Source organism: uncultured Sphingomonas sp., from assembly GCF_964237335.1.
GTDB lineage: Bacteria > Pseudomonadota > Alphaproteobacteria > Sphingomonadales > Sphingomonadaceae > Sphingomonas.
The window spans coordinates 1-54,558 of the sequence record NZ_CAXSHM010000015.1 but is presented as its reverse complement, the minus strand read 5'-3'; the positions used below and the strand labels follow the sequence as shown (position 1 = coordinate 54,558).

General features: G+C 69.8%; 57 protein-coding genes and 1 pseudogene (1 of these 58 only partly in view). 30 read left to right on the top strand and 28 right to left on the bottom strand.

Going from position 1 to position 54,558, the window contains the following annotated elements; all coding sequences use genetic code 11:
• Together ACFE65_RS09380 and thiD are read right to left on the bottom strand one after the other, a co-directional pair.
• Window positions 1-299, bottom strand: the 5' end (the start) of a protein-coding gene (locus tag ACFE65_RS09380; protein ID WP_375382092.1) for a ribonuclease HII. The gene continues 337 nt to the left of window position 1, outside the view; only the first 299 of its 636 coding nucleotides appear in the window; the start codon lies at window positions 297-299; its stop codon lies beyond the left edge, outside the window.
• Window positions 299-1,066 (bottom strand): bifunctional hydroxymethylpyrimidine kinase/phosphomethylpyrimidine kinase, encoded by a 768-nt coding sequence (thiD, locus tag ACFE65_RS09375; protein ID WP_375382091.1) that lies wholly within the window; start codon window positions 1,064-1,066, stop codon window positions 299-301. The genes ACFE65_RS09380 and thiD overlap by 1 nt, the downstream gene beginning before the upstream one ends.
• Before the next feature lie 107 nt (window positions 1,067-1,173).
• On the opposite strand from thiD, the gene ACFE65_RS09370 reads away from it, so the two are divergent.
• The 4 genes from ACFE65_RS09370 (at window position 1,174) to ACFE65_RS09355 (ending at window position 4,597) form a co-directional block, all read left to right on the top strand.
• Window positions 1,174-1,803: an outer membrane lipoprotein carrier protein LolA gene (locus tag ACFE65_RS09370; RefSeq protein WP_375382090.1), complete on the top strand. Its 630-nt coding sequence runs from the start codon at window positions 1,174-1,176 to the stop codon at window positions 1,801-1,803.
• Window positions 1,804-2,225: 422 nt separating this feature from the next.
• Window positions 2,226-3,008: an exodeoxyribonuclease III gene (locus ACFE65_RS09365; protein WP_375382089.1), complete on the top strand. Its 783-nt coding sequence runs from the start codon at window positions 2,226-2,228 to the stop codon at window positions 3,006-3,008.
• The gene (gene ribA / locus ACFE65_RS09360) at window positions 3,005-4,087 is read left to right on the top strand and encodes a GTP cyclohydrolase II (RefSeq protein WP_375382088.1); all 1,083 of its coding nucleotides are present in this window, start codon (window positions 3,005-3,007) and stop codon (window positions 4,085-4,087) included. Before ACFE65_RS09365 ends, ribA begins: the two co-directional genes overlap by 4 nt.
• 24 nt (window positions 4,088-4,111) lie before the next feature.
• Entirely contained in the window at window positions 4,112-4,597 is a 486-nt protein-coding gene (locus tag ACFE65_RS09355; protein WP_375382087.1) for a YdcF family protein, read from the top strand.
• Here ACFE65_RS09355 and ACFE65_RS09350 read toward each other — a convergent pair.
• The 3 genes from ACFE65_RS09350 to ACFE65_RS09340 form a co-directional block, all read right to left on the bottom strand.
• Window positions 4,555-4,980, bottom strand: a complete 426-nt coding sequence (locus tag ACFE65_RS09350; protein ID WP_375382086.1) for a hypothetical protein — start codon at window positions 4,978-4,980, stop codon at window positions 4,555-4,557. The genes ACFE65_RS09355 and ACFE65_RS09350 overlap by 43 nt on opposite strands.
• Window positions 4,981-5,263: 283 nt before the next feature.
• A complete protein-coding gene (locus ACFE65_RS09345; RefSeq protein WP_375382085.1) occupies window positions 5,264-5,989 on the bottom strand; it encodes an HAD family hydrolase in 726 nt (241 codons plus the stop codon).
• A complete protein-coding gene (locus tag ACFE65_RS09340; RefSeq protein ID WP_375382084.1) occupies window positions 5,986-6,657 on the bottom strand; it encodes a YggS family pyridoxal phosphate-dependent enzyme in 672 nt (223 codons plus the stop codon). Before ACFE65_RS09340 ends, ACFE65_RS09345 begins: the two co-directional genes overlap by 4 nt.
• 72 nt (window positions 6,658-6,729) lie before the next feature.
• Here ACFE65_RS09340 and ACFE65_RS09335 point away from each other — a divergent pair, with 72 nt between their 5' ends.
• On the top strand, window positions 6,730-7,242 hold the full coding sequence (locus ACFE65_RS09335; RefSeq protein ID WP_375382121.1) for a thiamine phosphate synthase: 513 nt from the start codon (window positions 6,730-6,732) through the stop codon (window positions 7,240-7,242).
• A gap of 8 nt (window positions 7,243-7,250) precedes the next feature.
• On the opposite strand, the gene ACFE65_RS09330 is transcribed toward ACFE65_RS09335, so the two are convergent.
• The gene (locus ACFE65_RS09330) at window positions 7,251-7,940 is read right to left on the bottom strand and encodes a hypothetical protein (protein ID WP_375382083.1); all 690 of its coding nucleotides are present in this window, start codon (window positions 7,938-7,940) and stop codon (window positions 7,251-7,253) included.
• A gap of 228 nt (window positions 7,941-8,168) precedes the next feature.
• Between ACFE65_RS09330 and ACFE65_RS09325 the strand changes: the two genes are divergently transcribed.
• The 4 genes from ACFE65_RS09325 to holA are packed head-to-tail and all read left to right on the top strand — an operon-like array spanning window position 8,169 to window position 12,778.
• On the top strand, window positions 8,169-8,615 hold the full coding sequence (locus ACFE65_RS09325) for a DUF3576 domain-containing protein (protein WP_375382082.1): 447 nt from the start codon (window positions 8,169-8,171) through the stop codon (window positions 8,613-8,615).
• An 8-nt stretch (window positions 8,616-8,623) separates the two neighbouring features.
• Window positions 8,624-11,221, top strand: a complete 2,598-nt coding sequence (gene leuS, locus ACFE65_RS09320) for a leucine--tRNA ligase (protein ID WP_375382081.1) — start codon at window positions 8,624-8,626, stop codon at window positions 11,219-11,221.
• Complete coding sequence (gene lptE, locus ACFE65_RS09315) at window positions 11,218-11,724, top strand: LPS assembly lipoprotein LptE (RefSeq protein WP_375382080.1); 507 nt, start codon at window positions 11,218-11,220, stop codon at window positions 11,722-11,724. Before leuS ends, lptE begins: the two co-directional genes overlap by 4 nt.
• Window positions 11,725-11,767: 43 nt before the next feature.
• On the top strand, window positions 11,768-12,778 hold the full coding sequence (holA, locus tag ACFE65_RS09310; RefSeq protein WP_375382079.1) for a DNA polymerase III subunit delta: 1,011 nt from the start codon (window positions 11,768-11,770) through the stop codon (window positions 12,776-12,778).
• A gap of 155 nt (window positions 12,779-12,933) precedes the next feature.
• Here the strand turns inward: holA and ACFE65_RS09305 are convergent, their stop codons facing one another.
• The 10 genes from ACFE65_RS09305 to hemE all read right to left on the bottom strand — a co-directional run bounded on the left by ACFE65_RS09305 (window position 12,934) and on the right by hemE (window position 22,513).
• Complete coding sequence (locus ACFE65_RS09305; RefSeq protein WP_375382078.1) at window positions 12,934-13,827, bottom strand: ParB/RepB/Spo0J family partition protein; 894 nt, start codon at window positions 13,825-13,827, stop codon at window positions 12,934-12,936.
• Window positions 13,824-14,606, bottom strand: a complete 783-nt coding sequence (locus ACFE65_RS09300; RefSeq protein ID WP_375382077.1) for a ParA family protein — start codon at window positions 14,604-14,606, stop codon at window positions 13,824-13,826. Before ACFE65_RS09300 ends, ACFE65_RS09305 begins: the two co-directional genes overlap by 4 nt.
• Window positions 14,603-15,208 (bottom strand): 16S rRNA (guanine(527)-N(7))-methyltransferase RsmG, encoded by a 606-nt coding sequence (locus ACFE65_RS09295; protein WP_375382076.1) that lies wholly within the window; start codon window positions 15,206-15,208, stop codon window positions 14,603-14,605. The genes ACFE65_RS09300 and ACFE65_RS09295 overlap by 4 nt, the downstream gene beginning before the upstream one ends.
• Window positions 15,205-17,043 carry a tRNA uridine-5-carboxymethylaminomethyl(34) synthesis enzyme MnmG gene (mnmG, locus tag ACFE65_RS09290; protein WP_375382075.1) on the bottom strand — a complete coding sequence of 613 codons (1,839 nt, stop codon included), beginning with the start codon at window positions 17,041-17,043 and terminating at the stop codon, window positions 15,205-15,207. Before mnmG ends, ACFE65_RS09295 begins: the two co-directional genes overlap by 4 nt.
• Window positions 17,044-17,086: 43 nt before the next feature.
• Window positions 17,087-18,379: a tRNA uridine-5-carboxymethylaminomethyl(34) synthesis GTPase MnmE gene (mnmE, locus tag ACFE65_RS09285; RefSeq protein ID WP_375382074.1), complete on the bottom strand. Its 1,293-nt coding sequence runs from the start codon at window positions 18,377-18,379 to the stop codon at window positions 17,087-17,089.
• Between the two features lie 4 nt (window positions 18,380-18,383).
• Entirely contained in the window at window positions 18,384-18,623 is a 240-nt protein-coding gene (locus ACFE65_RS09280) for a DUF6489 family protein (RefSeq protein WP_375382073.1), read from the bottom strand.
• Window positions 18,624-18,648: 25 nt separating this feature from the next.
• Window positions 18,649-19,314 (bottom strand): YjbE family putative metal transport protein, encoded by a 666-nt coding sequence (locus ACFE65_RS09275; RefSeq protein ID WP_375382072.1) that lies wholly within the window; start codon window positions 19,312-19,314, stop codon window positions 18,649-18,651.
• Between the two features lie 269 nt (window positions 19,315-19,583).
• A complete protein-coding gene (gene rho / locus ACFE65_RS09270) occupies window positions 19,584-20,840 on the bottom strand; it encodes a transcription termination factor Rho (RefSeq protein ID WP_375382071.1) in 1,257 nt (418 codons plus the stop codon).
• 163 nt (window positions 20,841-21,003) lie between these two features.
• On the bottom strand, window positions 21,004-21,459 hold the full coding sequence (locus tag ACFE65_RS09265; protein ID WP_375382070.1) for a CopD family protein: 456 nt from the start codon (window positions 21,457-21,459) through the stop codon (window positions 21,004-21,006).
• A 22-nt stretch (window positions 21,460-21,481) separates the two neighbouring features.
• Entirely contained in the window at window positions 21,482-22,513 is a 1,032-nt protein-coding gene (gene hemE, locus ACFE65_RS09260) for a uroporphyrinogen decarboxylase (protein ID WP_375382120.1), read from the bottom strand.
• Between the two features lie 301 nt (window positions 22,514-22,814).
• On the opposite strand from hemE, the gene ACFE65_RS09255 reads away from it, so the two are divergent.
• From ACFE65_RS09255 to ACFE65_RS09205, 11 genes are all read left to right on the top strand, one after another.
• Window positions 22,815-23,645 (top strand): pyruvate, water dikinase regulatory protein, encoded by an 831-nt coding sequence (locus tag ACFE65_RS09255; protein ID WP_375382069.1) that lies wholly within the window; start codon window positions 22,815-22,817, stop codon window positions 23,643-23,645.
• Window positions 23,642-24,241 carry a Maf family protein gene (locus tag ACFE65_RS09250; RefSeq protein ID WP_375382068.1) on the top strand — a complete coding sequence of 200 codons (600 nt, stop codon included), beginning with the start codon at window positions 23,642-23,644 and terminating at the stop codon, window positions 24,239-24,241. Before ACFE65_RS09255 ends, ACFE65_RS09250 begins: the two co-directional genes overlap by 4 nt.
• Window positions 24,241-25,056: a shikimate dehydrogenase family protein gene (locus ACFE65_RS09245; RefSeq protein WP_375382119.1), complete on the top strand. Its 816-nt coding sequence runs from the start codon at window positions 24,241-24,243 to the stop codon at window positions 25,054-25,056. The genes ACFE65_RS09250 and ACFE65_RS09245 overlap by 1 nt, the downstream gene beginning before the upstream one ends.
• A 19-nt stretch (window positions 25,057-25,075) precedes the next feature.
• Complete coding sequence (coaE, locus tag ACFE65_RS09240; protein WP_375382067.1) at window positions 25,076-25,696, top strand: dephospho-CoA kinase; 621 nt, start codon at window positions 25,076-25,078, stop codon at window positions 25,694-25,696.
• A gap of 7 nt (window positions 25,697-25,703) precedes the next feature.
• Complete coding sequence (dnaQ, locus tag ACFE65_RS09235; RefSeq protein ID WP_375382066.1) at window positions 25,704-26,396, top strand: DNA polymerase III subunit epsilon; 693 nt, start codon at window positions 25,704-25,706, stop codon at window positions 26,394-26,396.
• A 38-nt stretch (window positions 26,397-26,434) separates the two neighbouring features.
• On the top strand, window positions 26,435-27,013 hold the full coding sequence (hpf, locus tag ACFE65_RS09230; RefSeq protein WP_375382065.1) for a ribosome hibernation-promoting factor, HPF/YfiA family: 579 nt from the start codon (window positions 26,435-26,437) through the stop codon (window positions 27,011-27,013).
• A gap of 28 nt (window positions 27,014-27,041) precedes the next feature.
• The gene (locus ACFE65_RS09225; RefSeq protein WP_375382118.1) at window positions 27,042-27,506 is read left to right on the top strand and encodes a PTS sugar transporter subunit IIA; all 465 of its coding nucleotides are present in this window, start codon (window positions 27,042-27,044) and stop codon (window positions 27,504-27,506) included.
• Complete coding sequence (locus ACFE65_RS09220) at window positions 27,496-27,975, top strand: PaaI family thioesterase (RefSeq protein ID WP_375382064.1); 480 nt, start codon at window positions 27,496-27,498, stop codon at window positions 27,973-27,975. Before ACFE65_RS09225 ends, ACFE65_RS09220 begins: the two co-directional genes overlap by 11 nt.
• Window positions 27,972-28,307, top strand: a complete 336-nt coding sequence (locus tag ACFE65_RS09215) for a DUF1491 family protein (protein WP_375382063.1) — start codon at window positions 27,972-27,974, stop codon at window positions 28,305-28,307. The genes ACFE65_RS09220 and ACFE65_RS09215 overlap by 4 nt, the downstream gene beginning before the upstream one ends.
• Window positions 28,308-28,506: 199 nt before the next feature.
• Window positions 28,507-29,085, top strand: a complete 579-nt coding sequence (locus ACFE65_RS09210) for a cell wall hydrolase (protein WP_375382062.1) — start codon at window positions 28,507-28,509, stop codon at window positions 29,083-29,085.
• A 67-nt stretch (window positions 29,086-29,152) separates the two neighbouring features.
• A complete protein-coding gene (locus ACFE65_RS09205; RefSeq protein ID WP_375382061.1) occupies window positions 29,153-29,635 on the top strand; it encodes an MmcB family DNA repair protein in 483 nt (160 codons plus the stop codon).
• A 7-nt stretch (window positions 29,636-29,642) separates the two neighbouring features.
• Here ACFE65_RS09205 and ACFE65_RS09200 read toward each other — a convergent pair whose 3' ends face one another.
• Window positions 29,643-30,242 carry an ankyrin repeat domain-containing protein gene (locus ACFE65_RS09200; protein WP_375382060.1) on the bottom strand — a complete coding sequence of 200 codons (600 nt, stop codon included), beginning with the start codon at window positions 30,240-30,242 and terminating at the stop codon, window positions 29,643-29,645.
• A 57-nt stretch (window positions 30,243-30,299) separates the two neighbouring features.
• Between ACFE65_RS09200 and ACFE65_RS09195 the strand changes: the two genes are divergently transcribed.
• From ACFE65_RS09195 to ACFE65_RS09185, 3 genes are read left to right on the top strand one after another with little or no spacing between them, the layout of a single operon-like run.
• A complete protein-coding gene (locus ACFE65_RS09195) occupies window positions 30,300-30,923 on the top strand; it encodes an SCO family protein (RefSeq protein ID WP_375382059.1) in 624 nt (207 codons plus the stop codon).
• A 10-nt stretch (window positions 30,924-30,933) separates the two neighbouring features.
• A complete protein-coding gene (locus ACFE65_RS09190; protein WP_375382058.1) occupies window positions 30,934-31,368 on the top strand; it encodes a YcgN family cysteine cluster protein in 435 nt (144 codons plus the stop codon).
• A gap of 41 nt (window positions 31,369-31,409) precedes the next feature.
• On the top strand, window positions 31,410-32,078 hold the full coding sequence (locus ACFE65_RS09185) for a M48 family metallopeptidase (RefSeq protein ID WP_375382117.1): 669 nt from the start codon (window positions 31,410-31,412) through the stop codon (window positions 32,076-32,078).
• Window positions 32,079-32,081: 3 nt separating this feature from the next.
• Here ACFE65_RS09185 and ACFE65_RS09180 read toward each other — a convergent pair whose 3' ends face one another.
• The 4 genes from ACFE65_RS09180 to ACFE65_RS09165 all read right to left on the bottom strand — a co-directional run bounded on the left by ACFE65_RS09180 (window position 32,082) and on the right by ACFE65_RS09165 (window position 37,315).
• On the bottom strand, window positions 32,082-34,250 hold the full coding sequence (locus ACFE65_RS09180; RefSeq protein ID WP_375382057.1) for a transglycosylase domain-containing protein: 2,169 nt from the start codon (window positions 34,248-34,250) through the stop codon (window positions 32,082-32,084).
• Window positions 34,251-34,317: 67 nt separating this feature from the next.
• Window positions 34,318-35,418 carry a DNA-processing protein DprA gene (dprA, locus tag ACFE65_RS09175; RefSeq protein ID WP_375382056.1) on the bottom strand — a complete coding sequence of 367 codons (1,101 nt, stop codon included), beginning with the start codon at window positions 35,416-35,418 and terminating at the stop codon, window positions 34,318-34,320.
• Complete coding sequence (gene plsY, locus ACFE65_RS09170; protein WP_375382116.1) at window positions 35,411-35,992, bottom strand: glycerol-3-phosphate 1-O-acyltransferase PlsY; 582 nt, start codon at window positions 35,990-35,992, stop codon at window positions 35,411-35,413. The genes dprA and plsY overlap by 8 nt, the downstream gene beginning before the upstream one ends.
• 78 nt (window positions 35,993-36,070) lie before the next feature.
• Complete coding sequence (locus ACFE65_RS09165) at window positions 36,071-37,315, bottom strand: dicarboxylate/amino acid:cation symporter (RefSeq protein WP_375382055.1); 1,245 nt, start codon at window positions 37,313-37,315, stop codon at window positions 36,071-36,073.
• A 68-nt stretch (window positions 37,316-37,383) separates the two neighbouring features.
• On the opposite strand from ACFE65_RS09165, the gene glmM reads away from it, so the two are divergent.
• Window positions 37,384-38,733, top strand: coding sequence for a phosphoglucosamine mutase (gene glmM / locus ACFE65_RS09160; protein WP_375382054.1), 1,350 nt, complete (start codon window positions 37,384-37,386; stop codon window positions 38,731-38,733).
• 38 nt (window positions 38,734-38,771) lie between these two features.
• Complete coding sequence (locus tag ACFE65_RS09155) at window positions 38,772-38,996, top strand: DUF1272 domain-containing protein (protein ID WP_375382053.1); 225 nt, start codon at window positions 38,772-38,774, stop codon at window positions 38,994-38,996.
• A 135-nt stretch (window positions 38,997-39,131) separates the two neighbouring features.
• On the opposite strand, the gene ACFE65_RS09150 is transcribed toward ACFE65_RS09155, so the two are convergent.
• Window positions 39,132-39,290 (bottom strand): DUF1674 domain-containing protein, encoded by a 159-nt coding sequence (locus ACFE65_RS09150; RefSeq protein ID WP_375382052.1) that lies wholly within the window; start codon window positions 39,288-39,290, stop codon window positions 39,132-39,134.
• Window positions 39,291-39,355: 65 nt separating this feature from the next.
• Here ACFE65_RS09150 and ACFE65_RS09145 point away from each other — a divergent pair, with 65 nt between their 5' ends.
• The 4 genes from ACFE65_RS09145 (at window position 39,356) to purH (ending at window position 44,911) form a co-directional block, all read left to right on the top strand.
• Window positions 39,356-40,666, top strand: coding sequence for an RsmB/NOP family class I SAM-dependent RNA methyltransferase (locus ACFE65_RS09145; protein WP_375382051.1), 1,311 nt, complete (start codon window positions 39,356-39,358; stop codon window positions 40,664-40,666).
• A gap of 51 nt (window positions 40,667-40,717) precedes the next feature.
• Window positions 40,718-41,380, top strand: a complete 663-nt coding sequence (gene rpe, locus ACFE65_RS09140) for a ribulose-phosphate 3-epimerase (RefSeq protein ID WP_375382050.1) — start codon at window positions 40,718-40,720, stop codon at window positions 41,378-41,380.
• Between the two features lie 38 nt (window positions 41,381-41,418).
• Window positions 41,419-43,137 (top strand): heparinase II/III family protein, encoded by a 1,719-nt coding sequence (locus tag ACFE65_RS09135; RefSeq protein ID WP_375382115.1) that lies wholly within the window; start codon window positions 41,419-41,421, stop codon window positions 43,135-43,137.
• Between the two features lie 190 nt (window positions 43,138-43,327).
• Window positions 43,328-44,911, top strand: a complete 1,584-nt coding sequence (gene purH / locus ACFE65_RS09130) for a bifunctional phosphoribosylaminoimidazolecarboxamide formyltransferase/IMP cyclohydrolase (RefSeq protein ID WP_375382049.1) — start codon at window positions 43,328-43,330, stop codon at window positions 44,909-44,911.
• A 107-nt stretch (window positions 44,912-45,018) separates the two neighbouring features.
• Here purH and ACFE65_RS09125 read toward each other — a convergent pair whose 3' ends face one another.
• The 3 genes from ACFE65_RS09125 to ACFE65_RS09115 form a co-directional block, all read right to left on the bottom strand.
• On the bottom strand, window positions 45,019-45,801 hold the full coding sequence (locus ACFE65_RS09125) for a DUF3825 domain-containing protein (RefSeq protein WP_375382048.1): 783 nt from the start codon (window positions 45,799-45,801) through the stop codon (window positions 45,019-45,021).
• Complete coding sequence (gene polA, locus ACFE65_RS09120) at window positions 45,801-48,587, bottom strand: DNA polymerase I (RefSeq protein ID WP_375382047.1); 2,787 nt, start codon at window positions 48,585-48,587, stop codon at window positions 45,801-45,803. Before polA ends, ACFE65_RS09125 begins: the two co-directional genes overlap by 1 nt.
• 171 nt (window positions 48,588-48,758) lie before the next feature.
• Window positions 48,759-49,868 (bottom strand): serine hydrolase, encoded by a 1,110-nt coding sequence (locus ACFE65_RS09115; RefSeq protein ID WP_375382046.1) that lies wholly within the window; start codon window positions 49,866-49,868, stop codon window positions 48,759-48,761.
• Between the two features lie 223 nt (window positions 49,869-50,091).
• Between ACFE65_RS09115 and ACFE65_RS09110 the strand changes: the two genes are divergently transcribed.
• On the top strand, window positions 50,092-51,303 hold the full coding sequence (locus ACFE65_RS09110) for a cation:proton antiporter (protein WP_375382045.1): 1,212 nt from the start codon (window positions 50,092-50,094) through the stop codon (window positions 51,301-51,303).
• An 18-nt stretch (window positions 51,304-51,321) separates the two neighbouring features.
• Here the strand turns inward: ACFE65_RS09110 and ACFE65_RS09105 are convergent, their stop codons facing one another.
• From ACFE65_RS09105 to ACFE65_RS09095, 3 genes and pseudogenes are all read right to left on the bottom strand, one after another.
• The gene (locus ACFE65_RS09105) at window positions 51,322-52,026 is read right to left on the bottom strand and encodes a lipid-binding SYLF domain-containing protein (protein WP_375382044.1); all 705 of its coding nucleotides are present in this window, start codon (window positions 52,024-52,026) and stop codon (window positions 51,322-51,324) included.
• 207 nt (window positions 52,027-52,233) lie between these two features.
• A complete protein-coding gene (gene nadB, locus ACFE65_RS09100) occupies window positions 52,234-53,835 on the bottom strand; it encodes an L-aspartate oxidase (RefSeq protein WP_375382043.1) in 1,602 nt (533 codons plus the stop codon).
• 133 nt (window positions 53,836-53,968) lie between these two features.
• Window positions 53,969-54,558 (bottom strand): annotated as a pseudogene (locus tag ACFE65_RS09095) (TonB-dependent receptor); the annotation flags it as partial.

Below are 54,558 nucleotides of genomic sequence, written 5' to 3'. Positions count from 1 at the left end.
CCCAGTGCCTCGACCGCGAGCGTCATCGCCTTCATCGTCGCCCAATAGATGTTGAGCCGATCGATCTCGTCCGCCTCGACGATGCCGATGCCGACGCGCGCGCGCCGGTGGAGCAGGCCACATAGCCGCGCGCGCTCGGCGGCGGGGAGCTTCTTAGAATCGTCGATCCCCCGCGGCACGCCCCGCAGCGGCAGGATGACGGCGGCGGCGACCACCGGCCCGGCGAGCGGACCACGCCCGGCCTCGTCCACCCCCGCGACGGGGGCGGGGCAGCGTTTCTCGTGGCGGAGGTGGGGCATCAGCCTTCCAGTTCGTCGAACGGCACGACGCCCAGCGCGTGGCCGAGCGGGCCGTGTCCCTGCCCCAGCCCAGGCGCGGACAGGATCGCGATGCGGACGAAGCGCACCGCCCGTACGAAGGCGTCTTCGATGCCCAGACCGGAGGCAAGTCCCGTCGCGAGGGCGCTCGCGAACGTGCAGCCGGTACCATGCGTGTCGTCAGTGTCGAACCGCCTGCCTTCGAGCTTACGCAAGAGGCCGGAGGGTGACAGCAGTCGGTCGACGACGTGTGGCCCCGACGCATGCCCGCCCTTGACGACCAAGTGGCAGCCATGCGCCAGCACCGCGGCCTCGCCCCCCAACGCTTCCAGTTCGGGTAGATTTGGTGTCACCACCGAGGCGCGCCGCATCAGCTGCTCGAACGCGGTGATCGTCGCCGCGTCGGCCAGCGCGTCGCCGCTGGTCGCGACCATGACGGGATCGAAGACGACGGGCACATCGACACGCTCCAACCACCCCGCCACCGCCACCGCCGTCTCCGCCGAGCCCAGCATCCCGATCTTCACCGCATCGACACCGATGTCGTCCATGCACGAGGCGATCTGCGCCATCACCATGTCGGTCGGCACCGGCATCGCCCGCTGCACCCCCATCGTGTTCTGCGCGGTGATCGCGGTGATCGCCGTCATCGCGTGGCCACCCAGCATCGTGACCGTCTTGATATCGGCCTGGATGCCCGCGCCACCGCCCGAGTCCGAGCCGGCGATGATGAGGATGCGCGGCGTCATGCGCTCGCCCTGCTCCCGAGCCGCTGCGCCGGCAAGGGTGGCGCGTTGACACGGACAAGCGGCGGGGGTTCACCGCGGGTTCAATGCCGCCCGCCCATGAGGTGCCGATGACCCGTTTCCTCCTCGCGCCGCTGATGGCGATCACGCCGCTCGTCCTCGCCGCGCCGGTGGCGGCCGCCCCCACGCCGGCGGTGCCCGCCACCGGCGACCTCGGCCTCGTCCAGCGTCACCTCCAGGCGCTCGACACGATGACGGCGGCGTTCGTGCAGACCGATCGCGCGGGCAAGGTGCTGACGGGCACGCTGACGCTCAAGAAGCCCGGGCGCATCCGCTTCCAATATCAGCAGGGCGTGCCGATCCTGATCGTCGCGGAAGGCGGCGCGCTGACCTTCGTCGATTATTCGGTGAAGCAGGTCCAGCGCTGGCCGATCAAGAACTCGCCGCTCGCGGTGCTGCTCGATCCCGATCGCGACATCACCCGCTATGCGCACGTCGTCTCGAGCGACGCGCGGACGATCTCGGTGGACGCGGTGGATCCCAAACATCCCGAATATGGCCGCATCACGCTGATCTTCGCGCGCGAGCCCGCCGCGCCCGCGGGGCTGACGCTGGAGGGATGGGTGATGCTCGACAGCCAGGGCAACCGGACGACGGTGCGGCTGGCGGATCAGAAGTTCAACGTCGCCGTGCCCGACAACAGCTTCGCCTGGACCGACCCGCGGCGGAAGGGACGGTGACCGCGCGCCGCCGGTCGCGGGCGGGCGTCGCATGACAAGTGCGCCATTCACGTCCGCGACAGGTTGGCGCCGCTAGGGCGACTAGGCGGCCGCGGTGCCTTTGGGGTTTCCCCCCTGTTGCCCGGAGGTAGTGCGGTTCGCCTGCGTGACGAACGCTGAGTCGGCCCTCGTTCCATGCCCCCGGAGCGAGGGCCTTTCCGCGCCGGGCGGCTTGCAACTGCAAGACTCGCCCTAGCGCGGCCGACGGCGCGAAGCGGCCGATCGACGGCGTGGCTTTGCCACGACGCCCCTTCTACATTCGGCGAACCACCAGCCGCGACGCTTGTGGAAGCCTAGACCCCGGAAAAAGTCCGGGATGACTGTGAGGGGACGCTCGCCTCCCAGGGGGTGACGCCCCCCTTCTCAACTCCTAAGTCCGCCCCGTGAAGATCGCCTCCTGGAACATCAACTCGGTGCGGTTCCGCATCGGGATCGTCACGCGGTTCCTGCGCGAGGCCGCGCCCGACATCCTGTGCCTGCAGGAGACCAAGGTGGTCGACGCGGACTTCCCCGCCGACGCCTTCCACGCGCTGGGCTACGACCACATCCTGCTTCACGGCCAGCGGATGCACCACGGCGTAGCGATCGTGTCGCGCGTGCCCGTCGAGGCGGACGACCGCTTCGACTGGCAGGCGAACCGCGAGGCGCGGCACCTGGGCGTGCGGCTCCCCAACGGCGTACGGCTGGAGAACGTCTATGTCCCTGCGGGCGGCGACGTGCCCGATCGCGAGGTGAACCCGAAGTTCGGGCAGAAGCTCGACTTCCTCGAACGGATGACGCGCTGGTCCGAAACGCTGCCCGGCCCGACATTGCTGGTGGGAGACCTCAACATCGCGCCGCTGCCGTCGGACGTGTGGGGGCACAAGCAACTGCTCGGCACCGTCAGCCACACGCCCATAGAGGTCGAGACGCTGGCTCGGTTGCAGGCGGCGGGCGACTGGGTGGACCTCGGCCGGCATTTCCACCCCGCGCCCAAGCGGCTGCATACGTGGTGGAGCTATCGCGCGAAGGACTGGGCCGCGTCCGATCGCGGGCGGCGGCTCGACCATCAATGGGCGACGCGCGATCTCGCCGCGCAGGCGGTGGCGCATAGCGTGTTCGAGGACTGCCGCGGCTGGCCGACGCCCAGCGACCATGTGCCACTGATCACGGAGTTCGCCTGGTGAGCCCCGGGGCGGACCCGGCGCGCGATGTCGCGCGCGCAATCGACTCGCTGCGGCGCGGCTGGGCGATCGGCGTCGGCGCGCATCGGTTGCTGCCGATCGAGACCGCCGACCCGGTGCGGCTCGCCGCCTTTGACCCGGAGCGCAACGCGCCCGTCCTGCTGTCCGCCGGCCGCGCCGCGACGCTGAAGCTCGCCAACCAGCGCCATGCGGCGATCGGCGCCGCGACTCCGGACGGGCCGGTGCTGGTGGAGCGCGTGCCGTGGCTCGACTTCGCCGCCGCCACCGCGCTCGCCGACCCGCAGCTCGATCTGGCGACGCCGCTCAAGGGCCCGTTCCGCGCGCTGCCGGTCGCCGATCCCGCGCCGCTCGCCGCCGCCTTGCGCCTCGCGCGGCTTGCGGGCGTGCTGCCCGCCTTCTTCGTCGGCTCCGGTACCGGTGGGGGATCGGCCGACGTCGTGATCACGCCCGCAGCGATCGACGCCCATGAGGACGCCGCCCGCCTGACCATCGCCGCCCGCGCGCACCTGCCGGTCGCGGGCGCCGAGCAGGCCGAGATCGTCGCCTTCCGCACCCCCGAACAGCCCGGCGAGCATGTCGCGCTGGTGATCGGCAAGCCCGACGGGAGCCCGCCGCTGGTGCGGCTTCATTCCGAGTGCCTGACGGGCGACATGCTCGGCAGCCTGAAGTGCGACTGCGGCCCGCAGCTCCACGCCGCGATCGACGCCATCGCCGCGGCCGGCTGGGGCGTCCTGCTGTACCTGAGGCAAGAAGGGCGCGGGATCGGCCTCGTCAACAAGCTGCGCGCCTATGCGCTGCAGGACCAGGGGTTCGACACCGTCGACGCCAACACGCGGCTGGGCTTCGCGGTCGACGCGCGCGATTACCGGGTGGCGGCGCGGATGCTCGCGCTGCTGGGGCAGGCGCGCATCCGGCTGCTGACCAACAATCCGCAGAAAGTGGCGCAGCTTGGCGCCGCCGGGATCGAGGTCGTCGAGCGCGTTCCCCATCATCTGCCACCCAACCCGCACAACGAGCGCTACCTCGCGACCAAGCGCGACCGGACGGGGCATGAGTTTTGAAGCGGCTGCTATGAAGCGCCTGCCATGAAGCGCTTATTGGTGCTGTTCGGCGCGGCCGTGCGCGCGGACGGAGCCCCCAGCGAGACGCTCGCGCGCCGGATCGGCTATGCGGCGGCGGCGGCGGAGCATGACCCGGGGCTGACATTGTTCTGTTCGGGCAGCGTCGGGCGTCACGGCCCGTCGGAGGCGTCGGTGATGGCGGGGCTGCTCGGCGGCAGCGTGGCGGCGAGCCGGCTGCACCTCGACGAGGCGAGCCGCGACACGCTGCAAACGGTTCGCGCCGCCACCGCCTATGCGCGGGCGCACGGGTTTGGCTCCGTCCTCTCCTGCACCGACTCGTACCACCAGCCGCGCGTCCGGATGCTGTTCGCGCTGCAGGGCCTGCGCTGTGCGCCGCTTCCCCTGCCCCGCCGTGGCAGCCGCCGCGCACAATGGCGGATGCGGCTGCGCGAGGCGGCGGCGATCCCCTATGACTTGATCGCGGGGCTGTGGGCGGGTCGCCGGCGATAGGTGCCGGTGAACCGGACGTTCATGCCACCGCAGTTGCCGTCGTCCTCGACCAGCAGATAGTCACCGAGCAGGCGGAGGGTCGCGCGGCAATCGTAGGAGTCATTGCCGTTGCTATAGTCGAGACGGTCCGCGTTGACGGCAAACGTGCCCTCGAGGTTGCCGACATTGGGGCCGCTTGGCCGGTCGGCCGGATGGGCGCCAGGCCAATACGCATCGCCGTCGACTCGCAGTCGCCCTTGGGTCGCCCTCGTCAGCCGGATGTGGTCGTCATCCATATACCAGTCGCCGACCCAGGCGGAGAGCGCCGGGTGCGACGCGGCAGCGTCCAAGGCCAGCCGATCGGTGTCCACCCACCCGGTCGTCTCGCGAGCCCGCGAGAACATCGCGCAGCTCCTGCTTCCGATCCGCCCGTAGACGACGACGCGGTCGCCCGGCACCACATAGGCGCGCTCGCTGCAGCCCGCATCGCGGCAACCTGGCGTCCGGTAGAAAACGAGCGGTGGGCCCGGCAGAACACGGTACAGGCGCGCGGTCGCTATCCCATCCGGCGGACAACCGGGAACAAACATGGCGGCAAATAACGCCAAGGCAGGGATCATGTAGCCTCCCGATCGTCGCGACCATCCGTCGACCGCGTTCCACGTGGAACGACCCCTTTTGCAAGCGTCAGGCGAGAAGGCACGCCGCCTCCTCGAAGTCCGTCGCGACCGCCGCAACGCCGATCGCCCGCAATCGGTCAAAATGGTCCGGGCCACAGTGCCGGCCGGCGACGAGGCCGATCACGAACGCTCCGCTCGCCACCGCGCTGGTCGCGCCCACTGGTGAATCCTCGATGATCGCGCACCGCTCGATCGCGACGTTCAGCCTGGCGGCGCCGAACATATAGAGGTCAGGTGCGGGCTTGCCGCGCTCGACATGCTCGCGGCCCGAATAGATGTGGTCGCCGAACGCGTCGGCGAGGCCGATATGGTCGAGGTGGCGGCGGATCCAGGCGGTGCCGCTCGACGAGACGATCGCCTTGGGCAGCGCGGACGGCAACGAGCGGACGAAGGCGACCGCGCCCGCCACCTCGCCCACGCCCTCGCGCATCGCACGCTCGTCCTCGATCCGGCGGGCGGCGTGGAAGCTGTCGGGAATGGGCCCGCCGATCCACCGCTCGATCGCGGCGTGGAAGTCGGGGCCGGCAAGGCCCATGAAATGGGCCATCGACTCTTCGGGACTGGTCGGGTGGCCGATGCCGGTCAGATAGTCGGCGATCTGGCGATTGCCGGCATATTCGCTCTCGATCAGCACGCCGTCGAAGTCGAATAGCAGAGCATCGAACTTGCAGTCGATCGATCCGGGAGATCGATCGCTTCGATGCTCTTCCGCGAAGCGGGCATCGGACGTCATGACCGGCCTCCGAACAAGGCGCTGCCGACGCGGACATGGGAGGCGCCCAGCATCACCGCCGTCTCCAGATCGTCCGACATACCCATGCTCAGCCCGTCCAGTCCATGGTCGCGGCGGAATTTGGCCAGCAGCGCGAAATAGGGCGCGGCCTCGACACCGGCGGGAGGCACGGCCATCAGGCCGGCAACCCGCAGCTCCGCGTTCCGCATGCTCGCCAACAGGGCCGGCAGATCGGCGATCGCGCAGCCCCCTTTTTGCGGTTCGTCGCCGATGTTGACCTGAACGAACAGCTCCGGCCGTCGCCCGGTCTTCGCCACCGCACGCGCCAGCGCGGCGACGAGCGACGGCCGGTCCACCGAATGGATCGCGTCGAACAGCGCGACCGCAGCCTCCGCCTTGTTCGACTGAAGCTGGCCGACGAGGTGCAGCGCGACGTGCCGATAGTCGGCCCGGAGCGCCGGCCACTTGTCCTCCGTCTCCTGAACGCGATTCTCGCCGAACACGCGGTGGCCCGCGTCGAGCAGCGGGCGGATCGCGTCCGCCGGGTGCGTCTTGCTGATTGCGATCAGCATGACGCCGGCAGGGTCGCGCCGCGCGAGCCGGGCGGCGGCGGCAATGCGGTCCTGCACGGCTGAAAGAGAGGGACAGGGTCGTGGGTCTTGCGTCATCCGCACGCTATAGGGAGGGTGATGCGGTATCGCCAACCTGTCCCGGGCCAAGCGCTTCCCAGCGTGTGGCTGATGACGGACGAGCGGCTGGGCGATGGATTGTGGGTTGCGCTCGCCCAGCTGCCGCGCGGCGCAGGGGTGGTGTTCCGCCACTATGCGACCGTCCCCGCCGAGCGCCGGCGATTGCTGGCCGCCGTCGCCCGCGTGTGCCGGGCGCGGCGGCTGATGCTGGTGGTGGCAGGTAAGCCGATCCGGGATTGGCCTGGACACGGCAGGATACCGACCCATGGCCGGCGCGGCTCGCTCACCTGGCCTGCGCATGATCGGCGAGAAGCGATCGCGGCCGCGCGCGCCGGCGCCCTGCTCGTGTTCGTATCGCCGGTGTTCGCCACCCGCTCGCACCCCGGCGCTGTCGGCCTAGGCCCGCTCCGCGCAGCCGCGATCGCACGCGGATTGCCGGTGATGCGGATCGCGCTGGGCGGAATGGATGCCGGTCGGTTCCGGCGCGTCGCCGGCTTGGGCTTCGATGGGTGGGCCGCAATCGATGCCTGGCAGGTCGTGCCCCCGCACGAACTCTCGCGCTGACCGGGCGATCAGAAGCGGAATGCGGTGCCCACATAGACGGCCTGGCTGTCGTGCCGTTGCGTGTCGATCGTCTGCTGCTGCTGGTCGAGATCGCGGCGGTAGCGCATGCCGGCGGTCAGGTCGACGTTGTGCGTCAGGCGATAGGCGCCGCCGACGTCCACCGAATAGCTCGGCGCCTGCTCGACCAGCTTCGGCGCGTCAGCGAGCGGACGATCCATCAGCCCCTTCACACGGCCGGTGAACCGATTGAGCGTGTAGCTCATCCCCAGATCGGCCGCCTCGCGGCTGCCGGGCTGACCGGCGAGGTCGACATGCGCGACGTCGCCTGAGACTGCGAACCGCTTCCACCCGATCGCCGCGCCCATGTTGTACGCGATCGGCGCCAGGCCGACTGTCGCCGGCGTCTTGTCGAGGCTGGCCAGCGCGCGGGTGGAGCGCGAGCGGACGGCGACCGTCACCGCGCGGCTGATCCGCCGCGTTTGCGCAGGGGTGAAGTCGAAGCCATCATCGGCGAGGCCGCTGCGCGCGAACATCGCGGCGAGCCGCGGATCGGCGGCAGCGGGCGTGAAAGTGCCCATGCCGCCCGCTGACGCCACCGATGCGCGGCGCCCGATGATCTGCTGCGGCGTCTCTTCCGGCGCGCCGAACGCGGGCGCGACCATGGCGCCCGTCGCGACGAGCGCGGCAGCGGCGATCATGACGGTCAGGCGCGGTACGGCCACGGTAACGACGATCCTCCTGCCCCGGCGATTCACGCCGGGTTGTCCTTAAAACGCGCCTAGCAGGATTCGCTCCTTCGTCACCCCCGCGGCGACACATTTCGGGGCGGCTGTTGCACTTACCCCACAGGCGGGCGCGGGTTGCGGCTGCGCACGCCGAGGGGTAGATGCAATCGCACCTCCCGCTTTCGTCCAGGACCGATGCACATGATCCGCCCGCGCGCCACCGCCCTTGCCGCATCGGCCTCCCTCGCCCTGCTCGCGCTCGGCGGCTGCGTCCACGGCAAGCACAAGAAGGTGAACCCCGACGTCGCCGCGTCCAAGGTAACGACGATCGGCGTCAACGCCTATCTGTGGCGCGCGAGCCTCGACACGCTGAGCTTCATGCCGCTGGTGCAGACCGACTCAAACGGCGGCGTGATCGTCACCGACTGGTACATCAACCCGCAGGCACCGACCGAGCGGCTGAAGGTGACGGTGACGATCCTCGACCAGGACCTGCGCGCCGACGCGCTGCGCGTCGCGGCGCTGCGCCAGGTGCAGCAGAACGGCCAGTGGATCGCGGCGCCCGTGCAGGCGGCGACGGTGCAGAAGCTCGAGGACATCATCCTGACCCGGGCCCGCGACCTGCGCCGTGCCGCCATCGTCGGCTGATCGAGGTCATGTCATCGCGCGCCGACGCGCCGGGGCCGACGCGCGAGGACGCGCAGCCCGTATCGCGCTTCAACGCGCTGAGTGCAGATGCGCGCTGGCAGGCGGTATGGGACGAGCGTCAGACCTTCGCCGCACGCGACGACAGCACGCGGCCCAAATCCTACGTGCTCGAGATGTTCCCCTATCCTTCAGGGCGCATCCACATGGGGCACGTCCGCAACTACACGATGGGCGACGTTCTGGCGCGCTATCGGCGGATGACCGGGCATGAGGTGCTCCACCCGATGGGCTGGGACGCGTTCGGCATGCCCGCCGAGAATGCGGCGATGGAGAAGGGCGTCCATCCCGGCACCTGGACCCGCGCCAACATCGCGACGATGCGCGCGCAGTTGAAGCGGCTAGGCTTCGCGCTCGACTGGTCCCGCGAGCTCGCGACGTGCGAGCCCGATTATTACGGCCACGAGCAGGCGCTGTTCCTCGACTTCCTGGCGGCCGGTCTCGTCTACCGGCGCCAGTCTTCGGTCAACTGGGACCCTGTCGACATGACCGTGCTCGCCAACGAGCAGGTGATCGACGGGCGCGGCTGGCGGTCGGGCGCGGTGGTCGAGAAGCGCAAGCTGAACCAGTGGTTCCTCAAGATCACCGACTTCGCCGACGAGCTGCTCGACGGGCTGCCCGCGCTCGATCACTGGCCTGACAAGGTCAAGCTGATGCAGGAGAATTGGATCGGTCGCAGCCAGGGGCTGCGCTTCCGGTTCGCACTTGCCGATCCCGAGCCGACCACCGGCGACCGCTCGGTCGAGGTGTTCACCACGCGGCCCGACACGATCTTCGGCGCGAGCTTCGTCGCGATCGCCGCCGATCATCCGATCGCCGCGGAAATGGCGGCGGTCAACCCGGCCGTCGCCGCGTTCGTCGCGCGCTGCAAGCAGGGCGGCACCACCGCAGCCGAGCTGGAGACGCAGGAGAAACTGGGTTTCGACACCGGCCTGCGTGCGCGCCACCCGCTCGACGCCCGCTGGGAGCTGCCGGTGTACATCGCCAATTTCGTACTGATGGAATATGGCACCGGCGCGGTGTTCGGCGTGCCCGCGCACGACCAGCGCGACCTCGATTTCGCGCGCAAATACGACCTGCCGGTCAAGCGCGTAGTGTCCGAGGGTGCGGAGAATGCGCCGGTGTTCGTAGGTAACGTCGCGTGGACGGGTGCGGGCACGCTCGTGAACTCGCACTTCCTCGATGGGATGGAGATCGCCGACGCCAAGCGGACGGTGATCGAGCGCGCCGAGGCGGGAGGATGGGGCCATGGCAGCACCGTCTTCCGCCTGCGCGACTGGGGCGTCTCGCGCCAGCGCTACTGGGGCACGCCGATTCCGGTGATCCATTGCGCCGCGTGCGGCGTCGTGGCTGTTCCCCGCGCAGACCTGCCCGTCGTGCTGCCCGAGGACGTGAGCTTCGACATCCCGGGCAATCCGCTCGACCGGCACCCGACGTGGAAGCACGTACCCTGCCCGACCTGCGGCGCGGACGCTGTGCGCGAGACGGACACGCTCGACACGTTCGCCGACTCGTCGTGGTATTTCATCCGCTTCGCCAGCCAGCCTGACGACAAGCCGTTCGACCGCGCCACGGCCGAAGCCTGGCTGCCGGTCGGGCAATATATCGGCGGCGTCGAGCATGCGATCCTGCACCTGCTGTACGCGCGCTTCTGGACGCGCGCGCTGAAGCATCTCGGCAAGCTCGACATCGCCGAGCCGTTTGCCGGGCTGTTCACGCAAGGGATGGTGACGCACGAGACCTACTCGTTCCCGCCGCTTGGCGAGGGTCAGGCGCCCGTCTGGCTATCGCCCGACGATATCGAACGTCGAGCCGACGGCGTCGTCTCGCGCGACGGTGCGAGGCCGGTGACAGTCGGCCGCGTCGAGAAGATGTCGAAGTCCAAGAAGAACACCGTCGATCCCGAGCCGATCGTCGACCAGTACGGCGCGGACGCGGTGCGCTGGTTCATGCTGTCGGACTCGCCGCCCGAGCGCGATCTGGAGTGGAGCGAGAACGGGATCGAGGGCGCGTGGCGCTTCGTCCAGCGGCTGTGGCGGCTCGTCGCGGCCGAGCCGCCAGATGCGGACGCCGCCGCCGACTTGCCGCTGCGCCGCCTCGCTCACCGCACCACCGCCGGCGTCGCCACCGCGATCGAGGGGTTGCAGTTCAACAAGGCGGTCGCGCTGCTCTACACGCTCGCCAGCGCGATCGAGAAGGCTCAGCCCTCCGCCGACCGGCGCGACGCCACACGCACATTGCTGCTGCTCGCTAGCCCGATGGTGCCACATCTGGCCGAGGAGGCTTGGTTCAACGCAGGCGAAAGCGGCCTGATCGCCGATGCGTCGTGGCCGGCAGTCGATCCGGCGATGCTCGTCGACGACGAGGTGACGATCGCGATCCAGGTCAACGGCAAGTTGCGCGACACGCTGGTGCTCCCCAAGGGCACCGACAGGACGGCGCTGGAGGCGGCCGCGCTCGCGTCGGACAAGGTCGTCCGGCTGCTGGAAGGCTGCGTGCCCCGCAAGGTGATCGTGGTGCCCGACCGGCTCGTGAACCTCGTCGCATGAGGGCGCAGGCGCTCCTGCTCGCGGCGGCGCTGCCGCTGACGCTCGGCGGCTGCGGCCTGCATCCGCTGTACGCCGGCGGCGCGTCGGGCACCGTGGCGCGCTCGCTCGCCGGCGTCGAGGTCGCGCCGATCGAGGGCAAGGCGGGCTGGCTGATCGGCAACGCGTTGCGCGACCGGTTCGCCGGAGACGGTGACGGCAAGCCGCGCTACCGGCTCGACATTAAGCTCGACGACCATATAGAAGGCCTGGCCGTCCGCGCCGACTATGCCGCGACGCGCGAGCGGCGCTCGCTGCGCGCGCGGTTCCAGCTTGTCCGGCTCGACACGCAGGTGACGGTGCTTGACGCGACGGCGGGCTCGGACGCGGGCATCGACGTGGTCGGCAGCGAATATGCGACGATCGCGGCGGAGAACACTGCGCTGGAGCGATTGTCCGGCATCGTCGCCGATCAGATCACCACCCGCGTCGCACTCTACGCGCGCGGCCACCCAGCGGATCGGTGAGACAGACGCCGCCAAGGATCGGTCCGAGAGTCGCGCCGTGAGGATGAAGCCGCCGCAGCTGCGCGCCGCGCTCAGCCGGCTCGCGCCCGACGTCCGGCTGTACCTGATCCACGGCCCCGACGAGGCGGCCGCGTTCGATTTCGCCGCCCAGCTCGGCCGCACGATGGGCGCCGGCGCGGAAAGGATCGATCTCGACGGCGCGACGCTGCGCAGTGACCCCGCGCGGCTGGCGGACGAGGCGGCGGCGATGTCGCTGTTCGGCGACGCTCGCTGGATCCGCGTCACCGGCGTCGGCGAGGAAAGCCTGGAGGCCGTCACCAATCTCTTGGCCGCGGCACGCGCCGGCAATCCCGTGCTCGCGATCGCGCCATCGCTGAAGGCGACCGCGAAGCTGGTGAAGCTCGCCGGCGACTCCCCCGCCGCGATCGTCACGCAATGCTACGCTCCTACCGGCCGTGCCGCCGAGCAGTTGGTGACGGACCTCGCGCTCGACCATGGCCTGCGTCCCGTCCGCGGCGCCGCGCAGCGGATCGCCGATGCGGCGGGCAACGATCGTGCAGTTATCGCGCGCGAACTGGAGAAGCTGGCGCTGTTCCTCGACGCCGACGTCGGACGTGTGCGCGAGCTGGACGGCGCCGCGTTGGACGCGATCGGCGCCGATCTGGGCGAAGCGGCGGCGGACGAGATGATCGCCGCGCTGGTCGACGGACGCACTGCCGAGCTCGGCGCCGAGCTGATGCGGCTGGCCGAGGCGGGCGCGGCGCCCGTCCAGTGGTTGCGTCAGCTCGCGCGGCGGCTCGTGCTGTTGATCGAGCTTCGGCTGGAGGCGGACCGCGGCAATGATCCGGCCATGCTGGTCAAGCGGCGGGTGCATTTCAGCGAGGAGGACGCCGTCTTGCGCGCGGTCCGCCGCTGGAACGCGGCCCGGCTGGCGCGGGCGCTCGACCTGGTGGTCGCCGCCGAGCGGGCGGAGAAATCCGCCGCGACCGCCGGCCGGGTGCTGTCGGACCAGATGGCGATGACCTTAGGCCGTGCGGCGGCGGATCGGCGATAGGCCTTCTACCCAAAATCCATACCTACTACCGTTCGCCCCGAGCTTGTCGAAGGGCGCGTACAGGGCACGTGCCCTTCGACTGCCTGACAAGGCAGGCGCTCAGGACTGGCCTCGACAGGCTCCGCACGAATAGTGGGTTAGCGGACCCTCCGAGCTCAAATCCCCTCGCCGCTCAACCGCTGGCAGAGCATGTCGAGTTGGTCGAGCGTCACGTAGGACAGCGACAGCGTGCCACCCTTGTCGCCCAGGGTGATCGCCACCGGCAGCCCCAGCATGTCGGCCAGTTGCTGCTCCAACGCGGCGACATCCGCATGCGGATTCGGGCCGCCGTCGCCGTCCGCGCGGCGCGGGGCAGAGCGTTCCGCCGGCTCGCGTCCCTTGGCGGCGCGGGCGAGCTTTTCGGTGTCGCGAACCGACAACCCACGCGACACGACCTGATCCGCCAGTTGCTCGATCTCGGCGGCGCCGAGCAGCGCGCGCGCGTGGCCCATGGTGAGCGAGCCGTCGACCACCCGCTCCTGCACCGGCTCGGGCAAGTCGAGCAGCCGCAGCAGGTTGGCGACGTGGCTGCGCGACTTGTGGACGGTGCGCGCGATCTCGTCCTGCTTGTGGCCAAACTCGCTGGCGAGCCGCTGATAGGCGCGCGCCTCCTCGATCGCGTTCAGGTCCTGGCGCTGGATGTTCTCCAGCAGCGCGATCTGCAGCGTCTCCGAATCGTCGTAATCGCGCACGACCACCGGCACTTCGGCGAGCCGGGCGCGCTGCGCCGCGCGCCAGCGCCGCTCGCCGGCGACGATCTGATAGCCGCCGCCGAACGCACGCACGACGATCGGCTGGATCATGCCGCGCGCGGCGATCGACTGGGCGAGTTCCTCCAGCGCGGTCTCCTCGAAATGCCGCCGCGGCTGACCGGCATGCGGCGACAGCGCGTCGATCGGCAGCAGCCGCACGTCGCGCCGGTCGGTGGCCGGCGACGTCGCATCGTCCCGCGGCGCGACGTCGCCCAGCAGCGCGCTCAGCCCGCGTCCAAGGCCGCTCGGCCGGCTCATGCCGCCTTCGCTCCGCGGCCCGGCAGCCGGACGATCAGCTCGCGCGCGAGCGCCATATAGGCCTCCGATCCCGAGCAGCGATGGTCGTAGATAAGCGCCGGCAGGCCGTGGCTCGGCGCCTCCGACAGCCGCACGTTGCGCGGGATCACAGTCTCGAACACCGCCTTGCCGAGCACCGCGCGTACGTCGGAAGCGACCTGGTCGGTCAGGCGGTTGCGGCGATCGTACATCGTCAGCGCGACGCCCAGGATCGCCAGGCCCGGATTGAACCGGCTGCGGATGCGCTCGACCGTGCTGAGCAACTGGCTGAGCCCCTCGAGCGCGAAGAACTCGCATTGCAGCGGGACCAGCAGCGAGTCCGCCGCCACCATCGCGTTGATCGTGAGGAGCCCGAGCGAGGGCGGGCAGTCCACCAGCGCGATGTCCCACCGGTCGCCGGCGCGCGCGAGCGCGTGACGAAGACGGTGGGTCCGGGCCTCGAACTCGACCAGCTCGATCTCGGCGCCGGACAGGTCCACCGTAGCGGGGACAATCTCCAGCCCCGGCACGCAGGTGCCGATCACCGCCTCGGCGACCGTCGCCCGCCCGATCAGCACCTCGTAGGACGACAGGGCGCGCTGGTTGCGGCCGATGCCCAGCCCGGTCGACGCGTTGCCCTGCGGATCGAGGTCGATCAGCAGCACGCGATGGCCGATCGCCGCCAGCGCGGTCGCGAGGTTGATCGCGCTTGTCGTCTTGCCGACGCCGCCCTTCTGGTTGGCGACAGCGATCGTGATCATGCGATGCCACGCGCGACGAGGATGGTCGCCGTCGGATCAGTCAGGCTTGGTTCCACGTGAAACACGGTGCGGCGCAGCATGGTCGAAGCTTGTATCTGGGCCGCGCCCGATTGGCCAAGCGGTAAAATCCAGTCGGTGTCCTGATCTGCGCACCCTCGCGCCGCCCGCACCAGCGCATCGAGGCCGGTGACCGCACGGGCGGTGATCGTGCACGCGCGGATTGTGAGCGCCTCGACCTTGCTGGTGGCGACTGAAACCCGGTCCGCCAAGCCGAGCACGGCGACTGCTTTTTGCAGGAATGTGGCTCGCAGCTTACGGGGTTCGCACAGGACGAAGGATCGATCCGTCAACAGCGCGAGCACGACCCCGGGCAGGCCGCCGCCGCTGCCGATATCCAGCCAAAGGCCGGTGCCGGTGGAGAAGCCGGCGAGCTGCGCGCTGTCGACGATGTGGCGACTCCAGATCGACGGGATCGTGGACGGCGCGATCAGGTTTTGCCGCCCCGCTTCGTCGACCAGCAACGTGACGAACTGTCCGAGCCGGTCGAGCGCCGCCTGGCCGTGGTGCCGGACGATCCAGTCGCGCGCCTCCTCCTCGGTCACGCTGCCCGGCGGGCATGGAGGAAGATCGCCGACAGCGCCGCCGGGGTGATGCCGCGGATGCGCCCCGCCGCAGCGAGCGACGGCGGCCGGGCGGCGGACAGACGCTCCGCCATCTCGTTCGACAGGCCGGGGATCGCCGCGAAGTCGAGCGTAGCGGGCAGCAGCGTCGCCTCTCCCTGCCGCAGCCGAGCGATCTCATCCGCCTGGCGCTGGACATAGGGCGCATAGCGGGCGTCCTCGACCATCTCGTCGAGCAGATCGGTGTCGGGAGCTTCAAGGTCGGGCGCGACCTGATCCAGCGTCACCTCGGGGAAGCGCAACCACTCGCGCGCGGTGCGGCGCGATCCGTCCTGCGACACGTCGCCGCCCGCCACCCGCACCGCAGCGGCGGTGATCGGGCGATCGAGCGCCGCGTCGATCGCGTCCCGCGCGCCCTCGCGCCGCCGCAGCCAGGCCAGCCGCTCGGCCCCTAGCAGCCCCGCCGCTGTGCCGATCGCCGCCAGCCGCGTCGGGGCATTGTCGGCGCGCAGACTCAGCCGGTATTCGGCACGGGCGGTGAGCATCCGATAGGGCTCGGTGACGCCTTGCAGGACCAGATCGTCGATCATGACGCCGAGATAGCTCGACGCGCGATCGAGCATCAGCGGCGCGAGCCCGAGCGCCTCCGCCGCCGCGTTGGCGCCGGCGACCAGCCCCTGCCCGGCCGCCTCCTCATAGCCGGTGGTGCCGTTGATCTGACCGGCGCAATACAGCCCGGCGAGGTCGCGCGACGCCAATCGATGGTCGAGCCGCCGCGGGTCGAGATAGTCATATTCGACGGCATAGCCGGGGACGACGATCCGGGCGCGTGCCAGCCCGGGGATGGCGGCGACGATCGCCTGCTGCACGTGGGCCGGCAGCGACGTCGACAAGCCGTTGGGATAGACGAGCGGATCGTCGAGCCCTTCGGGTTCGAGGAAGATCTGGTGACCGTCGCGGTCGCCGAAGCGGTGGATCTTGTCCTCGATCGACGGGCAGTAACGGGGCCCGGTGCCGCCGATTGCGCCCCCAATAGCGCCGCCGAACAGCGGCGATCGGTCGAGCGAGCCGCGGATCAGGTCGTGGACGACGGGCGTGGTGCGGGTGATCGCGCAGGCGACCTGCGGCAGCACGCGGCCCGGCCCGAGCGGCGACATCGACCAGCGCACTGCGTCGGAAGGCTGTTCGTCCAACATCGCCCAGTCGATGGTCCGGCCGTCAAGTCGGGGTGGCGTGCCGGTCTTGAGCCGTCCGAGCGGCAGATCGAGCGCGCGGAGCTGGCGGCCGAGTTCGGTCGCGGACCGCTCGTCGATCCGGCCGCCGTCCGCCCGCTCCTCGCCACGGAAGATGCGGCCGCCCAGGAACGTCCCCGTCGCCAGTACGACAGTGCTTGCCGCGATCAGGACTCCGTCGCCCAGCCGAACGCCGGTGACGCGCCCCGATGCGACGGACAGCGCCGCGACGCTCCCCGCGATCGCCGCCACGCCGGCCGCCTCGACCGCGGTTGCGACCGCGGCGGCGTAGCGGTGGCGGTCTGCCTGAATGCGCGGTCCCTGGACGGCGCGGCCCTTGCTGGCGTTGAGCAGGCGATAGTGGATCGCCGCAGCGTCCGCCGCGCGTGCCATCACGCCGTCGAGCGCGTCGACCTCGCGGACGATATGGCCCTTGCCGACTCCGCCGATAGACGGATTGCACGACATCGCGCCTGTATGCGCCGGATCGAACGTCACCAGCGCGGTGCGGGCGCCACGCCGGGCCGCCGCCGTCGCCGCCTCCACGCCGGCGTGGCCACCACCGATCACCAGAACGTCGAACATGACGCGGCCTAGCGCAACTGCGACATACGTTCCACGTGCAACGTCACTTGCCGAGGCAGAAGCGCGAGAAAAGCGCGTCCAGCATCGCTTCCGTCGCATCAATACCCAGTAGGCGGCCGAGGCACGCTCGCGCCATCCTGAGCTCCTCCGCGACGATCAGCAGGTCGGCGGTGGCCATGGCAGCCGCGAGTTGGCCGGCCGCCCAGCCGACCTGATCGCGTTGGCGGACCGTCAGCGCGCCGGTTCCGGCAACCGGTACGATCGACACCGCCCGCGCCACGATCGCCTGCCACAAGGCGCTCAGCCCCTCCCCGCGCCGGGCGGACACGGGCAGACGATCCGGCGGCGGCGCTTCCCGCCCCGGCGCGTCCGCGCGGGCATGGATCGTGAGCGCGTCGCTCCGCGGCGGGGGGTCGTCGCCGAGCCACAGCAGCAGGTCCGCCGCCTCGATCGCCTCGCGCGCGCGATCCACCCCGATCGCCTCGACCACGTCCTGCGTCATGGTCAGGCCGGCGGTGTCGGTGAACACGAAGGCCATGCCCTCGCGCTGCACCGGCGCCTCGATCCGATCACGGGTCGTTCCGGCCACCGGCGACACGATCGCGACGTCGCGTTCGACCAGCGCGTTCAGGAGCGTCGACTTGCCGCTGTTGGGCGGCCCGGCGAGGGTCACGCGGATGCCGTCGCGGATACGCTCGACGGTCGGTTCGGCGAGCGCGCGTCGGAGGTCTGCGAGAAGTGCAGTCGCGTCGGTGTCGAGTGCTGCCTCCCTCTCGCCTGACCCGGCCCCCTCGCCTTCCCCCGCGTAGTCGATCGCGACCTCGACCGCCGCGGCCAGGTCCGCCAGCCTGTCCATCCACGCCGTCAACCGCCGGGTGACGACGCCCGACGCCGCGTCGAGCGCGAGGCGGCGCTGCGCCTCGGTCTCGGCTGCAAGCAGGTCCGCCAGCCCTTCCGCTTCCGCCAGGTCTATGCGCCCGTTGGTCAGCGACCGGCGCGTGAACTCGCCCGGCTCTGCGCGTCGCACGCCCGCATGCGACGCAACCGCCGCCTCCACCGCCGCCGTCACTGCGCGGCCGCCATGGCAGTGCAACTCGACGAGGTCCTCGCCCGTCGCGCTATCGGACCCTGGAAACACGATCACCAGCGCGCGATCGAGCAGCTCGCCCGCCGCGTCCCGGAGCGCGCGCAGCCCGGCACGCCGTGGCGGCGGCAGCGTTCCCGCCAGCGCCGTAGCGGCGGCGAGCGCAGCCGGCCCGCTCAGGCGGATCACGCCGATCGCCGCGGGCGGCCGGCCGCTGGACAGGGCGACGATCGTGTCGCCGGTGCCGGCCACGCGATCAGTCCGCCTTGCCGGCCTTGCCGGACGCGTCGAACAGTCGACGCCACATCGCCATGCCCGCCTCACCCATTGGTGCCCAACTGCGCATCATCGTCTCGATCGCTTCCGGCCGCACCTGGCCCGCCATCGCCTCCTGCAGCATCGCCACATAGCGATCGTGGACGGGCGACAGGTCCGGCAAGCCCATGGCACGGCGCGCCTCCTCCGGCGTGCAGTCGATCTCCAGATGCATCTTCATGCCTATCTCCTCATGCCGTCGCGCGTCAGCTGCAGCGATGATCGACATAGCATCGAAACACCCGCCCCAATCCGACTTGTTGGTTCGTCCAACCCTCCCAGACCATCGATCCCGCGACCCACAGGATGACCGCCAGGCCCAGATAGGCGATCCAGTGATACCGCTCGATGAAGCGGGCGATCAGGTTCGCCGCGACCGCCATCAGCGTCACGGACAAGGCGAGGCCCACGAACAATACGGTGGGATGCTCGCGCGCGGCGCCCGCGACGGCCAGCACATTGTCGAGGCTCATCGACAGGTCCGCGAGCGCGATCTGCACCGCAGCGCGGGCGATGCTCTTGGGCGGTCGCGGAGCCGCTCCGGCTGCGTGATCGGCTAGGCCGAGCGCCCCGGACCTCAGCTCCCGCCACAATCTCCATGCCACCCACAGCAACAGCAGCCCGCCGGCGAACAGCAGCCCGACGACGGCCAGCAACCGCGTCGCGAACCAGGCGAAGCCGACGAGGCAGACGAGCGCGACGCCGACGCCGATCGCCAGCACCCGCTTGCGCGCCGTCTCCGGCAGCCCCGCCGCCAGCGTGCCCAGCACCACGACATTGTCGCCGGCGAGCATCAGGTCGATCAGGATCACCTGCCCGAGCGCGGCGAGGCCGCCGGGCGTGACGATGTCGGCCAGGCTGAAGGTGGGCATGGCGAGAGAGCTACCGCGTCGGCGAAGCCGGCGATAGCTCTCTCGCCCGGCCGACCTCGCTACAGCGAGGATCGACGACGTGGCCCTTCGACTGCCTGCAAGGCACGCGCTCAGGAGAACCTTGCCACGTCGGGCCTTGGAGGGATGGAGTTCAAAAGGGGCGTACGGGCCAGAGCCCGTCCGTGACGTCGATCGGGACAGCCGCTTCGCGCCTGCCCGTCGGCCGAGCCGGTGCGAGTCAGCCGGGCGTCGCCGGCTGCCGCATCCGGCTACTGATTCATGCTGTCGAAGAAGTCCTCGTTGGTCTTCGAGTTCTTCATCTTGTCGAGCAGGAACTCCATCGCGTCGATCGTGCCCATCTGCATCAGGATGCGGCGCAGGACCCACATCTTGCTGAGCTTCGTCTTGTCGACCAGCAGCTCCTCCTTGCGGGTGCCGCTCTTGCCGACGTCCAGCGCCGGGAAGATGCGCTTGTCCGCCACCTTGCGGTCGAGCACGATCTCGGAATTGCCGGTGCCCTTGAACTCTTCGAAGATCACCTCGTCCATCCGGCTGCCGGTGTCGATCAGCGCGGTGGCGATGATCGAGAGGCTGCCGCCCTCCTCGATGTTGCGCGCCGCGCCGAAGAACCGCTTGGGGCGTTGCAAAGCGTTGGCGTCGACGCCGCCGGTCAGCACCTTGCCCGACGACGGCACGACGGTGTTGTAGGCGCGGCCGAGGCGCGTGATGCTGTCGAGCAGGATCACCACGTCCTTCTTGTGCTCGACAAGGCGCTTGGCCTTCTCGATCACCATCTCGGCGACCGCGACGTGGCGGGTTGCGGCCTCGTCGAACGTCGAGGAGACGACCTCGCCCTTCACCGACCGCTGCATGTCGGTCACCTCCTCGGGCCGCTCGTCGATCAGCAGCACGATCAGGAACACCTCGGGGTGATTGTCGGTGATCGCCTTGGCCATGTTCTGCAGCATGACCGTTTTGCCGACACGGGGCGGCGCGACGATCAGCGTGCGCTGGCCCTTGCCCTGCGGGCTGACGATGTCGATGACGCGGGCAGACTTGTCCTTGACCGTCGGGTCGACCTGGTCGAGCGTCAGCTTCGATTCCGGATACAGCGGCGTCAGATTGTCGAAATTGACGCGGTGACGCACCGCATCGGGATGGTCGAAATTGACGGCGGTCAGCTGCGTGATCGCGAAATAGCGCTCGCCGTCCTTGGGCCCACGGATCTCGCCCTCGACCGTGTCGCCGGTACGAAGCCCCCATTTGCGGACCTGGTTGGGCGAGACGTAGATGTCATCGGGCCCGGCCAGATAGTTGGACTCCGGGCTGCGCAGGAAGCCGAAGCCGTCAGGCAGCACCTCGATTGTGCCCAGCCCCATGATCTGCTCGCCCTGCTCGGCCTGAACCTTCAGGATCGCGAACATCAGGTCCTGCTTGCGGAGCGTCGAGGCGCCCTCGACGCCGAGTTCCTCCGCCATACCCACCAGCTCGGCCGGCTTGTTCTTCTTCAGGTCTTTGAGATGCATGCAGGTGTTCCGGCGCTGGAATATCACGGTGCTGGAGCGTCGGCCGGCGTTTGGCACGCAGCGATACGAGGCTGGAGCGGGCAGCGGAACCAGGACGGCCCTCTGCCACGCGCACGACCTAGGTTCGCGCTTCCCTCAAGTCAAGCAGTGGCCGTGCTGCCCCTCAGAACGGCTTGACGATCACCAGGATGACGATGATCACCGTCGCGATCGCCGGCACCTCGTTGACGAGGCGTAGCGTCTTGCCAGACAGCGTCGGCCGCCCCGCCGCGAGCTTGCGCGCATAGCCTACCGCCCAGCCGTGATAGCCCGACAGCGCGACCACGAAGAGCAGCTTGGCATGCAGCCACCCCTCCATCCAATGCTGCCCGATCGTCGCGAGCGCGATCCCCAGCAGCCATACCGCGATCAGGCCCGGCGTCAGTATGATCGACCGCAATTTGTCCTCGCGCCCGATCCACCGAGTGGCCGCCTCCGTGTCGCCGCGGGCCAGCGCCTCCTGATGGTACACAAGGTAGCGCGGCAGCATGAACAGCCCCGCGACCCAGAAGATCACGAAGATCAGATGCGCAGCCTTGATCCACAGATAGCTCATCACCAGCGCCTCACCGATCGTCATGAAACGGCCTTTGTAATGGGCCTCACCGGCCCCGCACCCGGGCCAACAACCGCTCGACATGCGCGATCGGCGTGTGCTGCCCGATACCGTGGCCGAGGTTGAACACCAAGGGCCGGTCAGGAAACGCAGCCAGCACCCGGTCGATCCCTCGATCGAGCGCCTCGCCACCCGCCTCCAGCGCCAGCGGATCGAGATTACCCTGCACCGGCACGCCTACGGGCAGCGCCGCGTTCGCCCAGACGGGATCCACCGTCTCGTCCAGGCCGACCGCGTCGACGCCCGTCTCGCGCGCATAGGCGGGCAACTTGGCGCCGGCACCCTTGGGGAAGCCGATGATCGGGACGCCGGGGCGATGGTGGTGAATGCGCTCGACGATCAGCCGATTGGCGCCGATCACCCAGGTCCGGAACTCTTCCGGCGCGAGGCTGCCGGCCCAACTGTCGAACAATTGCACCGCCTCAACCCCTGCGTCGATCTGAGCGAGAAGATACTCGACCGTGAGATCGGCAATGGCTGCGATCAGGCCGGCGAAGGCCTCAGGATCGCGATAAGCGAGTTGTCGTGCCGCACTTTGGTCTTTCGACCCTTGCCCCGCCACCATGTAGGTCGCGACCGTCCACGGGCTTCCAGCGAAGCCGAGGAAGGTAGTGGCAGGCGATAGCGCCGCGGCAACCCGGCGAACCGTCTCGTACACTGGTGCCAGCCGCTCCGGCTCGCAGCGTAGCGGAGCTAGTAAGCCATCGACCAGCGCCGGCTGGAGCCGCGGCCCCTCGCCAGCCCCGAACGACAGCTCCTGCCCCAGCGCCCATGGGATCATCAGGATGTCCGAGAACAGGATCGCGCCGTCGAAGCCGAACCGGCGGATCGGCTGCAATGTCACCTCCGCCGCCGCCATCGGGTCGGTCGCCAGCGCCAGGAACCCGCCCTTCTCCGCCCGGAGCGCGCGATATTCGGGCAGGTAGCGGCCTGCCTGCCGCATCAGCCAGATCGGAGGCACGTCCTGCCGCTCGCCCTTCAGCGTCGCGAGCAGGGGTTTGGCATACGGCTCGGTCAGAGCAGGCTCCTTCTTCCCTTATAGAAGAGAAGATTCTTGGGATGTTGATGAAGTAGGCGCGTTGGCGACGGGGATTACGGACATGTCCCGCACTTGCCAACAGCTTGACCTGCGCGGGGCCACGCGGTGGCAGCGATTCGATCGCGCGGCACCCGCTTTCCACAGCCTGTGGACGAAACGATCCGCCGTGGGGGCAAATGTGGACGGATCGGCGGTTGTCCACGGCGCCGGCCCGACTTGGCGGTGTGGACGAGTTACGCTACCGCCCGTCCCCATGTCGTCCACAGATCGGTCCTGAGCGGTGACGGTCCGGCTCCACCTGCACCTCCTGTCGGACTCGACCGGCGAGACGCTGGAGAACATCGCCAAGGCGTCGCTCGCGCAGTTCGACGATGTCGAGACGGTGCGGCATTTCTGGCCGATGGTGCGGACGGAGACGCATCTCGACCGCATCCTGCAGGAGATCGCGCAGAACCCGGGGCTGGTGATCTATACGTTGGTCAATCCGGCGATCCGGCGCGTGCTGGAGGAGCGGTGCCGGGGGCTGAGCCTGCCGCTGGTCGCGCCGCTCGATCCCGTCAACGACGCGCTGTCGGGGCTGCTGGGCCAGCAGGCGAAGGCGCGCCCCGGCCGCCAGCACGTGCTGGATGCCGCCTATTTCGCGCGGGTCGACGCGATCCAGTTCACGATCGCGCACGATGACGGCGTCGCGTCGGAGGAGTGGGAGGAGGCGGACATCGTGCTGGCGGGCGTGTCGCGCTCGTCCAAGACGCCGACGTCGATCTATCTCGCCAACCGTGGCTACAAGACCGCCAACATCCCGGTGGTGGTGGAGAGCCCGCCGCCGCCGATCCTGTTCGCGTTGAAGAACCCGCTCGTCGTCGGCTTGACCACCAGCGCGGACCGGCTGATCGCGATCCGGCGCAATCGGCTGCTGTCGCTCAACCAGGCGACGCAGACCGCCTATGTCGACCAAGACGCGGTGTCGCGCGAGATCGCCTATGCGCGGCGGATGTTCGCCGACAACGGCTGGCCGGTGATCGACGTCACCCGCCGCTCGATCGAGGAGACGGCGGCGGCGATCATCGCGCTGTGCAACGATCGCCGGGACGGCGGCGCGGACGCGGAATGACTCGGATCGTGCTCGCCTCCGGCAGTGCGTCGCGGCGCGCGATGCTGACGGCCGCGGGCGTTCCGTTCGAGGCGGTGTCGCCGGGGGTGGACGAGGACGCCGCCAAGGCGAGCCTGCGCGCCGACGGACGTTCCCCGCGCGACCTTGCGGACGCCCTGGCGGAACTGAAGGCGGTCAAGGTATCGGGACGGATGCTCGATGCGCTGGTGATCGGCAGCGACAGCCTGGTCGCGCTCGACGACGGAACCACGCTCGACAAGCCGGAGAGCCGCGATCAGGCGGCCGAGCATCTGCGACGGATGTCGGATCGCGTCCACGATCTAGTGAGCGCGGCCGTGATCGCAGAGGACGGTCGGCCGGTATGGCGTTTCGTGGATCGCGCGCGGATGCACGTGCGGCCGCTGTCGGATGCGTTCATCGAGACATATCTCGACGCGGAGTGGCCGGCGGTGGCCCGCTGCGTCGGCTGCTATCGGATCGAGGGTCCGGGCGCGCAGTTGTTCGCGCGGATCGAGGGCAGTCAGTTCACCGTGCTCGGCCTCCCGCTGTTGCCGCTCCTCGACTATCTGCGCGTTCGGGGCGCGATGTCGTCGTGATCGATCGACCATATGCCGAAGTGATCGGCGACCCGATCGCGCAGTCGAAGTCGCCGCTGATTCATCGGTTCTGGCTCGCCGCGCTGGGCCTCGACGCCGACTATCGCGGGACGCATGTCACGCCCGAGCAGCTCGGCGCCTACATCGCCGAACGGCGCGACGATCCCGCCTGGCGGGGGTGCAACGTCACCATCCCGCACAAGCTGGTGGTGCTCGACCATGTCGGCGATCCCGGCGGCGTGCGCGCGAGCATCGGCGCGGCGAACTGCGTGTTCCGCGGCGAAGGCGGCGCATGGATCGCGACCAACACCGACGCCGCCGGCTTCTACGCGCCGATTGCGGACCTCGACCTTGCCGATGTTCCGGTCGCGGTGGTCGGCAGCGGCGGCGCGGCGCGGGCGGTGCTGTTCGCGCTCGCGCGGATGGGCGTGGGGCCGGTGACGATCCTCGCGCGCAATCCGCTCAAAGCCGTCGCGCTGCTCGCCACGTTCGGGTTGAAGGGCGACGCGGTGACGCTCGACGCGCCGCTGCCGCCCGACGCGGGCTTGCTGGTCAACGCTTCCAGCCTCGGCATGACGGGCCAGCCGCCGCTGACGCTGGACCTCGCGCCGCTGCCCGAGGACGCCGTCGTCTACGATCTCGTCTACGCGCCGGTGGAGACCGGCTTGCTGGCGGCCGCGCGCGCGCGCGGGCTGCCGGCGGTGGACGGGCTCGACATGCTGATCGGCCAGGCGGCGGCGGCGTTCGAGCTGTTCTTTCACGCTGCCCCACCGCGCGAGCGCGACGACGACCTGCGCACGCTGCTGCTGGCATGACCGTCGCCCGCCCATGATGATGACGACGACGACGACGACTCTGGGCCTCACCGGATCAATCGGCATGGGCAAGTCGACGGTGGCGGCGATGTTCGCCGACGAGGGCGTGCCGGTGTTCGATGCCGACGCCGCAGTCCACCGGCTGCAGGGACCGGGCGGTGCGCTGGTCGCCGCGATCGAAGCGGCGTTTCCCGGCACCACCGGCCTCAATGGCGTGGACCGGGGGGCGTTGGGCGAAGCGGTGCTGGGCGACGAGGCCGGGGAAAAGGGGGCCGCGATGCGACGGCTCGAAGTGATCGTCCACCCCGCCGTCGGCCGCGAGCGCGCCGCGTTCCTCGCCGCGCACGCAGAGGCACCGTTGCTGGTGTTCGACGTGCCGCTGCTGTTCGAGACGGGCGGGGAGGCCCGCGTGGACGCGACCGTCGTCGTCTCCGCCCCCGCCGGTGTCCAGCGCGCGCGCGTGCTCGCCCGGCCGGGCATGACCGAAGCGCGCTTCGCCGCGATCCTCGCGCGCCAGCTCCCCGACGCCGACAAACGCGCCCGCGCCACTCATGTGATCGACACCGGCACGTCGCTGGCCGAGACGCGCGCGCAGGTCCGCCGGCTCGTCGCTTGCCTAGGCGGAGGCGAAGCCCGATAAGTCGCCGATGCGCGAGATCGTGTTCGATACCGAGACCACCGGGCTCAGTTTCTCGGCCGGCGACCGGCTGGTGGAGATCGGCTGCGTCGAGCTCGTCCATCGCGTCGAGACGGGGCGCGTGTTCCACGCCTATTACCATCCCGAGCGCGACATGCCGGCCGAGGCGCAGTCGATCCACGGCCTGTCGATGGCGTTCCTGTCGGACAAGCCGCGCTTCCACGAAGGGATCGAGGATCTGATCGCGTTCGTCGGCGACGCGCCGCTGATCGCGCACAACGCAGGCTTCGACTTCGGCTTCCTCAACGGCGAGCTCGCGCGGGCCGGGCGCGAGGTGATCCACCTGAGCCGCATGGTCGACACGCTGCAGATCGCGCGGGGCCGCCATCCCGGCGCCAAACACTCGCTGGACGCGCTCTGCTCGCGCTACGGCATCGACCGGTCGCATCGCGTGCTCCACGGCGCGTTGCTCGACGCGCAACTGCTGGCGCAGGTGTATGTCGAGCTGACCGGGGGTCGCCAGATCGGCCTGACGCTCGTCGCGGAGGAGACGCGGTCGCTCGCTCCGGCAGCGCGCATGCCTGCCGCCGCGCGGCCTGTCCGTCCGCCGCGTCTTTTCGCCGCCAGCGAGGGAGAACGCAGCGCGCATGCGGCGTTCATGGCGACGGTCGTCAATCCCATCTGGGGCGACACGGCCGCATAACGGGCCGCCGCGAGCGGCCCCAACCAGGAGAAGAAACGATGGACGTCCGCGTCTCGGGTCATCAGGTCGCCGTCGGCGACGCGCTGCGCGACCATGTCGAGGAGGGTCTCCAGACGATCGCCACCAAATATTTCGCGCGCGCGATCTCGGCGCAGGTGACGTTTGGCAAGGGGCCGCACGACGCCGGCTTCACCTGCGACATCGTCATGAACGTGATGAGCGGCCTGGTCCTCAAGGGCCGCAACGATGCCTATGACGCGCATCCCGCCTTCGACGGCGCTGCGGCCAAGATCGAGAAGCAGCTGCGCCGCTACATGAACCGGCTGAAGGACCACAGCGCCACGGGCACCGTCAACGACGCGCAATATTACGACAACGCCGGCTACACGTTGTTCCAGGAACAGCCCGAGGCGGAAGAGGCGAGCGATGCGCCGCTGATCGTCGCCGAGACACGCGTCGACGTTCCCGACGCCAGCGTGTCGGACGCCGTGATGATGCTCGACCTGCGCAATACGACCGCGCTGCTGTTCCGCAACTCAGGCACGGGATCGTTCAACATGGTCTATCGCCGCGGCGACGGCACGATCGGGTGGGTGGAGCCCAACCGCGCCGCCTGAGGGCACGCGGGACATGATCATGGCGAGCATGGAAGGCACGGCGGGGCTATTGGGCGCGGAAGCGGTACGGATCGGGCTGCCCGCCGCGACCAAGAAGGCGCTGTTCGCCCAGCTCGGCGGCATCGCGGTCGCGGCGCTGGGGCTGGACAGTGAGTCGGTCGCGGAAGGACTCGCCGCGCGGGAGCGGCTGGGATCGACCGGCTTTGGCGGCGGGGTGGCGATCCCGCATGCCAAGCTCGCCGGCCTTCCCGCCGTCGCCGGCGTGCTCGTCCGACTCGCCCAGCCGATCGCGTTCAAGGCGGTCGACGACCGGCCGGTCGACATCGTCTTCGCGATGCTGTCGCCGACCGATGCGGGCGCCGACCATCTGAAGGCGCTGGCGCAGGTGTCGCGCCGGCTGCGCGATGCGAACTTCGTCGCCAAGCTGCGCGGCGCCGGCTCGCCGGATGCGCTCTACGCCTTGTGGACCGCCGACGCGCGCGATGCCGGCTGAAAACCCGCCGGCGGGAGAAGCCGCGCACTTCCGATCGTTGGAAGCGCTGTATGCCGCTGCGCCCATCAACCGCTTCTTCGAATCGACGCTGGAGATCCCCGAGAGCGGCTTCGCCCGGATCCGCTTCACCATCGATGAGCGCGTGTTCCATGCCGGCGGCGCGGCCCATGGGACGAGCTACTTCAAGATGCTGGACGACGCGGCCTTCTATGCGGCGAACAGCCTGGTCAACGACCGGTTCCTGCTGACGACCGCGTTCAACCTGCTGCTGACGCGGCCGCTGCGTGCCGGGCCGGTGGTAGCGGAGGGGCGGTGGATCAGCGGCCAGCGGCGCGTATTCGTCGCCGAGGCGCGGCTGGTCGACGCGCGCGGCGAGGAGGTGGCACGCGGGACCGGCACGTTCATGCGCTCGCGGATCGCGCTCGCCGGATTGCCCGGTTACACCCGTCCCGTCGGCCCCGCGGCATGAGCGATCGGCTGCCGATCGCGATCGGTGTCGGCGCGTTGCTGCGCCGGGTCAATGATGCGGGTGGGATGGCGATGGTGCGCGCGAAGGGCGACGCGCAATCGGGTGCCGTGTTGTTTCTGATCGACGAGGGCGACGTGCAGCGCGCGATGGAAAGAGGAACGGGGCCGACCGGCGCACCCGCGCTAGTGGAGACGCGGCGCGCGGAGTCTAGCGGCGACTCACTGGAAGACTATTGGCGGCGGCGGCGCTCGCGCGACCCCGATCTATGGGTGCTCGAACTGAACATCCCGGCGGCGGAACGGTTCATCGCGGAAACGATGCTGTTCGATTGACGTCCGGAACCGTTGGCGGAAAGCGGATCCCACGTTCTACGGCGTTGGGCCGATCCGGGTGCGATCCGGGCGGTGACGCAGTCGGGGATCGTCCGGCCGGGTGGCTTTGCCGACCCGAACCGTCGCGATCACCGCATTCTGACCGGATCGAATGTCGTTTCTCACGCGCGTCGCCTCGTTTGCGGCGTTGTCCCTTTGCATGCTCGGTCTGGGCGGCACCCCGACCGCGAGCAAGGCGGCGGAGCTGACGACGGTGTCGCTGCCCACGACCCTCGTCACGATGCGGCCCGCCGTATTGCTGTCGATCCCAGCAATGCCGACCATCGTCGATCAGGCGACCACCACTGCTCCCCCCACCCATTTCGCCAGTCTTGAGGATGCCGTCGCCGCGCAGGTCGACGGCGAGGGTTCCGCCCGTGCCGACGATATCGCGTGCCTCGCCGGTGCGATCTATTTCGAGGCGAAAGGCGAGCCGCTGACGGGGCAGCTCGCGGTCGCCAACGTCATCCTGAACCGCACGCACTCGGGCCGCTTTCCCACCGACGTCTGCGGCGTCGTCACGCAGCGCGGGCAGTTCTCGTTCGTGCGCGGTGGCCATGTGCCGATCATCTCCGCCGCCGCGCGCGGCTATCACACCGCCATCGCGATGGCGCGTGTCGCGCTTGCCAAGGCGTGGGACAGCCCGGCCCCGCAGGCGCTGTTCTTCCACGCCCGCCGTGTCGGCATGGGCCACGGCATCCAGATCGCCGCGATCGGCAATCACATCTTCTATCGCTGACCCGGATTCATTGCTGACCCGGACAGGCGGTCTTCCCGCCGTTCGCCTCCTGTTCTAGGAACGCGGCATGGCGACCGCGCTTTGTCTCGACCAGCCCGCGATTTGCGCCGCCGACGTCGCGCGCGGGACGACGCGGCTGCTGATGCGGCATGACTATCAGGCGATCCCCGAACTGCCCGTCGACGGCGGACGGCGCGTCGACCTGATGGCGCTCGACGGACGCGGGCAGATCGCGATCGTGGAGATCAAGGTGTCGCGCGCCGACCTGCTCGGCGACGGCAAATGGCCCGACTATCTGGCGCATTGCGACCGGTTCTATTGGGCGGTGCCCGCAGGCTTCGACCTGTCGCCGCTCGACGCCGACGCGTTCCTGCCCGCGCGGACCGGAGTGATCGTCGCCGACCGCTACGACGCAGTGATCGTGCGCGAGGCGGCCTGCGTCGCGCTGGCGGCTCCTACGCGCAAGCGCTGCACGCTCGCCTTTGCGCGTCGCGCGGCGCGGCGGCTGACCGCATTGGTCGATCCCGACGGGATGCCGCCCGTCGGCTAGGCCGCGATCAGAGCTTGGGCCCGGCGACCGCCGCTTTCGGCTTGGCGGGCGTTTCGTTCAACAGCTTGGAAAGCTCGGGGCTGCGCGTGTCGCGCGCGGCATATTCCCGCGCGGACAGGCCGGCGATCACGTCGCGCTGATCGGGATTGGCACCGCCGGCGATCAGCTCGCGCGCCATCTGCATGTCGTGCCGCTGCACCGCGCGGATCAGCGGCGTCTCGCCGCTCGAATTGGCGAGGTTGGGATCGGCGCGTGCGGTCAGCAGCGGCTGGATCATCGCTTCCTGCCCCATGGTCACCGCCAGCAGCAGCGGCGAGTTGCCCTTGTCGTCGCGCAGGTTCGGGTCCGCGCCGTGGACCAGCAGATAATTGAGATACGCCCGGTCGCTGCGCCGCACGACGATGTGGAGCGCGCCCTCACCGGTGCTCCGGTCGCGGGTGTCGACGATGCGGCTGCCGGGCTTTTCCACCATGCTGGTCACGTCGTCGTTCTTGCCGTTGCGGACCGCATCGAGGAACTTGTAGCCGTCCGACTGGAACTGCGCGGACGCGGCGGTGCCGGCGAGTGCGAGGGCCAGAACGGCGGGGAGAAAGGCGCGGTTCGTCATGCGAAGTCCCTGGTCGAAGGGGCGAAGCCCGGCTTGCCAGTCGGTCGCTAACAGATCATGGGTGGCCGCGCCATGAACGCCTGCCGCCTGGCGCTGCTATCCGCCTTGTCCGTTCCCGCGCTGCTCGGCGCCTGTTCCCGCGTTGCGCCCGCGCCCGAAGCGCAGCGGCCGCCGCTGGAAGGCGCGCGGATCGGCGGCCCGTTCACGCTGACCGACCAGAACGGCCGGACGGTGACCGACGCTAGCTTCGCGGGCCGCTATCGCATCGTCTATTTCGGCTACACCTATTGCCCTGACGTGTGCCCGACCGACATGCAGCATCTCGGCGCGGCGATGAAGTTGCTCGACATGCAAGATCCGGTGCTCGCCCGGCGGATCGTGCCGATCTTCATCAGCGTCGATCCCGCCCGCGACACGCCGGCGGTACTGCGGCAATATGTCGCCAATTTCGACCCACGGCTCATCGGCCTGACCGGCAGCGCCGACGCGATCGCGCGCACCGCCAAGACCTTCGCCGTCTATTACAAGAAGGGTGCGGCGACCGCGGACGGCGGCTACATGGTCGACCACAGCGTCACCGCCTATCTGATGGACCCGGCGGGCAAGCCGCTCGCGCTGCTGCCGATCGAGGGCGAGCCCGCCGCGATCGCGGCCGAGATCCGCCGCTGGGCGACGCCGTGAGCGGCGGGTCATGAGCACGCGGTTCTGGGAGGACGTGCCGCTGGCGAAGCTGGACCGCGCGCAGTGGGAGGCGCTGTGCGATGGGTGCGGCAAATGTTGCCTTCACAAGCTGGAGGACGAGGATACCGGCGCCTTGTGGCCGACCAACGTCGCCTGCAAGCTGCTCGACCGGCATAGCGGGCGCTGCTCCGACTATCGCCACCGCAGGATGTACGTCAGCGAGTGCCTGCGGCTGACGCTGCGCGAGGTGGAGACGGTCGACTGGCTGCCGTCGACCTGCGCCTATGCGCTGCGCGCGCGGGGCGAGGCGCTGCCCGAGTGGCATTACCTCGTCAGCAACGACCGCGAGGCGGTGCATCGTGCCGGCGAGTCCGTGCGCGGCTGGACGGTGTCGGAGGACGAGGCGGGCGAGCTTGAGAACCACGTCGTCGATCGCGAGCTGTGAGCCCGCCGGCGGACGGGCCAGCCAGCGTTCCAGCGGGCGGTCTGGTGGACGAGGTCGTCCGCCACCCGCGTGCGCGGGGCTGGCGGCTAAAGGTCGATCCGGTGAGTGGGCGCACGCGGCTGACGGTGCCAAAACGCGGGGCGGTCCGACCGGCGCTGGCCTGGGCGGCAGGACAGGGAGCGTGGATCGCCGCCGCGCGCGCCGGCCTGCCAACACCGCGCCCGTTCGCGGACGGTGCGGCTATCCCGTTCGGCGACGGGACGCTGACGATCGCCTGGTCGCCCACCGCGCCGCGCCGGGCGGAGCAGGACGGCGACCGGTTGGTCCTCGGCGGCCCGATCGAGGGGCTGGCGCGCCGCGTCGAGGCATGGCTGCGGCGCGAGGCGCTGGCGTTGTTGACGGCGGACACGCGCGACTACGCGGCGCTTGCCGACGTCGGCGTGGACCAGGTGGCGATCGGCGACCCGCGCGGCCGCTGGGGCAGTTGTTCCAGTAGCGGCGCGGTGCGCTACAGCTGGCGGCTGGTCTGCGCGCCGGTGGCGGTGCGCCGGCAGGTCGCCGCGCATGAGGTCGCGCACCGGATCCACATGAACCACGGACCTGCGTTCCACGCGCTCGTGGAGCGGCTGTACGGCGCCGACCCGGCCCCCGCCCGCGCCTGGCTGCGCGAACATGGCACGGCGCTGCATTGGCTGGGGCGGACGGCCTGACGGTCAGTAGGTGTCGTCGGGCGTACGCTGTACAGGCTGGCGCGGGTCGGGCGCGCGCTGCCGGGCCGGCGGCGCGTCGCGCCGATCGCGGCCGGTGACATGGTCGATCCAGTCCTGGTCTAGCCGGGCGGGCGGGGCATCGGTCGTCGTGGTCGTCTCGGTCTCGGTGGCAGGCGGCGGGGCCGGCTGGGCAGGGGGCTGATCACCGGCCGGCGCGTTGTTCGGCTGTCCGATCGGATTGCCATTCTCGTCCACATAGACTGTGCCCGAGCCGCCGCTGTCGGGCTGGCCATAGGCCTCGTCGTCGGGCTCGATCTGCATCTCGGGCAGCGTCACCTGCGTGTCGAACTGCTCGACCGGCCGGTTCGCGACCGCCTTGCTCATATAGGCGGCGAACGCCTTGGCGGGCGCGGTGCCGCCGTGGAGGCCGGGGATCGGCCGGCTGTCGTCGCGGCCCATCCACACGCCGGTCGTGATGCCGCTGGAAAAGCCCAGGAACCACCCGTCCTTGTTCGCCGACGTCGTGCCGGTCTTGCCTGCCACCGGCCGTCCGATCTGCGCCGCCTTGCCCGTGCCGGTGTTGACGGCGGTCTGCAGCAGGTCGGTCATCTCGGCCGCGACATAGGGCGCGACCAGCACATGGCTGCGGTCCACCTGATATTCGTAGATCACCTGATTGTCCGCGGTCACGCGGGTGATGCCATAGGGCGCGGTCGCCACGCCCTTGTTCGCCACGCTGGCGAAGGCGCGCGTCATGTCGATCAGCCGCACTTCGGAGGTGCCCAGCACCATCGAGGGATGCGTGTTGACCGGCGTCGTGATCCCGAACCGGCGCGCCATGTCCGCCACCGTCTGGAAGCCGACCGCCTGGCCGAGCTTCGCCGCCACCGTGTTGAGCGAATAGGCGAAGGCCGTGCGCAGCGTCACCGTTCCGGAGTTGTGCCGGCTGTCGTTGCGCGGGCTCCAGCCGGCGATCGTCACCGGCGCATCGACCTCGGTATCCTCGGGCTTCTTGCCGGCCTCGAGCGCGGCGAGATAGACGAACAGCTTGAACGACGATCCCGGCTGACGGACGGCCTGCGTCGCGCGGTTGTAGATCGACGAGACGTAATCGGTGCCGCCCACCATCGCGCGCACCGCGCCGTCGCGATCGAGGCTGACGAGCGCACCCTGCGCGCCCGGCGGCGCATTGGCGCGGATCGCGGCGTCGGCGTCGCGCTGCATGCCGAGGTCCAGCGTCGTCCACACCTCCAGCGGACGGTCCTTCTCGTCGATCAGCGTGTCGAGCTGCGGCAGCGCCCAGTCGGTGAAATAGCGGACCGAGTTCTGCTTGGGCTCCGCGGAGAACGACACGGAGGCGATGTCCGCGTCCTCGGCCTGCTGCGCGGTGATGTCGCCCGCGCGCCGCATCAGCGACAGCACCACGCCGGCGCGGCCCTTGGCGGCATCGAGGTCGGCGCTGGGGGAATAATGCGACGGCGCCTTGACCAGCCCCGCGATCACCGCCGCCTCGCCCAGGCTCAGATGATCGGCGCCATGGCCGAAGAACTTGCGGGATGCCGCATCGATACCATAGGCACCGCCGCCGAAATACACCTTGTTGAGGTACAGCTCCAGGATCTGCTCCTTGGAGAACTTGCGCTCCAGAGCGAGCGCCAGGATGCCCTCGTGGAACTTGCGGCCGAACTTCTTCTGGCTATTGAGGAAGACGTTTCGCGCGAGCTGCTGCGTGATCGTCGACCCGCCCTGGACCCAATGACCACGCTGGAACCGCACCTGCACCGACCGGCCGATGCCGATCGGATCGATGCCGGGATGGCTGTAGAAGCGGCGGTCCTCCGTATCGATTTCCGCATCGCGCATCACCGCCGGGATTCGATCGTAGGGCAGCCACTCGCCATAGCTCGGCCCGAGCGAGACGATCACCGTCCCGTCGGCGGCATGGACGCGGATCATCTGGCCGTTGGGAGAGGATTTCAGCTCGTCGAAACTCGGCAGCTCGCCCTTTGCGATATAGACCGCCACGCCGAGCGCGGCGATCGCCAGCAGCAGCAGGACGACGACGATCTTGACGAGGAGCCACAGCCGCCCCCGCCACGGTGACCGTGGGCCGCGTGGCGGGGAGGCGCGTGATCGGGAAGCGGATGAGCGGGGGGAGGGGCTGCGGGCCATGAAGGCCTTGGCGGATACCGGGTTCCCGAACCGCCCACAAGCGGCGCGCACTCGTCCGCAACGACGGTCAGGCGGCGCTTACTCGCCCGCCCGCGTGGCGTTCCACCCGGCCGGCGAGTTCCAGCTCCAGCAGCACCGTTTGCACGGCGGCGGGTGACAGGCCGGACTGGCGGATCAGCTCGTCGACCGCGACGGGCACGGGCCCGAGCAGCGTCGCGATCGTCCGGCGTTCGGCATCGCTCGCGTCGGCGGGCGGGGCGGTGTAGCGGTCGGCGGGGGCGCGGACCGATCGCGGGTCGATCGGGCGGACCAGCTCCAGGATGTCCGCGGCCGATTGGACGAGCGTCGCGCCCTCGCGGATCAGCAGGTTGCACCCTTGCGCGCGCGGATCGAGCGGGTGGCCGGGCACCGCCATCACCTCGCGCCCCGCTTCCGCCGCCAGACGCGCGGTGATGAGCGAACCGGACTTGGGCACCGCCTCCACCACCACCGTCCCTTGCGCCAGCCCGGCGATGATGCGGTTGCGATAGGGGAAATGGCGCGCGCGGGGCTCGGTGCCCGGCGGCTGCTCGGCGACGACCAGCGCCTCTTCGCCCAGCCGCTCCTGCAACGCGGCGTTCTCGGGCGGGAACACCACGTCGATGCCGCTCGCGATCACCGCGATCGTGGCGGCGCCGGCGCCGACATGCGCCTGCGTGTCGATCCCGCGCGCCAGGCCCGAGACGACGGTCGCGCCCTCCGCCGCCAGGTCGGCGGCGAGCTGGCGCGCGAAGCGGCAGGCGGCGGCGGACGCGTTGCGCGCGCCGACCATCGCGACGCAGCGGGTGGCGAGCAGCGCCGTCCGACCGCGCACGATCAGGACCGGCGGCGCGTTCTCCAGCTCGGCGAGCAGCGGCGGATAGTCGGCGTCGTCGATGAACAGGTAGCGGGCGCCTAGCCGGGCGGTCGTCGCCGCTTCGCGCTCGACCTGCCCGCGCGATGGCACCACCAGCGGCTCGCCGCCACCCCGGCGCGCGAGCATCGGCAGCGCCTCCAGCGCGGCGGCGGCGGTTCCGAACCGGGCGACGAGCTGGCGATAGCTGACCGGGCCGACCCGCGGCGTGCGGATCAGCCGCAGGCGGGCGAGCGCGTCCCCATCGCCCGAGACACCTTCGCCCGAGTCAGCCACGCGCGCCGATCCGGGGTTCCGTCCCGTCCAGCAGCCGCTCGATGTTGGCGCGATGCTTCCAGATCACCAGCAGCGCGAGCGCGAGCAGCAACGGCACCAGATCGAACCGGTCCATCGCCGCCGCGCCCGTCGGCGCGCTCGCGGCGGCCAGCATGCCCGACAGCGACGAGACGCGCACGGTGGCCAGAAGCCCGAGCCACACAAGCGCATAGATCAGCCCGCACGGCCAGTGGAGCGCCAGCACGATCCCCATCAGCGTCGCGACGCCCTTGCCGCCCCGGAACCGCAGCCACACCGGATAGCAATGGCCCATGAACGCGGCGGCGGCGGCGACGATGCCCTGGCCGGGGAACAGCCGCTCCACGAGCCATACGGCCAGCCAGCCCTTGCCGATGTCGAGCAGCATCGTCGCCGCCGCCAGTTCCTTGCGGCCGGTGCGCAGCACGTTGGTGGCGCCGATGTTGCCCGACCCGACCGACCGGAGGTCGCCCGCGCCGCCAAGCCGCGTCAGGATCACGCCGAACGGGATCGACCCGAGCAGATAGCCGGCGGCCAGCGCCAGCGTCGGCGCCATCCAGATCGGACCCGTTCCTTGCAGCGCCCCCATGGTCGCGTCATATCGGCTCGGCAGGTGACACGCCAGCAACCTCGATCAGCCCGGATCGGCTTTCGTTCTCGCCGCTACGGTGACCGTCACCGCCACGTCCATCGTCACGTTGCCGACGGTCCGGAACAGGTCGGGGATCGTCTCCACCGCGATCAGGATGCCTAGCGGCTCGATCGGTATCCCCATCGCGATCGCGACCGGCGCGACGCTCGCGACATAGCTGATCGTGCCGGGCAGGCTGACCGAGCTCATCGTTGTCACCGCCGCGGTCGCGACGCCGGCGGCGAGCTGCGCCGGGCCGATCGGCACGTCCAGCCAGTGCGCGATATAGAGCGCGACGGCCAGGTTCATCGCCGGGCTGGTCGCCCGGAAGATCGCCACCGACAGCGGCAGGGTTATGCCCGCGATCCCGCGACCGGCGCCGAGGCTGGCCGACCCTTCGATCATCGCGGGCAGGCAGGCGAGCGAGGATTGCGTGCTGATCGCCACCGCCTGCGCGGGTGCGACCGCGCGGGCGAAGCGGGCGAGGCTGATACGCCCGCCGATCGCGCCCACCGGATAGCCGGCGAGGATCACGATGAAGCCCACCGCGGAGACGCAGGCGATATAGTGGACCAGCGCCCCGATCGCTCCCGTGCCGGTCCGCGCGCCGACCCCGAAGGCAAGCGCGCCGACGCCGATCGGCGCGAGCTTCAGCACCCAGCCGATTACGATCAGCAGCGTGTCGACGGTCGCCTGAAAGAAGGCGACGAAGCCGGTCCGCTGCGCCTCCGGCAGCCGCGTGGTCGCAAACGCGAAGGCGAGGGAGAACACCGTCAGCGGCAGGAACCCGTCCCCCGCCGCGGCCGCCACGACGTTGGCCGGTACCACCGTGTCGAAGAAGGCGGCGAGGCCGGGCACGGTCCCGACCGGTTTCGCCTGCGTCAGTGCGGATCGCAGCGCGGTCGAGAGCCCCACGGGCAGGGGGAACAGCCGCAGGATCAGCGGCTCCACCACCGCGGCCATCAGCGTCGTCGACCACAGAACGACGACGATCATCAGCACCGCGCGTGCAGTGATGCGTCCCGCGCGCGCCGCCTCCGCCGTCGCGCCGATCCCGGTGACGAGCAGCGACACGATCAGCGGCACGATCGTCATCTGCAACCCGTGCAGCCACGCCGTGCCGATCGGCTGGGTGTAGCCGCTCGTCGCCAGCGCCGCGGCCGGCGCGAGCCAGGCGCCGACGATGCCGAGCAGCAGGCCCAGCCCGAGCGAGAGGAGGATGCGGGTGGCCTGAGAAGCGCGGAGCATCATGGGGTCGCCCTTCGTGACAAGCGGCGCTAGAGACCGGACCGGCATCAGGCGACGAGACCCAGGCGATGGCAAGATATTTCGGCACCGACGGTATCCGCGGCCTCACCAACGCGCAGCCGATGACGGCACGGATGGCGATGAAGGTCGGCATGGCGGCGGGCGCCTATTTCCTGCGCGGCGACCATCGCCACCGCGTGCTGATCGGCAAGGACACGCGCCTGTCGGGATACATGCTCGAATCGGCGCTGGTCGCCGGCTTCACCAGCGTCGGCATGGACGTCGTCATGACCGGGCCGCTGCCCACCCCGGCGATCGCGCTGCTGACCCAGTCGATGCGCGCGGACATCGGCGTGATGATCTCCGCCAGCCACAACCCGTTCGAGGACAACGGCATCAAGCTGTTCGGGCCCGACGGATACAAGCTGTCGGACGAGGCGGAGACGGCGATCGAGGACCTGATCGACGGCGTGGACGAGGGGCAGGTGCCGCTGGCGCCCGCCGCCACCATCGGCCGGGCGCGTCGGATCGACGATGCGCAGGGCCGCTACATCAACTCCGCCAAGGCGACCTTCCCGCGCGATCTGCGGCTCGACGGGATGAAGATCGTCATCGATTGCGCGAACGGCGCCGCTTATCGCGTCGCGCCGTCGGCGCTATGGGAACTGGGCGCCGAGGTGATCGCGATCGGCGTGACGCCCGACGGCACCAACATCAACGACGGCGTCGGCTCGACGGCGCCGCAGACCCTGTCGGACACGGTGGTGGCGAGCGGCGCCGACATCGGCATCGCGCTCGACGGGGACGCCGACCGGCTGATCGTGGTGGACGAAGCGGGCAAGGTGGTCGACGGCGACCAGCTGATGGCGACGATCGCCGCCGGCTGGGCTCGCCAAGGCCGGCTGGTGGGCGGCGGCCTGGTCGCGACCGTCATGTCCAATCTGGGGCTGGAGCGGCATCTGGCGGCGCAGGGACTGGGTCTGGTGCGCACCAAGGTGGGCGACCGCCACGTGCTGGAGGCGATGCGCGCGCGCGGCTTCAACCTGGGCGGCGAACAGTCGGGGCACATCATCCTCGCCGACTATGCGACCACCGGCGACGGGCTGGTCGCGGCGTTGCAGGTGCTCGCGGAGATCGTGCGGTCGGGCGCGCCCGCGAGCGAGGTGCTTCACCGGTTCGAGCCGCTGCCCCAGTTGCTCAAGAACGTCCGCTTCAAGGGTGGCCGGCCGCTCGACGCCGAGCCGGTGAAGGCCGTGATCGCCGAGGCTGAAGCCGAACTGAAGGGCCGCGGCCGCCTCGTCATCCGCCCGTCGGGCACCGAGCCGGTGATCCGCGTGATGGCGGAGGGTGACGATCCCGGCCAGGTCGAGGCGGTGGTCGACCGCATCTGCGATGCCGTCCGCCAGGCCGCGGCCTGAGAGACTGGGCTGATGCTGACCCGACAGGCGCGCGCCTGATGCTCGCCATGCGGCCCGATTGCGAGCGGTGCGGCGCGGACCTGCCGGCGCAGGCACCGGGCGCGTTCATCTGCTCGTTCGAATGTACCTTCTGCGCCGAATGCGCGGAGGCGTTGGACGACCGGTGCCCGAACTGCGGCGGTGAGCTGGTCGATCGGCCTACTCGGACGGGCGCCGCGCTGAAGCGGAGTCCGGGATCGACGGAGCGGCGGTTTCAGGCCTGAAGGCTTGGTCCCCTATCTCCGTTCATCCTGAGCTTGTCGAAGGATTGTCCTTTTCCGTAAAAAGGGCAGGGCTTCGACAGGCTCAGCCTGAACGGAACTAGGAAGGTAGCCCAAATGGACGCGGAAGCATTTGGATCAGAAGTCGATCGCGATGCCCTTGTGCTCCCAATCGCCGTAGCGGGTCGGGTCCTGGCCGTCGGGATCCTCGGTCTTGCGCGCGGGCTGGGGCACCGGCACCGGGATGTTGGGCGACAGATACGGGGGCGGCGTGACGTGAGCGGGGCGTTCACCCATCGTGCGTGTCCTTTCGCGACGCGGAGCCGATTGCGGCCGGTCCGCTTCGCCGCCACATGGGGGTCGTGACCGACCGCGCGCAAGTCCCTGCCGAGCAAGCTTCTTCCGATCTGCCTGCCATCGATCCGCCTGGCGTCGCGACCCGCCGCGCCGCGATGCGGCTGCTCGATGCGGTGCTGCGTCGGGGGCAGGCGCTGGACGCCGCCATGCCGGGCGCGACGCGCGAGCTGCCGCGCGCCGACGACCGCGCCTTTGCCCACGCGATCGCCGCCGAGGCGCTGCGCCGGCTGCCCGATCTCGACGCGCTGATCGACGGCGCGACCCGCCAGACGCTGCCGCCCGATGCCAAGGCGCGCACGGCGCTCCGGATCGCGCTCGTGCAGGCGCTGGTGCTCGGCAAGCCGGCGCATGCGGCGATCACGACCGTGCTGCCGCTGGTCGACGGCGGCCCGCGCAAGCTGGTCCATGGCGTGTTCGGCACGTTAAGCCGCGCGGGGCTCCTGCTGCCCGAGGTGCCGACGCTGCCCGAGGCGACCGCCGAGCGCTGGGGCATCGCCTGGGGCGACGAGATGGTCGCCGACGCCGCGCGCGCGATCGCGACGCCGCCGCCGCTTGACGTGACGTTGCGGGACGAAGCACCCGCGTACCTAGGCGGCGTGTCGCTCGCCTCCGGCCACCGCCGGCTGCCGCGTGGTACGGCGGTGACCGACCTGCCCGGCTATGCCGAGGGCGCCTGGTGGGTGCAGGATATCGCCGCTTCCATCCCCGCCCGGCTGCTCGGCGCACCGCCCGAGCCGGATGCGACGGCGCTCGACCTGTGCGCGGCGCCCGGTGGCAAGACGATGCAGCTCGCCGCCGCCGGTTGGCACACGGTCGCGGTCGACGGCTCGCAAAGTCGTCTGGCGCGACTTCGCGATAATCTGCACCGCACTCGGCTGAAGGCCGAGGTAATCCGGGCCGACATCCTCGACTGGTCGCCGGCCGAGCCGGCGGCGGCGGTACTGCTCGATGCGGCGTGCAGCGCGACCGGCATCTTCCGCCGCCATCCCGACGTGCTCCACCGCGTGCGCCCGTCAGTGATCGACGAGGCCGCCGCGTCGCAGGCGAGGCTGCTCGCGCGCGCCGCCGACTGGGTGCGGCCGGGCGGGACGTTGGTCTACGCCACCTGCTCGCTGGAACCGGAGGAGGGCGAGGAGCAGATCGGCCGTTTCATGGCCGCGAACCTCGCGTTCGGGATCGATCCGGTCCGCACCGACGAGCTGCCCGACGGGATAGCGCCCGATCCGCGTGGCTGGGTCCGCACGCTGCCCGGCATGCTGGCCGGACAAGGAGGCTGCGACGGCTTCTTCATCGTTCGGCTGCGACGGGCGGGGTAACGCACAAGACGGTTCAAATGCGCGCGCCGCCGCTCTAGGGTCCCACGCACCATGAGCCAGCCCGTCCGCATCTCGCCCTCGATCCTGTCCGCCGACTTCGCCAAGCTTGGCGAGGAGGTGCGTGCGATCGACGCCGCGGGCGCGGACTGGATCCATGTCGACGTGATGGACGGGCATTTCGTCCCCAACATCTCCTTCGGCCCGGCGGTAATGAAGGCGATAAGGCCGCTTACGGCCAAGCCGTTCGACGTCCACCTGATGATCGCCCCCGTCGATCGCTATCTCGATGCCTTTGCCGAAGCGGGGGCCGACACGATCCTGGTTCATGTCGAGGCGGGACCGCACATCCATCGCTCGATTCAGCACATCAAGGGGCTTGGCAAGCGCGCCGGCGTCGCCCTCAATCCCGGTACCCCGGCCAAGATGCTGGATTACCTAATGGACGACGTAGACGAGGTGCTGGTGATGACGGTCGATCCCGGTTTCGGCGGCCAGCATTTCCTGTCCGGCCAGCTCAAGAAGGTCGCCGCGATCCGCCGGATGATCGACGCGACGGGACGTTTGATCGACCTGGAGGTGGACGGCGGCGTCGACCTACAGACCGCGCGCCAATGCGTCGAGGCGGGAGCGGACGCGCTCGTCGCGGGCACGGCGGTGTTCCGGGCTGGTCCAGCCGGGTATCGGGCCGCCATCGCGGGCCTGCGCGGCGGGTGAGCGACGCCGATCCTGTCCTCGATCCGGGCTCGGCATGGATGGAGGAGCCTGGCGACGGGATCGAGTCCGGCCGCCAACTGATCCGCGTCGGTGGAGAGGCTGGACTGTCGCTGGCGGAGCGGCTGTCGGAACGGTTGCACCGGCTGACGTGGCGTACGCCGATCCACACGCTGCGGCTGAAGGGCCGCTATCCGCTCAAGCTGCTCGCGGTGCCCGACGATCCGCTGCCCGGCGACGTCGCGCGTGGGCGCACGCTGCTGGCCGGGCGGCTGACGTTCCGGGGCGAGGAGCGCGAACTCGCCGCCCTCGACCTCGCGCGGCCCGACTGGAGCCGGCCGTTCGGCGCCCATCTCCACAGCTTCGACTGGCTGCGCGACCTGTCCACCGTCGCGACGCGGGCGCAGGCGGCGCCGATCGCGGAAAGCCTGATGGCGCGCTGGCTCGGCGCGCATGCCGACGCCGTGTCGGGCGAGGCGTGGCGGCCGAGCCTGTGGGGGCGGCGGCTGATCGGCTGGACCGCGCACGCGCCGCTGATCCTGTCGTCGGGCGACCTGATCTATCGCTCACGCGTCCTCAACACGCTGGCGCGGGGTGCGCGTCATCTCGATCGCGCGGCGGACAAGGCCGCGCCAGGCGCCGACCGTGTCGTCGCCTGGGCGGGGGTGATCGTCGCGGGGCTGCTGATCCCCGGCGGCGATCCCAGGCGGGTGTTCGGCGAGGCCGGGCTGGTGCGCGCGCTGGGCACCGCGCTGTTCGACGACGGCGGCACCGTCAGCCGCTCGCCACGCCAATTGCTCGCGATCCTCGAAACGCTGGTGAGCCTGCGTGCCGCCTATGCCGCGCGCCGGATGGACCTGCCCGAGCCGGCAGCGCAGGCGATGGCGCGCATGGTGCCCGCGCTGCTGGGCGTCGCCCATGCCGATCGCGGCCTGTCGAGCTGGCAGGGCGGGGGCCCGACGTCGCCCGACCGGCTGGCGGAGGTGATCGACGCGAGCGGCATCCGCACCCGCCCACTCCGTCAGGCGCGCGACTGGGGGTATCAGCGGCTCGCCACCGGCTCGGCGGTCGTGATCGTCGACGCCGCGCCGCCGCCGGTGGCGCGGGTGGTGGACGGTGGCTGCGCCTCGACGCTGGCGTTCGAGCTGTCGGACGGGCCGATGCGGCTGGTGGTGAACTGCGGCGGCGCGCGGGCCGGGATCGCGGGACTGCCGGCCGGGCTGACCGAGGGCCTGCGCACGACGGCGGCGCATTCGACGCTGTGCCTTGCCGACAGCAACTCCACCGCGATCCAGGCGGACGGCACGCTCGGCCGCGGCGTCGGCGTGGTTGAGCTCGCGCGGCAGGAGAGCGGCGGCGCGAGCCGGATCGAGGCGAGCCACGACGGCTATGTCCGCCGCTACGGCTTCCTCCACCGTCGCAGCCTGGTGCTGGCGGGCGACGGGCGCGAGCTGCGCGGTGAGGACATGCTGCTGCCCGAGGGGCGACGGCGGCGGGCGGCGCCGACGGCTTTCGCGATTCGCTTTCATCTGGGCGAGGGGGTGGAGGCCGCGCCGACCGGCGACGGAGCCGGCGCGGTGCTGCGTGGGCCGGGCGCGGCGCTGTGGCAGTTCCGCTGCCGCGGCGGGGCGCTGTCGGTGGAGGACAGCCTGTGGATCGACGGCGCCGGGCGGCCGGTGGCGATCCGGCAGTTGGTGATCGCGGGCGAGGCGGTCGCGGGCGGCGCGACGGCAAGCTGGGCGTTCAAGCGCGCGCGGTAATCCTAAGACCGTCATCCCCGCGAACGCGGGGATCGCTCACGACCGGCATGCGCTTTCAACGAGACCCTCGCGTTCGCAAGGGTAACGGACTGAAAGCGAGTGAGGGGCGGGTGCAAGGGAGGTTGTCGCCGCGACACGGCACCCTGTATGGGCCGCGCAACCACGCCGGTAGGCGATGCTGGAGTTCGCCATGTCCGCCGTTCCCATCGCCCGTGCGTTGCTGTCCGTGTTGGACAAGACCGGGCTCGTCGAGCTGGCAACGGCGCTCGCCGGCCATGGTGTTGAGCTGGTCTCGACCGGCGGCACCGCGACCGCGCTCCGCGCCGCAGGGCTGACGGTGCGCGACGTGTCGGAGCTGACCGGCTTCCCCGAGATGATGGACGGCCGCGTCAAGACGCTCCACCCCAAGGTGCACGGCGGGCTGCTGGCGGTCCGCGACGACCCCGCGCACGTCGTGGCGATGGACGCGCACGGGATCGGCGCGATCGACCTGGTGGTCGTCAACCTCTACCCGTTCGAGGCCACCGTCGCCCGCGACGCGGGGCGCGACGAGGTGATCGAGAACATCGACATCGGCGGCCCCAGCATGGTGCGCTCGGCGGCGAAGAACCACGCGCATGTGGCGATCGTCACCGACCCGGCGGACTATCCTGCGCTGATCGAGGAGCTGGCCGCCAACGCCGGCGCGACGAGCCTCGACACGCGCCGCCGGCTCGCGGCCAAGGCGTTCGCCGCCACTGCCGCCTATGACGCGGCGATCGCAAGCTGGTTCGCCTTCGCTGACCAGGGCGAGCGGTTTCCGGAGACGCTGCCGCTTGTGCTCAGGCGCGGCTCCACGCTGCGCTATGGCGAGAACCCGCATCAGCAGGCCGCCTTCTATCGCTCCGCCGGCCCGCACGCGCGCGGGATCGGCCAAGCGCGGCAGGTCCAGGGCAAGGAGCTGTCGTACAACAACCTCAACGATGCAGATGCGGCGCTGGAGCTCGTGTCGGAGTTCCGGGACGGCGAGCCCGCCTGCGTGATCGTCAAGCACGCCAACCCGTGCGGGGTCGCGATCGGCGCGACGCTCGTTGAGGCGTATGAGCGCGCCTTCCAGTGCGACACCGTGTCGGCGTTCGGCGGCATCATCGCGGTCAACCGGCCGCTGGACGGCGAGACCGCCCGCGCCATTGCCGGCATCTTCACCGAGGTAGTGGTCGCGCCGGATGCCGATGCAGAGGCGCTGGCGGTGTTCGCGGGCAAGAAGAACCTCCGTTTGCTGCTGACGGGCGCACTGCCCGACCCGGCGCGGCTTGGCCTGACGGTGAAGTCGATCACCGGCGGCTGGCTTGTGCAGAGCCGCGACGCGGGCCGGCCAGGCGAGCTGAAGGTCGTGACGAAGCGCCAGCCGACCGAGCAGGAATTGGCCGACTGCCTGTTCGCCTGGACCGTGGCCAAGCACGTCAAGTCGAACGCGATCGTCTATGCGAAGGACGGCGCGACCGCCGGGATCGGGGCCGGGCAGATGAACCGGCTGGAGTCGGCGCGCATCGCCGCATGGAAGGCGCGCGACGCCGCCAACAAGGCGAGCTGGGCGACACCGCGCACGATCGGCTCGGCGGTGGCGTCGGACGCGTTCTTCCCGTTCGCCGACGGTCTGATGGCGGCAGTGGAGGCGGGCGCGACGGCGGTGATCCAGCCCGGTGGCTCGATCCGCGACGACGAGGTGATCGCAGCGGCGGACGCGGCCGGGCTGGCGATGGTGTTCACCGGAATGCGGCATTTCAGGCATTGAGGAACGGTTGTAGGCGCGGCCACGTGGTGCCGGTGCGCCAAACGCAAGGTCGTGCCGATACCTGCTTCGGCTAACCGGTCGGGTGGCTGACGCGTGGCTGAGGACCGTCAGGGCCGGAGCCAATCCCGATCAGGCCGGGTGATCTGGCGTGCATTGCTGTAGGCCATTTCAAGAGTTAAACAGGTTGAGGCCCTGTAATCATGGCCAACATCGTCAACTACGAGCGCCAAATCGGCGATCGACGGATTAGTTAAACAAATAGGCAGGAGTAGTTGCACCTTATTATTATAGTATTGTGGGATTGCCGCTTTGTAGTTTCTTATCACTCGGATCTTTGCCTGATCAATTTTTCCTCTAAGAAGTGCAGATAGATTGTGTAGGCCAAGGGTACGGAACTCAGTAGGAAAACGGCTTAGGTTTTCATTGACGATGTGATCGTAATGGACCCGCAGCTCCTTTCTTGTATCAAATACCAGCATTGATGGGTTGTCGAAGTAATGAGCGATTTTTGGGGTTCCCCTAAATCCGTTTAGGTAGTGTTCTCCCTCTCTCGCCCATGCTCGAAAGTACCAATCCTGTTTGTCAAGGTTCCGATTGCGCTCAAAAATCGCACAAATCTGCTCCTGAGACTCGGTTACAAGTCCAGTATTAAACGCCGCCAGTTCACCATCGTCATTGATTTGAACCTTATCCTCAAAAGCCAGCCGAGAATAGGTCCGAAATATATAGTTCCGGAGGATAGGCTTACGCCCGGTTGGCGTAGCATTGAAATCCCAATCTCCAGGCTCATCCTCCGCAAGTCTTGAAAGTTCATCTAAGCGATCATCGAACGCAGGTACGTACGCGAAGCTCAGCAGTTCATCAGGTAACATATCCATACCGCTTTCCATTAATGCGCCTCACCCCAGCTCGGCCCCGTCCCGATCTCCACCCCCAGCGGCACCGTCAGCTTCACCGCCGGCTCCGCCGCGGTCGCCATGACCCGCTCGATCACCGGCTTCGCGCGTTCGACGTCGCCCGCGGGCAGCTCGAACACCAGTTCGTCGTGGACCTGCAGCAGCATCCGCACGTCGGGCAGCCCTTCCGCTGCCAGTGCAGGCTCCATGCGGATCATCGCACGCTTGATGATGTCCGCGCTCGTGCCCTGGATCGGCGCGTTGATCGCCGCGCGCTCGGCGCCCTGCCGCTCGGGCTGGATCTTGGACTTGAGCCGCGGGAACCAGCATTTCCGCCCGAACAGCGTGGTGGTGTAGCCACGCTCGCGCACGCCCGTCAGCGTCTCGGCGATGTAGCGGTTGATGCCGGGGAAGCGGTCGAAATAGGTGTCGATCATCCCCTGCGCCTCGTCCGCCGACACGTCGAGCCGCCCCGCCAGCCCCCAGCGCGAGATGCCGTAGAGGATTGCGAAGTTGATCGTCTTGGCGCGCGAGCGCGTGTCGCGGTCGACCTTGCCGAACAGCTCCTGCGCGGTGAGCGAGTGGATGTCGTCGCCGTTCGCGAATGCGTCGCGGAGCTGCGGCACGTCGGCGATGTGCGCGGCGAGGCGCAGCTCGATCTGCGAATAATCGGCCGACAGGATCACATTGCCCGGCTCGGCGACGAACGCGTCGCGGATCTGGCGACCGGTCTCGGTGCGGATCGGGATGTTCTGGAGGTTGGGCTCGGTCGACGATAGCCGCCCGGTCTGCGCACCCGTCAGCGAGTAGCTGGTGTGCACGCGGCCCGTGTCGGCGTTGATCTCCGCCTGCAGCGCGTCGGTATAGGTGTTCTTGAGCTTGGTGAGCTGACGCCAGTCGAGCACGCGACGGACGATCTCCGAGCCCTCGCCCTTCTCGCGCGCGATCCGTTCGAGTTCGGTCACATCGGTGGAATAGACGCCCGACTTGCCCTTGCGCCCGCCCTTGAGGCCCAGCCGCTCGAACAGCACGTCACCCAACTGCTTGGGGCTGCCGATCGTGAACGGGCCGCCCGCCATATGGTGGACGACCGTCTCCAGCTCCGCGATCTGCCCGGTGAACTCCGCCGACAGTGCGGCGAGCTTCTCGCGGTCGACCAGGATGCCGCGCCGCTCCATCCGCGCGACCACCGCCACCAGCGGCCGGTCGACCATCTCGTACACCCGCGTCGCGGCCTCGGCCGGCAGTCGCGCCTTGAACCGCTTCCACAAGCGGTACGTCACGTCGGCGTCCTCGGCCGCGTAGCGGGTCGCGGACTTGAGGTCGACCTCGTGGAATCCGCGCTGCGTCTTGCCGGTGCCGACCACGTCCTTGAACGCGATGCACGAGTGCGACAAATGCGTCGCGGCGAGTTCGTCCATGCCGTGGCCGTGCAGCCCCGCGTCGAGGTCGAAGCTCATCACGATCGTGTCGTCATAGGGCGCGACCTTCAGCCCCCCGACCATTTCGCCGGCGCGCGCCAGCACCGTCATGTCGAACTTGAGGTTGTGGCCGATCTTGAGGACGGACGGATCCTCGAACAGCGGCTTGAGCTTCGCCAGAGCGACCTGCGGCGACAATTGCACCGGCGTTTCCGCCAGCAGGTCGGTGCCGCCGTGGGTGAGGGGGATGTAGCAGGCGAGGTTGGGATGGAGCGAGAGGCTGACGCCCACCAGCGTACAGGCCATCGAGTCGGTGCCGCTCGTCTCCGTGTCGATCGCGACCCAGCCCTGGTGGCGCGCGACCGCGATCCAGCGATCGAGCGCGGCCTCGTCCACCACCGTCTCGTAACCGTCGTGGTCGCAGGGCGGGTCCTGCTCCATCGGGACTGATGTGGGTTCGGGGACCGGCGCGTCGGCGACGCTCGTGCCGCCTTGCGCCCCATCACCAAGCCGGGCGAGCAGCGACTTGAAGCCGTGATGCTCCAGGAACGCGCGCAGCGGCGCGTCGGGGATGCCCTTGAGCTCCAGTTCCTCCAGCGGGTGTTCCAGCGGCGCGTCGCACACCAGCTTGACGAGTTCCCGGCTCATCCGCGCGGCATCGGCATGCTCGATCAGATTGTCGCGTAGCTTGCCCTTCTTCATGTCGGGCGCGGCCGCCAGGACGGCTTCGACGTCGCCATGGTCCTGGATCAGCTTGGCCGCCGTCTTGGGCCCGACGCCCGGCACGCCCGGCACGTTGTCGACCGCATCGCCCATCAGCGCCAGCACGTCGCCGAGCTTGTCCGGGCCGACGCCGAACTTCTCCACCACCTGTTCCGCGCCTAGTCGGCGGTTGGTCATCGTGTCATACAGGTCGAGCCCCGGCTCGATCAGCTGCATCAGGTCCTTGTCGCTGGAGACGATCGTCACCTGCCAGCCCTGCGCCAGTGCCGCCGTGGCATAGCTCGCGATCAGGTCGTCCGCCTCCAGCCCCGCCTCCTCGATGCACGGCAGCGAAAAGGCGCGGGTCGCGTCGCGGATCATCGGGAATTGCGGCGTCAGGTCCGGCGGCGGCGGCGGCCGGTGCGCCTTGTACTGCGGGTACATCTGCGTGCGATGATTCTCCGACGACTTGTCGAGCACCACCGCCATATGGGTCGGGCCTTCCGCCGCATGGACCTCGTCCGCCAGCTTCCAGAGCATCGTCGTATAGCCGTACACCGCGCCGACTGGCTCGCCGTGCTTGTTGGTGAGCGGTGGCAAGCGGTGATAGGCGCGGAAGATGTAGCCGGAGCCGTCGACGAGGTAGAGGTGGGGCATGGCGTAGGTGTAGCGGATGGAGCGGGGCGGCTCAAACGGTCCCCGCTTCACCTATTCCGTTGGCCCTGAGCTTGTCGAAGGGCTGTCCTTCTTCGTGCTACCGTAGAAACGACAGGGCTTCGACAAGCTCAGCCTGAACGGAGGTGAAGACGAGCGTGGTAGGGTGATGGTTTAGTTCGTCGATCCCGCGCCCCCGCGGCTCGCCTGATAGCTCGCGACTTCCGCGGCGACCGACTGGATCAGCTCCTGCCGCTCGCGCATCGGGCGGACCGAGTCGCCGATCATCACCGCGATCGCGTAGCGCGAGCCGTCGGGCGCGGTCAGCAGGCCGACGTCGTTGAACCCGGCATTGCGGGGTCCGAGATCCTGCCCGGTCCCGGTCTTGTGCGCGATCGTCCAGCCGGACGGCAGCGCGGCGCGCAGCCGGGCGCGGCCGGTGACGGAGGCGCCCATCGTGTCGAGCATGATCCGCGTCGACGTCTCCGACAGCAGCTCGCCGCGTGCGAGGCGCGCGAGCGCGTCGGCGATCGCGACCGGCTCGGCACCGTCGGGCGGATCGGAGACATAGGCGTCGAGCGCGGCCGCGCGCGCGGCGGGGGTCAGCCGCGAGCGGGCGATTTCGAAATTATTGCCCAGCGCGTACGAAGCCTGCCACGTCAGCCCCGCCGTCCGGCTCTGCAACTGCCGCTCGCCGGGACCAAAACGGATGCCACCGAGCTGCTTGCGCTCGATGAACGCGCGCACCGCCGACGGGCCGCCAACCAGCCAAAGCAGTTTGTCGTTGGCGGTGTTGTCGCTGTGCGTCAGCGCGCGGGTGAGCAGATCGCCCACCGTGGTGTGGAACCCGCCCGGCTTCACCGCCAGGAACGCGATCGGCTGGTGGAACAAGGTGATGTCGCCCGGCCCGACCGTCACCGGATCGTCGAGGCGCAGTTTGCCCTGGTCGCGCCGGTCGAGCACCGTCATCGCGACCCACAGCTTGGACACCGATTGCTGCGGCAGCCGCTGGAGTCCGCCCGCCTCGATGGTCCAGCCCGCGTCGACCGCGCGCACCGCGATCCCCATCCGGCCGGCGAAGCCATGGTGGATCGACTCGATCGCCGCCTCCAGCCGCGCCGGCGCGCGGCTCGTGCGCGGCGGCTCGACGGGCGGCGGCGGTACGGGCACGGAGACGAAATAGCTCGGGCTCGCGACCGGTGCGCGCGCGCCGGCGCCAGGATGGCTCGCCGATCCGCACGCCGCCACCGCCATCACCAGGCCGGAGCCGGCCGCCAGGCGCATGCCCCATTGGCCATAGCTGACCCCCAACCGTCCAATCGTCACTTGTCGCCCCGCTGACCGCGTCGACACTCTAGGCGAGAATTGCTCATCGAAAACCACGCGTTAGCGATGGTGCGGTGAACCGCGCCTGACGCGCGACCGGCGGCGTGGTGCCGTGCCGGGCGCGAAAGCGGTTGGCCACCGGCGCGGGGCATGGAAGGAAGGGCGCCGAAAGGCGGCGGCGATGGACGAGAGCGGGTTCCTGACGATCGGCGGCCTGTTCCTCGCGGCCATCCTGGTGGCGATCGGCGCGCAGCGGTTGCGGCTGCCCTACAGCATCGGGCTGGTCGTCGCGGGGCTCGGCATCGCGCTGGTCGCGCCCGGCACCGCGCCGCCGCTGACGCGCGACCTGATCTATTTCATCCTGCTGCCGCCCTTGGTGTTCGAGGCGGCGATCCAGATCCCCTGGAGGCCGCTGCGCCGCGAGCTGCCGCTGCTGCTCGCGCTCGTCACGCTGGGCGTCGCGGTCGCGAGCGGCGTCGTGGCGGCGGGGATGCATTATTGGGCGGGGTGGAGCTGGATCGGCGCGGGGCTGTTCGGCGTGCTGATCTCCGCCACCGACCCCGTCTCGGTGATCGCCGCGTTCAAGCAATGGCGCGTCGAGCCAAGGTTGCATCTGCTGGTGGAGGCGGAGAGCCTGCTCAACGACGGGGTCGCGGCGGTCGGCTTCGCGGTGCTGACCGGCATCGCGGTTGCTGGCGCAGGCGCGGGGGACGTCAGCCTGGGCGCGATCGGGTGGCAGTTGCTGTACACCTCGGTGGGCGGCATCGGCATCGGCGTCGGCGTCGCGGTGCCGCTGATCCTGGTCGCGGGCGGCACGGACGACCGGCTGGTCGAGGTGACGATCACCACGCTAATCGCGTTCGGCGCGTTCCTGGTGGCGGAGCATCTTGGGTGTTCGGGCGTGCTCGCGACGCTGGCGGCGGGGCTGGTCGTGGGCAATTGGGGCTTCCCGGGCACGATCAGCGACGACGGCCGCCGCGGCGTGCTCAACCACTGGGAATATGTCGCGTTCCTCGGCAACTCGGTGATCTTCCTCCTGATCGGCGGGAGCGAGGCGCGGCTGCCGATCGGCGTGGTGGTGGAAGCGGCGGCGCTGGCGATCGGCCTGTCGCTCGCGGGCCGGGCGCTGTCGGTCTACCCGATGACGCTCGCCTTCGCACGAACGCGGCTGGCGGTGCCCTGGGCATACAAGCACGTGCTGTTCTGGGGGGGCCTGCGCGGCGCGCTGGCGCTCGCGCTCGCGCTCGCTCTGCCCGGCGCCGTGCCCGAACGGGCCACCATCGTGGCGGTGGTGTTCGCCGTCGTCGCCTTCTCGATCGTCGTGCAGGGATTGACGATGGGGCCGCTCATCCGCCGGCTGGGACTGATCGAGACGGACGCGGGCCACGCCTGACACGGGGCCCGGATGTCATCAGCGCGCGAGCGCCTGCTGCAGAAAGCGCGCGCCGGGGGCGGAGGCCTGGCCGTTCAGGATCGCGCGCGGCGACAGGTCGCGGCCGTAGAACTCGCGGGTCCGGCCGTCGTCGGCGTGGATACCGCTCGCCTCGATCGTCGCGCCGGCATAGGCGCCCTTAGTGTTGGTCCACACGATCACGTCGCCCTTGGCGAGGTTCGCCTGGTCGGCGTCGGAATATTTGACGACCGCATAGCCGGCATTGGCGTTGAGCGAGATCTTGGTCCGGTCGATAAACTGGCTGACGGCGCGCCGGTTCATCAGCAGGTACACGACCGAGCCCCCGTCGCCACCGGCCTGCAGGCCGATGTTGAGGCCGCCGAAGCTGAAGAACGCCGGCGTGCTCCAGCCGCTTGCGGTGCGCGCCACGGCGACGCCCGCCCCGCCGCGGCCACCGATCAGGAAACCGGCCTGACCATAAGCCGGGATGATGTAGATGCCGGCCGCGCGCCCGACGAGCGCGTGGAGCTTGGGATCGCGGTCCATCTCGGCCACCACTGACACCGCCTTGTCGACCAGCTTCTGCGGCCCGCGCGCCGTTGCGCTGTCATCGCTCGGGTGCCGCTGCTGGCCTTCGGCGGCGGCGAGGGAGGGTGTCAGGACGAGCATTGCTGCGACGAGGGCGACCGAACGGGACGCGATGGTATGGGAAAAGCGGATCATGACGGGGTTCCTGACGATAGATGCAGGTTTCCTCAACGAAGGCGTGGGACCCGCCGTTCCGCCGGCAATTTCTCAATCCTCCCCCGTCAGGGGGAGGTGGCCGGCGTAGCCGGTCGGAGGGGGAGGCACCCGAAACGTCAGCCGGTCCTCCCCCTCCGTCACGCTTCGCGTGCCACCTCCCCCTGGCGGGGGAGGATTAGATGACCTTTACGGCACCAGCACCGTGTCGATCGCGTCCGGCAGCGTCTCGGGCCAGTCGAGCGTATAGTGCAGCCCGCGGCTCTCGTGGCGGTGGAGCGCGGAGCGGACGATCAAGTCGGCGGTCTGGATCAGGTTCCGAAGCTCGATCAGGTCGGGCGTGACGCGGAAATGGCCGTAATAATCCGCGACCTCCTCCTGGAGGAGGCGGATGCGGCTGGCGGCACGCTGGAGCCGCTTGGTGGTCCGCACGATGCCGACGTAATTCCACATGAAGCGGCGGATCTCGGTCCAGTTCTGCTTAATGACCACCTCCTCGTCCGAGTCGGTGACGCGGCTCTCGTCCCATGGCCGGATCGTGGGCACGGCGGGAAGCTGGTCCCAGCGCGCGGCGATGTCGGCCGCGCACGCCTCGCCGAAGACGAAACATTCGAGCAACGAGTTGGACGCGAGCCGGTTGGCGCCGTGCAGCCCGCTCTCGGTGCACTCGCCCGCCGCGTACAGACCGGGCAGGTCGGTGCGCCCGGCGCGATCGATGACGATCCCGCCGCAGGTGTAATGCTGCGCGGGAACGACCGGGATCGGCCCGGTGGTCATGTCGATGCCGAGACCCAGCAGCTTCTCGTGGATGTTGGGGAAGTGGCCGCGCACGAACTCGGCGGGCTCATGACTGATGTCGAGGTGGACGTAATCGAGGCCGTAGCGCTTGATCTCCGCGTCGATCGCGCGCGCCACCACGTCGCGGGGTGCGAGCTCCATACGTTCGGGATCGTAGAACTCCATGAACCGGGTGCCGGTCTGCGGATTGATGAGCCGGCCGCCCTCGCCACGCACCGCCTCGGTGATCAGGAAGTTCTTGACGTGGAGGTCGTAGAGGCACGTCGGATGGAACTGCATCATCTCCATGTTCGAGATGCGGCAGCCGGCGCGCCAGGCCATCGCGATCCCGTCGCCGGTCGCGCCGCGCGGAGCGGTGGAGAAGAGGTACGTCCGGCCCGCGCCGCCCGTCGCCAGGATCGTCGCGCGCGCGGTGTGCAGCTCGACGCCGCCCGACGCGCGGTCGACCGCATAGACGCCCCACACGTTGCCCGCGCCGGAATACCGCTCCTCGTGGCGTCCGGTCGCGAGATCGATCGCGACCCGGTCGGGCAGCAATGTGATGTTGGGATGCGCCTCGGCGGCGCGTTGCAGCGCCTCCTGCACCGCCCAGCCGGTCGCGTCGGCGACATGGACGATGCGCCGGTGCGAATGGCCGCCCTCGCGGGTCAGGTGCAGCGCGTTGCCCTCCGTCTCGAACGGCACGCCGAGCCGAACCAGCCGCTCGATCGCCGCGGGCGCGCCGCCGATGACGTATTCGACGACGTCGCGATCGTTGAGGCCGGCGCCGGCGACCATCGTGTCGCGGACGTGATTTTCGAACGTGTCGCCGGGTTCGAGCACCGCCGCGATCCCACCCTGCGCCCAGGCGGTGGAGCCCTCGTTGAGCGCGCCCTTGGCGAGCACCGTGACGCGGAACCGGTCGGCGAGCGTCAGCGCGGCGGTGAGCCCGGCGGCGCCCGACCCGACGATCAGGACGTCGGCGGTGGTGGCGGGGGGAGGCGGAGAGGTCATCTGCGCCCCCTGCCACAAGAAGCGGCGTGGTGGACAGCCGCTCCTTGCCGTTATGCCAGCGAACGCTGGCATCTCTCCGCGACAAGTCCGCCCCACGACGAGACCCCAGCGTTCGCTGGGGTGACGGCGACCGTCAGTACAGCTGCTTCCTCAGACTCAACTTGATCGACCGGCCGAGCGGGTCGAGATAGTCGGGCTGGTAGCTGATCGGCGTCGTGCCGTCGCCCGACGTCACCCGCTGGCGCGAGTCGAACAGGTTGGTCGCGCTGAGCGTCAGCCGCACGCCGCGCGCCCAGGGGTGCTTGACCACGAACTTGAGCTGCTGGCCGAGGTCCGCGAACAGCCGGAGGTCGAACGTCGCCAGGCTGGAGAAGTTGAGCGTGCTGTCCGTCGTCGCGCCCCCCGTCGTCGCAATCGCCGCCGTGCTGCCGCGCACGAACGTGCCGGTCTGGTAGTTGGCGGACGCGCGGATGCCGAGGCCATTGTTGCTGTAGCCGGCTTGGCCCTGCAACTCATGCCGCGGCTGGCCGCCACCCGTGCCGCTGCCGATCACGTCGCCGTTCAGCGCATCGAGCAGCGGGCCACCGGCGCGGACCAGTACCGTGTCCTCGAAATACCAGGTGTGGTAGAAAGCGAACTGCAGACGGCCGCCGCCCGCACCGCCGCCACGGCCGCCGAAGCCACCACCACCACCGCCACCCCGGCCGCCACCGCCACCGCCGC

What these genes read in the sequence shown, in the direction of transcription:
- hpf (WP_375382065.1), top strand. Translation starts at nt 26,435, where the DNA reads ATGGACGTCCGCGTCTCGGGTCATCAGGTCGCCGTCGGCGACGCGCTG.
- holA (WP_375382079.1), top strand. Translation starts at nt 11,768, where the DNA reads ATGAAGCCGCCGCAGCTGCGCGCCGCGCTCAGCCGGCTCGCGCCCGAC.
- ACFE65_RS09355 (WP_375382087.1), top strand. Translation starts at nt 4,112, where the DNA reads ATGAAGCGCTTATTGGTGCTGTTCGGCGCGGCCGTGCGCGCGGACGGA.
- nadB (WP_375382043.1), bottom strand. Translation starts at nt 53,835, where the DNA reads ATGACCTCTCCGCCTCCCCCCGCCACCACCGCCGACGTCCTGATCGTC.
- ACFE65_RS09150 (WP_375382052.1), bottom strand. Translation starts at nt 39,290, where the DNA reads ATGGGTGAACGCCCCGCTCACGTCACGCCGCCCCCGTATCTGTCGCCC.
- dnaQ (WP_375382066.1), top strand. Translation starts at nt 25,704, where the DNA reads ATGCGCGAGATCGTGTTCGATACCGAGACCACCGGGCTCAGTTTCTCG.
- ACFE65_RS09265 (WP_375382070.1), bottom strand. Translation starts at nt 21,459, where the DNA reads ATGACGATCGGTGAGGCGCTGGTGATGAGCTATCTGTGGATCAAGGCT.
- rpe (WP_375382050.1), top strand. Translation starts at nt 40,718, where the DNA reads ATGAGCCAGCCCGTCCGCATCTCGCCCTCGATCCTGTCCGCCGACTTC.
- rho (WP_375382071.1), bottom strand. Translation starts at nt 20,840, where the DNA reads ATGCATCTCAAAGACCTGAAGAAGAACAAGCCGGCCGAGCTGGTGGGT.
- ACFE65_RS09210 (WP_375382062.1), top strand. Translation starts at nt 28,507, where the DNA reads ATGCTCGGTCTGGGCGGCACCCCGACCGCGAGCAAGGCGGCGGAGCTG.
- ACFE65_RS09340 (WP_375382084.1), bottom strand. Translation starts at nt 6,657, where the DNA reads ATGACGCAAGACCCACGACCCTGTCCCTCTCTTTCAGCCGTGCAGGAC.
- ACFE65_RS09250 (WP_375382068.1), top strand. Translation starts at nt 23,642, where the DNA reads ATGACTCGGATCGTGCTCGCCTCCGGCAGTGCGTCGCGGCGCGCGATG.
- polA (WP_375382047.1), bottom strand. Translation starts at nt 48,587, where the DNA reads ATGCCCCACCTCTACCTCGTCGACGGCTCCGGCTACATCTTCCGCGCC.
- ACFE65_RS09280 (WP_375382073.1), bottom strand. Translation starts at nt 18,623, where the DNA reads ATGAAGATGCATCTGGAGATCGACTGCACGCCGGAGGAGGCGCGCCGT.
- ACFE65_RS09225 (WP_375382118.1), top strand. Translation starts at nt 27,042, where the DNA reads ATGGAAGGCACGGCGGGGCTATTGGGCGCGGAAGCGGTACGGATCGGG.
- ACFE65_RS09165 (WP_375382055.1), bottom strand. Translation starts at nt 37,315, where the DNA reads ATGCTCCGCGCTTCTCAGGCCACCCGCATCCTCCTCTCGCTCGGGCTG.
- ACFE65_RS09125 (WP_375382048.1), bottom strand. Translation starts at nt 45,801, where the DNA reads ATGGAAAGCGGTATGGATATGTTACCTGATGAACTGCTGAGCTTCGCG.
- mnmG (WP_375382075.1), bottom strand. Translation starts at nt 17,043, where the DNA reads ATGTTCGACGTTCTGGTGATCGGTGGTGGCCACGCCGGCGTGGAGGCG.
- ACFE65_RS09105 (WP_375382044.1), bottom strand. Translation starts at nt 52,026, where the DNA reads ATGATCCGCTTTTCCCATACCATCGCGTCCCGTTCGGTCGCCCTCGTC.
- ACFE65_RS09275 (WP_375382072.1), bottom strand. Translation starts at nt 19,314, where the DNA reads ATGCCCACCTTCAGCCTGGCCGACATCGTCACGCCCGGCGGCCTCGCC.
- ACFE65_RS09330 (WP_375382083.1), bottom strand. Translation starts at nt 7,940, where the DNA reads ATGATCGCCGCTGCCGCGCTCGTCGCGACGGGCGCCATGGTCGCGCCC.
- ACFE65_RS09350 (WP_375382086.1), bottom strand. Translation starts at nt 4,980, where the DNA reads ATGTTCTCGCGGGCTCGCGAGACGACCGGGTGGGTGGACACCGATCGG.
- ACFE65_RS09305 (WP_375382078.1), bottom strand. Translation starts at nt 13,827, where the DNA reads ATGAGCCGGCCGAGCGGCCTTGGACGCGGGCTGAGCGCGCTGCTGGGC.
- ACFE65_RS09215 (WP_375382063.1), top strand. Translation starts at nt 27,972, where the DNA reads ATGAGCGATCGGCTGCCGATCGCGATCGGTGTCGGCGCGTTGCTGCGC.
- glmM (WP_375382054.1), top strand. Translation starts at nt 37,384, where the DNA reads ATGGCAAGATATTTCGGCACCGACGGTATCCGCGGCCTCACCAACGCG.
- ACFE65_RS09345 (WP_375382085.1), bottom strand. Translation starts at nt 5,989, where the DNA reads ATGACGTCCGATGCCCGCTTCGCGGAAGAGCATCGAAGCGATCGATCT.
- ACFE65_RS09115 (WP_375382046.1), bottom strand. Translation starts at nt 49,868, where the DNA reads ATGCGCCTGGCGGCCGGCTCCGGCCTGGTGATGGCGGTGGCGGCGTGC.
- ACFE65_RS09370 (WP_375382090.1), top strand. Translation starts at nt 1,174, where the DNA reads ATGACCCGTTTCCTCCTCGCGCCGCTGATGGCGATCACGCCGCTCGTC.
- ACFE65_RS09180 (WP_375382057.1), bottom strand. Translation starts at nt 34,250, where the DNA reads ATGGCCCGCAGCCCCTCCCCCCGCTCATCCGCTTCCCGATCACGCGCC.
- lptE (WP_375382080.1), top strand. Translation starts at nt 11,218, where the DNA reads ATGAGGGCGCAGGCGCTCCTGCTCGCGGCGGCGCTGCCGCTGACGCTC.
- ACFE65_RS09195 (WP_375382059.1), top strand. Translation starts at nt 30,300, where the DNA reads ATGGGTGGCCGCGCCATGAACGCCTGCCGCCTGGCGCTGCTATCCGCC.
- ACFE65_RS09335 (WP_375382121.1), top strand. Translation starts at nt 6,730, where the DNA reads ATGACGGACGAGCGGCTGGGCGATGGATTGTGGGTTGCGCTCGCCCAG.
- purH (WP_375382049.1), top strand. Translation starts at nt 43,328, where the DNA reads ATGTCCGCCGTTCCCATCGCCCGTGCGTTGCTGTCCGTGTTGGACAAG.
- ACFE65_RS09205 (WP_375382061.1), top strand. Translation starts at nt 29,153, where the DNA reads ATGGCGACCGCGCTTTGTCTCGACCAGCCCGCGATTTGCGCCGCCGAC.
- ACFE65_RS09155 (WP_375382053.1), top strand. Translation starts at nt 38,772, where the DNA reads ATGCTCGCCATGCGGCCCGATTGCGAGCGGTGCGGCGCGGACCTGCCG.
- ACFE65_RS09300 (WP_375382077.1), bottom strand. Translation starts at nt 14,606, where the DNA reads ATGATCACGATCGCTGTCGCCAACCAGAAGGGCGGCGTCGGCAAGACG.
- plsY (WP_375382116.1), bottom strand. Translation starts at nt 35,992, where the DNA reads ATGGCGCCGACGCTGGCGCTGGCCGCCGGCTATCTGCTCGGGTCGATC.
- coaE (WP_375382067.1), top strand. Translation starts at nt 25,076, where the DNA reads ATGACGACGACGACGACGACTCTGGGCCTCACCGGATCAATCGGCATG.
- ACFE65_RS09200 (WP_375382060.1), bottom strand. Translation starts at nt 30,242, where the DNA reads ATGACGAACCGCGCCTTTCTCCCCGCCGTTCTGGCCCTCGCACTCGCC.
- ACFE65_RS09190 (WP_375382058.1), top strand. Translation starts at nt 30,934, where the DNA reads ATGAGCACGCGGTTCTGGGAGGACGTGCCGCTGGCGAAGCTGGACCGC.
- leuS (WP_375382081.1), top strand. Translation starts at nt 8,624, where the DNA reads ATGTCATCGCGCGCCGACGCGCCGGGGCCGACGCGCGAGGACGCGCAG.
- ACFE65_RS09220 (WP_375382064.1), top strand. Translation starts at nt 27,496, where the DNA reads ATGCCGGCTGAAAACCCGCCGGCGGGAGAAGCCGCGCACTTCCGATCG.
- ACFE65_RS09325 (WP_375382082.1), top strand. Translation starts at nt 8,169, where the DNA reads ATGATCCGCCCGCGCGCCACCGCCCTTGCCGCATCGGCCTCCCTCGCC.
- ACFE65_RS09110 (WP_375382045.1), top strand. Translation starts at nt 50,092, where the DNA reads ATGGACGAGAGCGGGTTCCTGACGATCGGCGGCCTGTTCCTCGCGGCC.
- ACFE65_RS09135 (WP_375382115.1), top strand. Translation starts at nt 41,419, where the DNA reads ATGGAGGAGCCTGGCGACGGGATCGAGTCCGGCCGCCAACTGATCCGC.
- thiD (WP_375382091.1), bottom strand. Translation starts at nt 1,066, where the DNA reads ATGACGCCGCGCATCCTCATCATCGCCGGCTCGGACTCGGGCGGTGGC.